Here is a 52,915-nt window from a genome sequence, read left to right as displayed (position 1 = left end):
CCCCCGCCGAGGGCGGCGGCCCCGCCCCCTCACCGCTGCCCGGCGGCACGCCCTGGGAGTGCGCGTTCATGAAGGCGCCGCTCGACTACGGCGAGCCCGACGGCGAGACGATCGAGCTCGCCCTGATCCGGGCCCGGGCCCGCGACCAGAACCGGCGGATCGGCTCCCTCGTCTACAACTTCGGCGGCCCCGGCGGTTCCGGTGTCACCGGGCTGCCCGCCTTCGCGGGCGACTACGAGAAGCTCCGCTCCCGCTACGACCTGGTCTCCTTCGACCCCCGCGGCGTGGGGCGCAGCGAGGGCGTCGAGTGCGCCACCGACAAGGAGCTGGACGCCTACTACGCGCTGGACTTCACGCCCGACGACCTCGCCGAGGAGCGGACCCTTTCCACGGCGCAGAAGAAGTACGCGGGCGGCTGCGAGAACGAGTCGGGCCCGATGCTCCCCCGTGTCGGCACCGAGAACGCCGCCCGCGACATGGATCTGATGCGCCAGGTCCTCGGCGACGACAAGCTCCACTACTTCGGCATCTCCTACGGCACCGAGCTCGGCGGCGTGTACGCCCACCTGTTCCCGCAGAACGTGGGCCGCGCCCTGTTCGACGCCGTCGTCGACCCCAACGCCGGCACCGAGGAGGGAGCGCTGGGCCAGGCGCGGGGATTCCAACTCGCGCTCGACAACTTCGCGAAGGACTGCGTGGCCCGCGGCGACGCCTGCTCGCTGCCGGGCTCGACGGTCGCGGAGATCGAGGGGTTCATCCTCGGCCTGCTCGCCGAGCTCGACAAGAAGCCGATCCCCGGCATCGGGGACCGCAAGCTGACCCAGACGCAGGCCACCAACGGCATCGCGCAGGCGCTGTACTCCAAGGAGTACTGGCAGTACCTGGAGCAGGGGCTTGACGCGGCCGACGGCGGCGACGGGGCGCTGCTGCTCGCCCTGTCCGACTCCATGAACGGCCGCGACCAGAACGGCAGTTACAGCAACATCCAGGCGGCGAACGCGGCCATCAACTGCGTGGACTTCAAGGAGCGCTTCACGCTGGGTCAGGCCAAGGAGCGGCTCCCGGAGTTCCGCGAGGCGTCCGCGGTGTTCGGCGACTACATGGGCTGGGCCCTGTCGAGCTGCTCGCAGTGGCCGGTGCCCGGCACCTGGGAGCACCCGGACGTCTCGGCGCCCGGCGCCGCCCCGATCCTGGTGGTCGGCACCACGGGCGACCCCGCGACCCCGTACGAGGGGACGAAGGCGATGGTGGAGGCGCTCGGCGAGGGCGTGGGCGTGGAGCTGACGTACGAGGGCGAGGGCCACGGCGCCTACAACGGCGGCAGCAAGTGTGTGCAGAACGCGGTCGACGCGTACTTCCTGGAGGGGAAGGTGCCGGCCTCCGGGACCCGGTGCAAGTGACGGGAGGGGCACACGAGCCCGCCGTGACCCACGAGGCGCCCCGAGGCGCCCCGAGGCGCCCCCTAGGATGACGGTCCGGTCCGGAACGCGGGGGGTCTCGTCACACATGTCGATACGGATACGGGCGGCGGCGTTCGCCGTCGCCGCACTGCTCGTCGCCGGCTGCTCCGCCGGCACGGACCCGGCCGGCCCGGCCCCCGCGACGCCGTCACGCGGCGACGCCAAGGCACCGGACGACTCCGGACTGCCGCAGGCCCTCGTCTCCCAGCGTCCGGACTGGAGGCGGTGCGAGGCGCCCCGGGGCGGCGAGAGCCCCGGCTCGGCATGGCGCTGCGCGAGTGTCCGGGTGCCCCTCGACTACGCCGAGCCCGACGGGGAGACGATCCCGGTCGCGCTGATCCGCAAGGAGGCCCTGGACAAGGGTGAGCGGATCGGGTCACTGCTCTTCGACTTCGGCGGGCCCGGCGCGTCCGGCGTCGACATCCTGCCCCGGGCGGCCGCGGAGTACGGCTCCCTCAACCGCCGCTACGACCTGGTCGGTTTCGACCCGCGCGGGGTGCAGCGCAGCGCCGGTGTCGTGTGCCGGGACGACGAGGAGCTGGCCGCCGCCGAGGCCCGGGTCGACCTGACGCCCGACACCCCGGCCGAGGAGGCCGCGTACCTGAAGGACGGCGCCGACTTCGGCGCGGGCTGCGCCCGCCGCTCCGGCAAGGTCATCCCGCACACCACGACCACGAACACCGCCCGCGACATGGACCTCGTGCGCCGGGTCCTCGGCGACGACAGGCTCCACTACTTCGGCATCTCCTACGGCACCGAACTGGGCGGCGTGTACGCCCACCTGTTCCCGAAGTCGGTCGGCCGCACGGTCCTCGACGCCGTCGTCGACCCGACCGCGGACTCCGTCGGGCACGCCCGCAACCAGACCATCGGCTTCCAGCGGGCCCTGGACAACTACCTGAAGAGCACCGGCGCCGACCCGAAGTCCGGCACCGACCGCATCGTGCGGCTGCTGGGCAGGCTGGACCGCGACCCGCTGCCGGTCGGAGAGCGGAAGCTGACCGAGGGCCTGGCGCTCACCGGCATCGCCGTGACCCTGTACGGGCAGGGCAACTGGCCCCTGCTCACCTCGGCGCTGCGCGAGGCGGAGAACGGCAACGGCGCGGAGCTGCTCGGCCTCGCCGACTCGTACAACGACCGTGACGCGACCGGGCACTACGGCACCCAGTCCCATTCCCAGCGGGCGATCTCCTGCGCCGACTCCTCGACGCGCCCCACGGCCGCTCAGGCGAAGGCCCTGGTGCCGGAGTTCCGTGCGCTGTCGCCCGTCTTCGGCGCCTTCCTGGCCTGGGACACGGCCGGCTGGTGCGCGGACTGGCCGGTGGCCGGCGAGTCCGCGACCCCCGGTGCGAGCGCGCCGGGCGCGGGCCCGATCCTGGTCGTCGGCACCACCGGCGACCCGGCGACGCCGTACGAGGGCGCCGAGCGGATGGCGAAGGCGCTGGGCCCGGGCGTCGGCGTCCTGGTCACCAACAAGGGCGAGGGCCACGGCGCGTACGGCGAGTCCGCCTGTGTGACGCAGACGGTCGACGCCTACCTGCTGGACGGCAAGGTCCCGGCCTACGGCACCACCTGCGGCTGAGGCCGCGCCGACGGCCGAGGGCCCGGACCTGTTCCCAGGTCCGGGCCCTCGCCGTTCGTGCGTGTGCCGCGGGCTTCCCGCGGGCCGGTCCTCGACGATCGCCCGTACGGGACCCAGGTCCTGTACGGGCGTACGGGACCTAGTAGATCGGCTTCTCGGGCTCGATCTGGTTGACCCAGCCGATCACGCCGCCGCCGACGTGCACCGCGTCCGCGAAGCCGGCGGACTTGAGCACGGCGAGCACTTCCGCACTGCGGACACCCGTCTTGCAGTGCAGGACGATCCGGCGGTCCTGCGGCAGGTCCTGGAGGGCGTTGCCCATCAGGAACTCGTTCTTGGGGATCAGCTTCGCGCCCGGGATCGAGACGATCTCGTACTCGTTCTGCTCGCGGACGTCGATGATCTCGATCTTCTCGTCCGTGTCGATCCACTCCTTGAGCTGCCGCGGAGTGATCGTGGAGCCGAGCGCCGCCTCCTGCGCCTCCTCCGACACGACGCCGCAGAAGGCCTCGTAGTCGATGAGTTCGGTGACGGTGGGGTTCTCGCCGCAGACCGCGCAGTCGGGGTCCTTGCGGACCTTGACCTGGCGGTACTGCATCTCCAGGGCGTCGTAGATCATCAGCCGGCCGACCAGCGGGTCGCCCACGCCGGCCAGGACCTTGATCGCCTCGGTGACCTGGATGGAGCCGATGGACGCGCAGAGCACACCCAGGACGCCGCCCTCGGCGCAGGAGGGGACCATGCCCGGCGGCGGGGGCTCCGGGTAGAGGCAGCGGTAGCAGGGGCCGTACTCGGACCAGAAGACGGACGCCTGACCGTCGAAGCGGTAGATCGAGCCCCAGACGTACGGCTTGTTCAGCAGCACGCAGGCGTCGTTGACGAGGTAGCGCGTGGCGAAGTTGTCCGTGCCGTCGACGATCAGGTCGTACTGGCTGAAGATCTCCATCACGTTCTCGGCCTCGAGCCGCTCTTCGTGGAGGATCACGTTCACGTACGGGTTGATGCCGAGGACCGAGTCCTTGGCGGACTCGGCCTTCGAGCGGCCGATGTCCGCCTGGCTGTGGATGATCTGGCGCTGCAGGTTCGACTCGTCGACCTCGTCGAACTCCACGATGCCGAGCGTGCCCACACCGGCCGCGGCCAGGTACATCAGGGCCGGCGAACCGAGACCGCCGGCGCCCACACAGAGCACCTTGGCGTTCTTCAGGCGCTTCTGTCCGTCCATCCCGACATCCGGGATGATCAGGTGGCGGGAGTACCTGCGGACCTCGTCTACGGTGAGCTCGGCAGCCGGCTCGACCAGGGGTGGCAGCGACACGGGGGCTCCGTTGGTCGGTATGTCAGTACGGTTGTTCTCCCCGTAACACTGCCACGCCCCTTCTCATTCCGAGACACCCGGTCCAATGCGCGAGACGATTTCGTCCCAGTAGCCGGGCAGTGTTTGGAATGGGTCGGTTTGTCCCGAGCGGTCACCGTGATCGGTGAAGAAGATCGTCCCCGCTCCCTGCCAGCGTGCGATCCGCATCGCCTCCTCCAGGTGGCTGCGCGGGACCCCGTGGACGAGGTGGACGAACTTCTCCGGCGGGTGGTCGGCGGTCCACTCCGCCACCTGCGACCAGCGGTAGTCCGTCCACGGTCCGGAGAAGGTGACCAGCTGGTCGGCGGCCTCGGCGTAGCCCGGGTACGGGTGGGTGCCGTGGCCGAGCACGAGGTGCGCCTCGCCGTCGAGGACCGCCTCCAGGGTGGCCGTGACGCGCCGCACCTCGGGCAGGTCGACCCGGTCCGTGGGACAGCGGTCGAGGTAGTAGCCGTCGACCTTGTACCAGTCCAGGAAGCGGTGGGCGTCCGAGACGATCTCACCGAAGTCCCGGGAGCCGTGGCGCAGGTCGAGGTGCCCGAGGACCCTGACCCCGGCGTTGCGCAGTCGGCCGGCGGCCTCCAGGCAGTGCGGGTCCGGCCGGTCGCCCGGCCCGTCGGCGACGTTGAGGACCGCCCAGTGCAGCGGGGTGCCGGGGCGGGTCAGCTCGGCCCACTCGACGGGGGCGAGCAGCGGGTGGGCGTAGCCGGGCACGCCGAACCCCATCTCCCGCACGGCCCCGCTGGTGCTCGTACTCGTGGTCAGATGCGACACGCCGCCTCCATCCAGATGTCGGCGAGGGACTCCTCGAGGTTGATCCGGGGCCGCCAGCCGAGCCGGTCGCGGGCGGTGCGGACGTCGGCCTGCTGCCAGCCGCCGCAGCCGTCGGGGTACGGGAAGGGGGCGGCGGCCAGTTGCTCGGCGATGGTCTCGGTGCGCGGGGCGCCGATGACCGGCCGCTGCGGCGGGCCGTCGAGCTCGTGCAGGGTCCCGGCGTATCCCGCGACCCGGGCGAGGACGGCGGCGGCGTCGCGGAGTTTGACCGCGCGTCCGGTGCCGATGTTGACGACGCCCTGGGCGGCGGAGAGCGAGGCGGCGTGGACGGCTCGGGCCACGTCGCGCACGTCGACGAAGTCCCGCTGGACACCGAGGCCGCCGAGCTTGAGCTCGCCGTCGCCGGCCTGGATGGCGCGGCGCATGGCCTCGGCGAGGCGGCCGAGCGGGGAGCCGGCGGGAGTGCCCGGGCCCACCGGCGAGAACACCCGGAGCACCACGGCGTCGAGGCCGGATCCGAGGACGAGTTCGGTCGCGGCGAGCTTGGACACGCCGTACGGTCCGCCGGGGCGGGGCACGGCGTCCTCGGCGGTGGAGGAGCCGGGCTGCGAGGGCCCGTACTCGGACGCGCAGCCGACCTGGACCAGGCGGGCGCCGCAGCCGCTGCGGCGCAGGGCCTCGCAGACGGTGGCGACGGCGACGGTGTTGTGCCGGGTCAGCTCGCGGGCGCCGCCGCGGGTGGCGCCCGCGCAGTTCACCACGACGCCCGGGTGGACGGCGTCCAGGAACCGGGTCAGCGCCCCGGGGCTGCCGCCCGCGAGGTCGAACCGTACGTCGGCGTCGTCACCCCGCCCGAGGGCGGTGAGGTGCACGGCCGGGTCGGCGAGCAGGCGGTCGGCGACGTAGCGCCCGATGAATCCGTTGGCTCCGAGCAGCAGCACCCTCATCGTGCGGCCCCTTCGTGCCGACCGGCCGGTGCGGTGGATGGGGAGGTCATGTCTCTTTCGTCTCCTTGGAATGGGTCCTGCGTGTGGGCACGCCCGAGGCGTCGGCTCCGCGGGTGTGCCGGGGGGTCAGGGGGTGTCGTGGGCCGGGACCCGCGCGTGGGCCGAGGCCCGGGAGAGCGCGGCGGTGGCATGGGCCAGCAGGCCGAGGGCGGCGGCGCCGCAGATGACGGCGGGTACGGCGCCGGGTCCCCAGGTGTCGACCAGGGCGCGGACCGGTTCCGCAAGGAGGTCGCAGCCGGGGAGCCGGGCGGCCAGGACGGTGGCGAGGGCGAGCGCCTGGGCCGCGCAGACGCCGGCGAGGGCGTCGGCGGCGGTCCGGGCGAAGCCGTGGGCGGCGAGGAGCCGGGCGACGAGCAGCAGGGCGCCGAGGGCGAGTGCGCCGGGGGCGAAGCCGGTCAGGGCGAGCAGGCCGGCGAGGACGGCGGTGTGCAGGGCGACGGTGGCGAGGAGCAGAGGGCGGGTGCCGGCGGCGAAGTCCTCCAGGCCGCGGCTGGCGGCGAGCCGCCGGCGGGCCCGGGTGGCGAAGAGGTGGGCGCACCAGGCGGCCGGGGCGACGGCGAGCGCGAGTCCGAGGACCGGACCGGGGGTGAGTGCCCAGCCGCCGTCCGGTCCGCCGGTGAGCAGTTCGCCGAGCAGGCCGTCCCCGCCGAGCGCGTACGCGAGGAGCCAGAGGGTCCAGACGCGGGCGGCGGGGACGCCGCGGCCGGCGGCGCGCAGCGGGCCTCGCCGGACGGCGAGGGCGAGCGCGACGGCCAGGCCGAGGGCCCCGGCCACGCCGACGGCGAGGCGCACGGGCCCTTCGGTGAGGGCGAGTCCGGTGCCGGCGAGGGCCGCGACGGCCCCGGGCGCCAGGGCGGCCGTCGCCCAGCCGGCCCACCCGCTGCCGGCGCCGTCCTCGGGGGCGGGACGCGCGGCTGCGCCGCTGCCGCGGGGCACGCGTGCGTACAGCTCCTCGGCGAGCGAGAAGACGTCCCGGTGGCGGAACCGGGCGGCGGTCCGGTCGGTGACCCCGTGGACCTCGAGCCCGGCCGCGATCTCCAGGGCGTCCACGGCGCGTTCGCACAGCTCCCGGTGACGGTGCATCAGTGCCTTGACCGGGTCGGCGGGGCCGCGGCGCACGGGCCGTGCGGGGGTGGCCCGCGGGGCGTCCTGGGTGGTGCCCGCCGGTTCGGGTTGCTCCGCGTCCGGCGCCTGCCCGGCCGTCAGGGCCTGGGCTGCCAGGAGGGCCTCGGAACGGGTGTTCCAGGGGCCGGGGCTCGTGGGGGCGGCGGAGCCGCGCATGGGGGTGCCTCCTTCAGGCATCGGGGTCTCCCGCCCGGCCGGCCGCGCTCACCGGCCGGCCCGCCAGGATTCCGGGGACGTGGGACTCGGCCGGGTGTCCGAAGGGGATGCCGTCGGCGGCGCTGCGGCGGACCGGGGAGCGGGAGAGGAGTTCCAGGTAGATGCCGCGAAATGCCGCGGTGTTCTGTTCGACCGTGAAGAGTTCGAGCGCGCGGGCACGGGCGGCGGCGCCGAGCCGGTAGCGGCGCTCCGGGTCGCGCAGCAGGGCCAGGCAGGAGTCGGCGAGCGCCCGCGGATTGCGCGGGGGGACGACGAGTCCGGTGCCGCCGATGACCTCGACCACGGCCCCGACGTCCGTCGAGACGGTCGCGCGGGCGCAGAACATCGCCTCGACCAGGCTGATCGGGAAGCCCTCGACGACGCTGGAGAGGACGACGACCGCACCGGCCGCGTAGGCGTCGGCCAGGGTGGGCGCCTCCGGCCCCCCGATCTCCTCGAAGGTGACCGGGTTCTCGCCGACGTCGTGCGCCCCGGCCGCCTCGTCGGGGAAGAGCTGGGCCGCGAGCGAGCGGCAGTGCGCGAGGTAGGTCTCGGCGCCCGGCTCGCGCACGGGGGCGGCGATGATCCGGAGCCGGACCTCGGGCTGGGCCTTGCGGACCTCGGCGAAGGCGTGGAGCAGTGCGATGAGGTCCTTGGCGGGCTCGACGCGGCCGACCCAGACGAGCGTGGCCGGGTCGCCGCTCTCCTCGTCCTCGCCGACCTCGGTGAAGCGCGCGGACTCCATGCCCGGGTAGACCGTGCGGATCCTGGCGCGGTCGGCCCCGCACCGCTCCTGCCAGCGGCGGGCGTGGGTGTTGCCGGGGGTGAGGAGCGCGGCCTGCCGGTAGACCTCGCCGGCCAGGCGGCCCTGGAAGGCGGCGAGCAGGGCGCGGACGGGGGCGGAGAGGGGCGCGTCGCCGGCCGAGAGGTAGTGGGCGCGCAGCTGGACGCCGTACTCCGTGACGAGGAGCGGGGTGCCGAAGAAGCGTTTGGCCAGCAGGCCGGGCAGGGCCGCGGATCCGCCGGAGGCGGCGTGGCAGAGGTCGGCGGCGCCGAGGGCGTCGTCGCCGTACCAGTCGAGCGAGAGGGGGCGCAGGGCCCGCTCCAGCTGGTCGACGAAGGCGAGGTAGTCGGGCACGGTCGCGGCGGACACGCCCCTGCGCACGCCGGGTGCGCGGCAGGCCGATTCGAGGGTGCGGACGGCGAGTTCGGAGCGGAGGGCGGCGTGCAGTCCGCCGCGCTCCCGGGCGAGCTCGGCCAGTCCGTACAGCCCTTCGGCGAAGTCCTCCGCCGCCTGCGTGAGCGCGTCGGGCAGGACCCCGCCGGGGGCCGCGAAGCCGGTCGCGTCCGGTCCGGAGGTGTCCGGCTCGGCGCAGATGCCGTGCGCGAGCGACCGGAAGTGACCGGCGAACCGGCGGCGGTCGCGCCGGCCGTGGGTGCGGCCGTCGTCCTCGGGCGCCCACAGCGGGGCGGTCCGGACACGGCGCACGTGCGGCGGCAGGTCGACGTGGCCGCCGGCCTCCTCGCGGGCGGTGCGGCTCAGGGCGTAGAGGTCGAACTCGTGCGGGGCGAGTCCGCGCACGAGCCGGTCGCACCAGAGTCTGGACTCACCCGTGGCGTACGGGTAGCCACCCTCCGTCAGCAGTCCGATCCGCATGAGCACACCCCCGATCTCCCTTGACGGCAGCCGTCGTTCGTCCGGCTATTCGCAGCGGGAAGAAACGTAAGCGGACATGCCGGTGGCGCGACGGACGGTTGTCCGTCGCGCCACCGGAAGGGGTGAATGCACGTAACTTTCCCAGCCCGATCGCGTTCCGTCGCGGTACGGGCCGATTCGTGCACGGAGAGTCAGGCTGCGGCCAGGTCCCGACCTCGCCCCCGGCACCCCGTCGCGGTCACGACGGGGTGGCAGGACGCGGGCCGGGTGGCGTGCGCCGACCTCAACTGCCGGGGTGGACCCAGGGGTTGGGGCGGCACTTGATGTCGTCGATGTCCAGCGACTTCGTCTGCTGCTGCATGACCGGGGCGAGCGCGCCCGGCGTCCGGCAGGTCACGTGGCTGTGCCCCAGCCGGTGTCCGACCTCGTGGTTGATGAGCATCTGGCGGTACGCGTGCATCGCCTTGTCGCCGAAGGTCTCCGAACCCTGCGCCCAGCGGAAGGCGTTGATCATCACCCGGGGCGTGGAGGCGGAGTCGCAGGACACGTTGTCGACCGTGGTGTCCAGACCGGACTTCGCGCACCAGACGCCGGTGGTCCCGGGACTGGCCAGGGTGATCACGAACTCGGGCTCCCCGCTGGAGATCCGCTCGAAGGTCATCTCCCCCTTGCCGGCCCAGCTCCGCCGGTCGTTGAGGGTCTTCTGCACGGCCTGCGCGAAGAGGGCGGTGTCGAGTCCGAGCCCCTTCTCCACGTCGACGCGGTAGCGGATCTTGCGCCCCTTGCCCGGCGCCTTGTCGAAGCCGGCCACGGCCTCGAACTCCCCCGAGCCCTTGAGCTTGGGGTCGATGGGGAACTGCCGGGTCATCAGCTGCTCGTAGGTGGGCGGCGCGGCCTGCACGGGAAGGGCGGGGGCCGTCCGCTCGTCGGAGCGCGAGGCGGAGCCGTCGTCCACGGTGCGGTCGGCGGGTTCCTCGGCCGCCTGGGCGACCGGGCCGCCGGTGTCCCGGTCGGCGACCTGGCCGGCCACGACGACGGCGAGGACGGTGGTGACGGCGGCCGCGGCGATCCCGGTGAAGGCGCGCCCCTTGCCCCCGGTCCTGGCGGGCGGCGTCGGCGTGTCGAGCTGCTCGGGCGCGTCCTCGGCCGGCGTGGCGAGCGGGTCGCCGGTGACGGTCTCGCGCCGGGGGCCGGGGATGAAGGCGGTCTGCGGCGCGGCCGTCCGGGGAGCGCCGGCCTGCCGGTCGCCGTAGCGTTCGGGCCGCTGCCGCGGCTCGAAGAAGTCGGGGTGGCCGCCCCGTACGGAGGAGTCGGCGGGTTCGGGGTGGACCGGGGTGCCGTGTGTCGGCGTGTCCCACACGGGCCGCCCGGACCCGCCCTGTCCGTACGGGCCCGGTGCCGCGGGGCCCGGCCCCGACACGGGCTGCCCGTACGCGGGCCGCCTGCCCTGTTCCCGCCCGGCCGGGGCCGGCCGGTACGGGTCCTGGCGGTAGGGCTCCTGCCGGCGGCCGGCGTCCGCCCGCCCCGCCCCGTTCCCGGGGACCTCGCGGTAGACACCGTCGCCGTACGAGCCCTCGCCGTAGGAGGTGTCGCCGTACGAGCCCTCGCCGTACGGACCCGTGCCGTACCCGTCCTGCCCGGACGTCCGCCTGCGGCGCCCCGTCCCCGTCCCGGGCCCCGCCGTCTCCCGCGGTCCCGCGCCGCCCGTCGGGGCGGGTGCGGGTGAGGGCCCCTTGCGGCTGTGTCGTCCCACGGCCCGGATCAGCTCCCGCAACTGTCGTCTGTATCGCGTTTGGTTTCCGCGGCCGGAGCCGCGTGTTCGGTGTCCTCGATCAGCTCCCGGACCGCCTGGGCGACCGTCTCCGGGTACTCCATCATGGCGACGTGCCCGGCGTCCGGAAGCGTCAGGAGCCGGGAGCCGCGGAACGCCGCCGCGGCCTTGCGCGCCATCCGGTAGGAGACGAGCTGGTCGCGGCCGCCGTAGACGAGGAGCGTCGGGGCGAGCACCCGCTCGGCCTGACGCCACAGTCCGTGCTGGCCGCCGAGCGTGTACGCGTCGACGATGCCGCGCGAGGAGCGGGCCATCGCGTCCCAGAAGTAGGGGAGCTCCAGGCGCCGCTCCATCTCCTCCACCGCGTGCAGCAGCCCCTCGTCGGTGACCCGGCCGGGGTCTCCGTAACAGAGGGAGAGGACGCCGCGGACGCGCTGCTCCGGCGTCCAGTCCCTGGTGAGGCGGGAGAAGAGCGGGGCCACGCCCGGCAGCGCGAGCAGCGCCGTCGGCCAGGCGGTGCGCTGGGCGCGCAGCTCGGGCAGCGCCGGGGAGACCAGCGTCAGCGTCCTCACCAGGTCGGGCCGGACGGCGGCGACCCGGGTGGAGACGGCGCCGCCGAGCGAGTTGCCGATCAGGTGGACCGGGCCGCGGCCGGCGGCGTCGAGCAGCCGGATGACGGCGCGGGCGTGTCCGGTGACCGAGTAGTTGCCGTCGTCCGGCGGCGGCGAGTCGCCGAAGCCGGGCAGATCGACGGCCTCGCCGTCGACGAGGTCCGAGAGCAGCGGCATCAGGGCCGACCAGTTCTGGGACGAACCGCCGAGCCCGTGGACGTAGAGCGCGGGCGCGAGGCCGGGCGTGTCGCCGGGCCTGGCGCGCACGGTGAGCGTGAGTCCGGGCAGTGCCACGGAGCGCAGCTCCTCGCCTTCGGCGACCCGCACGGCGCGGGCGTGCGACGTGGCGGGGGCTGCGGCGGTCCGGGTTTCCGGCAGCTCGGTCGAGGACATGGCCGCAATATTACGAGACGATCACGCGGCGGCGCGTGTGTGTGGCGTCACAGGCTCGGGTGCGCCGCGGAAGGTGTGCTTCTAGGCTCATAGGGAGGGCCATCGGAGAGGACCCGCATGCCGGAAGGAACCCGCATGACTGTCGATCCGACCGAGCCGGACACATTCACCGAGGAAGAGGACGTCGTGCTCGACCAGGAAACCCCGGAAGCCGACGCAGCCGAACAGCACACCGATCTCCAGCAGCGTGAGGACGAGGCGCGCACCCACGTCGAGCAGGACTCGGCCAATGAGGCGGACGCCTCGGAACAGGCCCGGGTGGTCAGCCTGGACGAAGACGACTACCGCTGATTTGTTCGGTTTAATCTTGAAGCGCCTATCGCCAGGCGCGTCCGGTCCGTGAAATTCTGCGTCCGCACCGCGCACAGCCGGGTTACCCAAAAGTACGATGGCGGCGCGGCGCCACAGCGCGCATGGATCGATTTTTGGGAGGCGGCGTGACAGCCATCGAGCAGACAGAGGCAGCACGCCCTCGGGGCACGCGCCTTCCGCGCCGAGCCCGACGGAACCAGCTGCTGGGCGCGGCCCAGGAGGTGTTCGTCGCGCAGGGGTACCACTCCGCCGCGATGGATGACATCGCGGAACGGGCCGGCGTCAGCAAGCCGGTGCTCTACCAGCACTTCCCCGGCAAGCTGGAGCTCTACCTGGCGCTGCTCGACCAGCACTGCGAGTCGCTGCTCCAGGCCGTGCGCACCGCGCTGGCCTCCACCTCGGACAACAAGCTCCGGGTCGCGGCGACGATGGACGCGTACTTCGCCTACGTCGAGGACGAGGGCGGTGCCTTCCGCCTCGTCTTCGAGTCCGACCTGACCAACGAGCCGGCCGTGCGCGAGCGGGTGGACCGCGTCAGCCTGCAGTGCGCCGAGGCCATCTCCGAGATCATCGCCGAGGACACCGACCTGTCCAAGGACGAGTCGATGCTGCTCGCCGTCGGCCTCGGCGGCGTCTCGCAGGTCGTGGCGCGCTACTGGCTCTCCAGCGGATCCTCGATCCCCCGCGACACGGCGGTGTCGCTGCTGACCTCGCTGGCCTGGCGCGGCATCGCGGGCTTCCCGCTGCACCCGACGGACGGGCAGCCGGTCACCGACGGCCACTGAGCCTGTTCGCTCCTGGCGTTCAGCGGCTGCACCGTACGTGTCGCCTCACCGGGCTAATGTGTGCAGCGTACGGCGCGGTGAACGCGCAACGCTGACCGTTCGGAGGGACATAGCCGTGGAGGTCAAGATCGGCGTGCAGCACGCACCCCGGGAGATCGTTCTGGAGAGCGGGCAGTCCGCCGAGGAGGTCGAGAGCGCCGTGGCCGACGCGCTGGCCGGCAAGGCGCAGCTGCTCAGCCTCACGGACGAGAAGGGCCGCAAGGTCCTGATCCCGGCCGAGAAGATCGCGTACGTCGAGCTCGGTGAGCCGGCCGTACGCCGGGTGGGCTTCGGCGCGCTCTGAGACATACGTCCTCGTGACGTGGAAAGGCCCGGCGGACCTGTTCCGCCGGGCCTTTCGCGTGCCGTGCGGCCTCGGGGCCGGTCCACGTGCGGGCGTACCAGGAGGGTTGCGTTCCGGGCGCCCCGGGTAGGACGGCCTCAGACCGATTTGCCCGCCCCGCACCGCACGCGAGGTGATTCGCCGTGTTCCTGGAAGCCCTCGGCTCCGCTCTGCTCGGACTCGCCCTGGCCTGGGCGGCCGTGCACCGGTTGCCCGAACGCCTCCCCGCGCGCGGGGCCGTCCTCGCCACGGGAGCGCTCGGGGCCGTCTTCGGCGCCCTGGTGACCCACGGAGCACTGGGCCCCGGTCACGCCCTGGCCACGCTGATCGGCGCCGCGGCCGTCGCCACGGTCCTGCTCTCGCTGCTGATCCGTCCGGCGTCGCGCCGGTTGCGCCGATCAGCGGCGGCGTGAGCAGCGCCGCCGCCGCCGTCCCCGCGAGAAGAACGCCGGGCCCCCACGGGACCCGGCGCACCAGGACGTGTTGCGAAAGCAGCGCCGTCCGCCCGGATCAGGCGGCCAGGCCCAGCGCGGCCATCCGCTTGGTGTGGGCCTCGGTGATCCGGGAGAACATCCGGCCGACCTCGGCCAGGTCGAAGCCGGCGGCCATGCCGTCGACCCCGCCGACCAGCATCGTCGAGAGCGCGTCCCGCTCGGCCACCACGCGCTGCGCCTGGGAGAGCGCCTCGCCCATCAGCCGGCGTGCCCACAGCGCGAGCCGGCCGCCGACGCGCGGATCGGCCTCGATCGCGGCGCGGACCTTCTCCACGGCGAAGTTGCCGTGCCCGGTGTCGTCGAGCACCGACAGGACGAGGCGACGGGTGTCGGTGTCCAGGCGGGCCGCGACCTCGCGGTAGAAGTCGCTGGCGATGGAGTCGCCGACGTACGCCTTGACCAGGCCCTCCAGCCAGTCCGACGGGGCCGTCAGGCGGTGGAAGTCGTCGAGCGCCTTGGCGAACGGCTCCATCGCGGCCGTCGGCTCGGCGTCCACCGCGGCGAGGCGGTCCCGCAGCTGCTCGAAGTGGTGGAACTCGGCGGAGGCCATCTTCGCCAGCTCCGCCTTGTCGCCGAGGCTCGGAGCGAGCTTGGCGTCCTCGGCGAGCCGCTCGAAGGCCGCCAGCTCGCCGTAGGCCAGCGCGCCGAGCAGATCGACGACCGCGGCGCGGTACTGCGGCACGGCGGATGCCGTGGCCCAGTCCTGGGCGGCGATCCCGGTGAGCTCTCCGGCGGCGTTCTCAGCGGCGTTCTCGGTGCCGTTCCCGGCGTCCGTGGCGTTGTCAGGCGTCTCCATGAAGCGCACAATAGCCCGCCCTCCGGTCGGCGTACGGCCCTGGTCAGTCACTGTGACGGCGCCCTCATCGCGATTTCTCCCAACACACATGCGCGATTCCGGGGTACAGTGGTAATGCGCCTGCTGAGTATGCGGACATGCTTTCGCACGTTCGGACGTACCCGGTGGGCCATCTCATGAATGAGGATGCCCGGTCGGTGGCCCGATCGGCTCCGACCTGACAGCCCTCCCCGCGCACCGCGGAAGGGTCCCTCAGCGGCACGACGCTCGAGCGACGGCAGTGGTCCCGCGCCACCCGGCTGTGATCGTCTCGATCCGGGATCTCCACGATCCGGGATCTCGATCCGGCCGGAAGTGATCCGGCACGGTACGACCCCCAGCGTTCGCCTCGCGCCGCGTCTCACAGAAGAGGCAGCACCCTGACTACGACTTTCCGAGAGCTCGGGATCCTTCCCGAGACGGCCGAGGCGCTCGAAGCCGTCGGCATCGTGTCCCCCTTCCCGATCCAGGAGATGACCCTTCCGGTCGCCCTCTCCGGCACCGACGTCATCGGCCAGGCCAAGACCGGCACCGGCAAGACCCTCGGTTTCGGCCTTCCCCTCCTGGAGCGCGTCACCGTCCCCGCGGACGTCGAGGCCGGCCGGGCCAAGCCCGAGCAGCTGACCGACGCCCCGCAGGCCCTGGTCGTCGTCCCCACGCGCGAGCTGTGCACCCAGGTCACCAACGACCTGCTGACCGCCGGCAAGGTCCGTAACGTCCGCGTGCTCGCCATCTACGGCGGCCGGGCCTACGAGCCCCAGGTCGAGGCGCTCAGGAAGGGCGTCGACGTCATCGTCGGCACCCCCGGCCGCCTGCTCGACCTGGCCGGCCAGCGCAAGCTGGACCTGTCCCACGTCAAGGCACTCGTCCTGGACGAGGCCGACGAGATGCTCGACCTGGGCTTCCTGCCTGACGTCGAGAAGATCATGAACATGCTTCCGGCGAAGCGTCAGACCATGCTGTTCTCGGCCACCATGCCGGGCGCGGTCATCGGTCTGGCCCGCCGCTACATGTCGCAGCCGACGCACATCCGCGCCACCTCGCCCGACGGCGAGGGCGTGACCGTCGCCAACATCAAGCAGCACGTCTTCCGCGCGCACTCGATGGACAAGCCGGAGATGGTCTCCCGCATCCTGCAGGCCAACGGCCGCGGGCTCGCGATGATCTTCTGCCGTACGAAGCGCACGGCGGCCGACATCGCCGAGCAGTTGCAGCGTCGCGGCTTCGCCTCCGGCGCGGTGCACGGCGACCTCGGCCAGGGCGCTCGCGAGCAGGCGCTGCGCGCCTTCCGCAACGGCAAGGTCGACGTTCTCGTCTGCACCGACGTCGCCGCCCGCGGCATCGACGTCGAGGGCGTCACGCACGTCATCAACTACCAGTCGCCCGAGGACGAGAAGACGTTCCTCCACCGCGTCGGCCGCACCGGCCGCGCGGGCAACAAGGGCACGGCCGTGACCCTGGTCGACTGGGACGACATCCCGCGCTGGCAGCTGATCAACAAGGCGCTCGGGCTGGACTTCCACGAGCCGGTCGAGACGTACTCCAGCTCCCCGCACCTGTACGAGGAGTTGGACATCCCGGCGGGCACCAAGGGTGTCCTGCCCCGCGCCGAGCGGACCCGCGCGGGTCTGGGCGCCGAGGAGCTCGAGGACCTGGGCGAGCCCGGCGGACGCCGCGGCAAGAAGGCCGCCGCGGCCCCGGCCGCCGAGGAGCACCCGGCCCGTACCCGCACGCCGCGCCAGCGGCGCCGTACCCGCGGCGGTTCCACGGTCGACGAGACCACGGCCGCGACCACGGCCGTCGAGGCGTCGGCTCCGGCCGCCGCCCCGGCCGCCCAGGAGCAGCCGTCGGAGACGCGCACCCCGCGCCGCCGTCGTCGCACCCGCTCCAGCGGCTCGGGCGCCGCGCCTGCCGCCGCCGCTCCGGCCGCGCAGGCTCCGGCCGCGCAGGCGGCTCCGGTCAGGCAGGCCGCCCCGGTGGCCAAGGCCGCTCCGGTCGCCGCCGCGGAGAAGGTCGAGGAGGCCCCGAAGGCTCCCCGCCGTCGCCGCGCCCGCATCATCCGGCCCGAGGCCGAGACCGTGACCTTCCAGACTCCGGAGAGCGCGGCCGCGGCCGCCGCGGCGGCCGCCGCCACCACCACGGTGGTCGAGGCCCCCGTGATCGTCGAGGAGGCGCCGAAGGTCCCGCGTCGCCGCACGGCCAGGAAGGCCGTCGTGGCCGAGGCCCCGGCCGTCGTCGAGGCACCGGTCGCCACGGAGACCGTCGAGGAGGCGCCGAAGGTCCCGCGTCGCCGCACGGCCAAGAAGGCCGTCGTGGCCGAGGCCCCGGCCGTCGTCGAGGCACCGGTCGCCACGGAGACCGTCGAGGAGGCCCCCAAGGCTCCCCGCCGCCGCACGGCCAAGAAGGCCGTCGCCGCCGAGGCCCCGGCCGCCGTCGAGGCACCGGTCGCCACGGAGACCGTCGAGGAGGCCCCCAAGGCTCCCCGCCGCCGGACGACGAAGAAGGCCGTCGCCGCCGCCGAGGCGCCCGACGCCTCGGAGCCGAAGACGACCACGCGTCGCCGTACGGTCAAGAAGGCCACCGCCCCGGTCGAGGCCGGCGCGTCGGCCGAGCCGGCCGAGGCCCCCAAGGCCCCGCGTCGCCGCACGACGAAGAAGGCGGCGGCCCAGCCGGAGAGCTGACACACCCCGCAGCAGCACCCGCGCGGCGGCCCACCCCCTCCCGGGGGTGGGCCGCCGCCGTGTCCGGGCACGGCCACTGCCTGCGGCTACGCTCCCCTTATGAGCAAGCCCCGGTCCCTGGAACTCCCGCCCCGCACCCGCGCCCGCCGGCTGCGGACGGCACGCGGTGACTTCGCCGTCCTGGACACGGCACCCCGGGGCGAGAGCCGGGGGACGGCGCTCCTGCTGCCCGGCTACACCGGCAGCAAGGAGGACTTCCTGGCCCTGCTCGGGCCGCTGAGCGACGCCGGATACCGCGCGGTGGCGGTCGACGGCCGCGGCCAGCACGAGAGCGCGGGGCCGCGGCACCGGGGCGCGTACACGCGGCGGGCGCTCGCGCTCGACGCCGTCGCGCAGGCGGCGGCGCTCGGGGACGGCCCGGTGCACCTGCTGGGGCACTCCTTCGGCGGGCTGGTGGCCCGCGCGGCCGCGTCGCTGGCGCCGAAGGCCTTCCGCTCGCTGACGCTGCTGTCCTCGGGGCCCGGCCGGGTCGCCCGGCCGCAGCGGGTCCGGGTGCGCGCGCTGCGGGCCGCGCTGGCGCTGCTGTCCAAGGAGCAGGTCTGGCGGACGACGCGCTGGCTGGACAGCCGTGGCGAACAGCCGGACGCGGGCGACCCGCCGGAGATCGTGTACTTCCTGCGCCGCCGGTGGATGCGCACCCGGATCGTCCAACTGGCTGCCACCGGACGGCTGTTGAACCGCGACCCGGACGGCACCCTCCAACTCGCCGGGCTCGGGATGCCGTTGCACATCGCCTACGGGGACGAGGAGACCGTCTGGCCGGTGGAGGAGCTGGCCGCAGCCGCGCACCGCACGGGGGCCCGCCACACGGTGGTGACGGGCGCGGGCCACTCTCCCAACGTCTCGCACCCCCAGGAGCTGGCGGACCGCCTGACGGCGTTCTGGGACCTCTGCTGAGGGCTCCCCGGGCGGGTCCCGGACCCCGGCCGGCCCCGGCGGAGGTCAGAACTGGGCGCGGAGGTGCTGCCAGAAGCCGTCCCGCAGCGCCCGGCGCAGCACCGCGTGGCCGCGCAGGGAGCGGCTCAGCAGCTTCTCCCCCTCGATGAGCAGGTCCTGGTCGACCGGGCCCGGCAGGTACGGGTGCCCTGGCAGCAGCTCGGCCAGCGCGTCCGGGCCGCGCTCGGCGAGCCAGGTGGCGGCGATCTGCGCGCCGACGAAGCGGACCTCGTCGCGCGACGGGGGCGGCTCGCCCTCGTTCTCGTAGGTCGTGACGGGGCGCCGGGTGACGTAGGGGCGCCAGAAGTCGAGGTCGAAGGTGCGCTGGCTGTCGACCTCCCAGAGCAGCGGCTCGGCCTGGTTGCGCCCTTCGGAGGCCTCGATGCCCCAGAGGTGGACGCGGGCGCCGTAGCCCTGGGCGGCCTCGACGGCCGAGACGAGGTCCTCGTCGCCGCCGACGAGGGCCGCGTCGCTGATGGCGCGGTGCCGGGCGAGGGACTCCAGGTCGGAGCGGATGAGGGAGTCGACGCCCTTCTGCTGGTTGTTGGCGTTCAGGTTGCCGAGGCGCACCTTGACGTCGGGCAGTTCGGCGATCGACTGCTGCTCGGGGGTGTGGATGCGCCGCCGGGCGCCGTCGTACCAGTAGACGCGCAGCAGGCGGCTGTCCGCGAAGATCGTGCGGGCCTTGTCGATGAAGGCCTCGATGAGCCCCTCGGCGTCGAGGTCGAAGGAGCGCCGGTCCTCGGTACCCGCCACCAGCAACCCGGCCGCAGCATAGACGTAACCTGCGTCGACGAAGATGGCGTGGGTCGAAGGGGTCTTGGCCACCTCGGCCAGCATCCGCTGGAGGAGCTCATTGGTGCGCTCCAGGCGGGCACCGAGCTCGCCCACGGGGTCGCCGGGCGGTGTCTGAGGGTTCTCTGCGTCGTTCATACGGGCCTCATTGTCCGCCGCTGCCGAGCCTCCCGACAACGCCCCCTACCTGCGAGTAGTTAGGCATCCAAAAAATTTCCTTAGCGTAGGGAATGTTTGCAGGGTGCATCCCGTTGGACCCATGTGTAACCCAGTTCTCCATCAGGAGGATCAACTCAGACGAAGGGAGAAGCCTGTGCGCTTCGAAATCCTGCGACTCGACGACATCGACGGCACGCCCGTCGACCGGACCGTCGTGGACGCCGCCTCCGTCAACCGGATCGTGCAGCAGGCCGCTTCGATCGGTCAGCGCATCTGGATCCGCCCGGCCGACACCGCGGCCTCGTAACGCCGCAGGGCCTGAGGGCACTCACTCACGCACCGCGCCCCCGCACGGACTCCGTCGCAACGGAATCCGTACGGGGGCGCAGTGGTGTCCGGGGGCGGGCTCAGCTGCCCTGGATCACCTGGGTGACGCCGTTGATGATCTGCTGCACGGCGATGGCCGACAGCATCATGCCGGCGAGCCGGGTCACCAGCACGACACCGCCGTCCTTGATGACCCGGATGATCACCAGCGAGTAGCGCATGGTCAGCCAGAGCACGACGTGCATGGCGGCGATCGCGGTCCAGACGGAGATCTGCGCGCCGACGCCGTCGGCGTGCTGCACCGCGAGGATCACCGACACGATGGCGCCCGGCCCGGCGAGCAGCGGCATGCCGAGGGGGACCAGCGCGACGTTGACGTCCTTGGTCTGCTTGGGCTCGTCGGTCTTGCCGGTGAGCAGGTCGAGCGCGATGAGCAGGAGCAGCAGTCCGCCCGCGATCATCAGCGCGGGCACGGAGACGTGCAGGTAGTCGAGGATCTGCTGCCCGAGGATGCCGAAGACGGTGATGACACCGAAGGCCACGGCGACCGCCTGCCAGGCCATGCGGCGCTGCACCTTGGCGGGCCGGCCGGAGGTGAGGGCGAGGAAGATCGGGGTGATCCCGGGGGGATCCATGATCACAAAAAGGGTCAGAAAGAGCGAGCCGAAGACGGCGACGTCGAACACGGTGAGCCTTGCGAGTCGGGATGTACGAGGGGTGTGGGACTGGGGAGTCGCACGGGGCGGCACGATGCGGGCGCGGCACGATGCGGCGCGGCGCGTGCGTGACCACGCGGGCAGGCATCCGCGACGAGAACGCCGCGGAGAGACCGACGGCGACCCACCCGTGGAGGGGTGTTCCGTCGGTGTGACCGCCCTCAGCGAGGACTGGGGGGCCTGTCGATCAGTCCGGCACGATCGGCAGGGCGGCCCCTGGGGTCAGGCGCGTCCCCCGGCGCCGGGAACCGGGAAGGCTCCGGCCGCGCGGCGGGTGATCTCGCCGTAGATCTCGGGGTCGGTGGTGTACTCGCCGAGCCGGCAGGTCTTGCGGCTGCCGTGGTAGTCGCTGGAGCCGGTGCCGAGCAGCCCGAGCTCGCGGGACAGGCCGCGCAGTCGGGCGCGGGTGGGCTCGTCGTGGTCCATGTGGTCGATCTCGATGCCGTCGAGGCCGGCCGCGGCGAGCCGGGCGATGGCGGCCTCGGGCACGACCTCGCCGCGCTTGACGGCGAGCGGGTGCGCGAAGACGGTGACGCCGCCGGCCGCCTTGACGAGCCGGATCGCGTCGAACGGGTCGAGTTCGTGCTTCTCCACGTACGCCCGGCCGCCGTCGGCGAGCCACTGCTGCGTGAAGGCGCCGGAGACGTCGGGGACGACGCCCAGCTCGACGAGGGCCTCGGCGATGTGCGGGCGGCCCACCGAGCCGTCGCCGGCGATGCGGGCGACCTGCTCCCAGGTCACCGGCACGCCCAGCTCCTGGAGCTTGCCGACCATCGCCTGCGCGCGCGGCACCCGGTCGTCCCGGACCAGTTCGCGCTCGGCGGCGAGTTCGGGCTCCTCGGGGTCGAAGAGGTACGCGAGCATGTGCAGTCCGATGCCGTCGATCCGGCAGGACAGCTCGGCCCCGGTGACGAGCGTGAGCCCTTCGGGCAGCGCGGCGATCGCCTCGGCGTAGCCGCGGGTGGTGTCGTGGTCGGTGAGGGCGACGACGTCGAGCCCGGCGGCGGCCGCGTTGCGGACCAGCTCGGCGGGGGTGTCCGTACCGTCCGACGCCGTGGAGTGGGTGTGCAGATCGATGCGCACGACGCGGTACTCCAGGGGGCTCGGAACGGACAAAGGGGCCGCTCCAGCATAACGGGCGTATCGAACACCCGGTCCCGTTCCGCGGACACCGGTACGGATCACCCGGCGCCGACCGGGCGGGCACCCGGTCCCCGGCCGTCCGGGCCGGGTCCGCGGAGGCGGCCGGACGCGCCGGTCACGCCTTCGGGTGGGGCGCCGGGCCCGCGCGGGGTTGCCCGAAAGTCGCTCGTCAGCCGAGCAGACGGGGCGTCAGCGCCCCGCAGGGCAGCAGCTCGACCTCCGCGCCCGCGTCGCGCAGGTCGGTCAGCACCAGCTCGTCGTACATCAGCAGGCCCGACTGCTCCGGCCAGACGATGGCCCACAGCCAGAGGCCGCGCGCCTCGCCCGCGAAGACGGCGCGGTCGTGCGGGGTTCCGGCGACGTGCCAGAGCGGGGTGGGGCGGCCCGCGGCGAGCACCTTGGTCTGGGGCGGCTTGTCGATGGAGATGCCCGCTCCGGGGTCGGGGCCGTCGATCCCCGCGTAACGCGCCCCGAGGCCGACGCCGAGCTCCTCGGCGATCAGCAGCAGCTCGCCGATGCCCCCGAGCGGGCCCGGCCCCGAGCAGGCGACGGCGGTCGCGCGTCCACCGCTGCGGTCGTCACCGGCATAGGCGACCCCGGTGAAGAGCCAGCCGACGGGCAGGGGCCACGGCATCCACACCGGCACCTGGGCCCGGTGCACGACGACACCGAGGGATTCGACGCTGGGCGGGATCACGGGTTGCAAAGGGTGCACCGAGCCGTGCACGTCGCACTGCCAGGAATCGGCAAACAGTCCGGGCGCCCTGACCCGGCCACCGCACTTCGGGCAACTGGGTTCGCCCCTCATAAGGCCCAACGGTCCTACCCCGTCGCGCTCGCGTCAAGGACGATCACCCGTCCGGCCGGGACGGTTCACCCCCCACGGTAGATGTATCTTGCATTTATTAGATCGTCTAACTTATTCTGTGTACTGCACAACCATCCGTCGGACGCCGCGGCGGGCACGCCGCCGGCGCGGGCACCAGGGAGAGGGACTTCCGTGGAAAGAGACGACCCCTTCGACGAGGCCGACGAGGCCGACGAGGCCGACGAGGCGGCCGAGGCCGCCGAGGCCGCGACCCGCCCCGGCGCCGGCCTGCTGCGTCAGCCCCCGGCGGTGTGGGCCACCGCCGGGGCCTCCGTCGTCGCCTTCATGGGCATCGGCCTGGTCGACCCGATCCTGCCGTCGATCGCCCAGGGCCTGCGCGCCACGCCCAGCCAGGTCTCGCTGCTCTTCACCTCGTACTTCCTGATCACGGCCGTCGCGATGCTCGTCACCGGCTTCGTCTCCAGCCGCATCGGCGGGCGCCGGACCCTGCTCGCCGGCCTCGCCCTCGTCGTGGTCTTCGCCGGGCTCGCCGGCACCTCCGACTCCGTCGCGCAGCTGGTCGGCTTCCGCGCCGGCTGGGGACTGGGCAACGCGCTCTTCGTCTCGACCTCGCTCGCCGTGATCGTCGGCGCCGCGGCCGGCGGCAGCGCGGCGGCGATCCTGCTGTACGAGTCGGCGCTCGGGCTCGGCATGGCGTGCGGGCCGCTGCTCGGCGCCGTCCTCGGCGACGCGAGCTGGCGCTACCCGTTCTTCGGGACGGCCGTGCTGATGGCGATCGGCTTCCTGTGCATCGCGGTCTTCCTGAAGGAGCAGCCCAGGCCCGCCCGCAGGACGTCGCTGCTCGATCCGATCAAGGCGCTCGGGCACCCCGGGCTCGCCTCCGCCGCGGCCGCCGCGTTCTTCTACAACTACGCGTTCTTCACCGTGCTCGCGTTCACGCCGTTCGTCCTGGACATGAGCCCCTACCGGTCCGGCGCGGTCTTCTTCGCCTGGGGCGTGCTGCTCGCGGTCTTCTCGGTCCTGGTCGCCCCGCGTCTGCAGCGGCGCCTCGGCTCGGTGAACGTGCTCGGCGGCTCCCTGGTGCTGCTCGCGGCGGACGTCGTCGTCCTCGGCTACGGGAACCACACCACGGCGATCGTCTGCACGGTGCTGTCGGGCGCGTTCATCGGCGTCAACAACACCGTCTTCACCGAACTGGCGCTCGGCGTCTCCGACGCGCCGCGCCCGGTGGCGAGCGCGGGCTACAACTTCGTCCGCTGGTTCGCCGCGGCGGCCGCCCCGTACTTCGCGCCGAAGATCGAGGAGTGGAGCGACCTCCACATGCCGTTCGTGGTCGCCGGCGTCGCGGCCGTCCTCGGCGCGGCCGTCGTCCGGACCCGCCGCGCCTCCCTCACCCGCGGGGCGGCGGAGGCGGCACCCCGTCACGCCGCGGAGGACGGCGTGGGGGTCTTCGCGGGCTGAGGCCGCGTCATGGCCGGTTTGCCGTGGCGGGCACGGGCAAAACGGAGCCCATGAGAGGCATCGACTCCGTCATAAGAACCATCGCGCACGTCCTCGCGGGCATCCTGGTCGTCTGGATCGTCATGGACCTGCTCGACGCCAACCGGGCGAACACCCTCGTCGACTGGTTCCACACCGCCGCCGACTGGCTCGCCGGCTGGTCGATCGGGCTCTTCGAGGTCTCCCAGCACAGCCTTCAGGTGCTGCTCGACTACGGCATCCCCGCGGTCGTCTACGTGGTGATCGCCGACCTCGTGGCCCGCAGGGCCGTCGCGCGCTGACCCGGACCGGGGACCGTCCCGCCGACGGTCGTCCGGTCCCGGCCCGTACGCTCCCTCAGTCCAGCGGCACGGACCCGCGCAGCGGATCGCGCAGGTCCGTGCCGCGGGCCAGCCAGCGCTCCTCCAGGGCCTTCGCGCCGTGCACCCGCTTCCAGGCCGCCTCGTTCGGCGTCATCGGCAGCAGCGGCAGGAACTGGACCGGGTCCATCGGGTCGTCCAGTTCCAGGTCCTCCACCAGACCGCCCGGCTCCGCCACGAGCACGGAGGTGAACGAGGCCCCCGGCCACAGGGGTTCACCCACGTAGAGCGAGGCGCCGGCGGCCACCACGACCCCCTCCACCTGCGGCGCCGAGGCGAGGACCGCGAGCGGGCGCAGCACCTTGTCGGTGTCCGCGAGCCCGCCGCGCACCGACAGCACCAGCTCCGCGCGCGGGCCCTTCACCGGGTCCGCGAGCGCGGCCGTCGGGTCGGCCATCGGTTGGGCGGACATCCCGAGCGTCGCGTAGCGCACCACGTCGCCGTCGACGAAGCGCAGCACCTCGATCCGATCGGTGCCGAGGAACGTCACCGCCGCCCGCGCGTCCGGTTCGCCGAGCGCCGTGCGCAGCCTGGCCTCGACCAGAGCAAGAACTTCTCCCATGCAGTGAGCATAAAGCGCGTATGGAACGGGCAAAGGAAGGGATTGACCCTCAGTCGGCTGATAGTCTTGGCCGCTGGTCGGGACTCCCGACTACTCGTCATCCCCCACGGGGGACCGGCTGGAGGAGGTGGGGCTGCGTGGATCGAAGTCGATCGGGCAGTACCAACCGCTCTTCCGCCCCGCACCCCGGCCCGGTGCATCTTTTCCGGTGACCTGAGGACCTTCCCCGTCCCCGTCACCCGGCAGCTCGCACGACGGAAGAGCATTTCGCCTTTGCCTGTCTGTAGCGAACGCCGTCACCGCGATCCCGCGGTGCCGCCCGCTTTGCGGACGTAGGACATCAGGTCCACGCCCCCATTCCGGGCTGTGCCACGCCTCGCCGACGGCTTCTCCGTGAAGGAGCATGCCGAATGTCGATGATCCGTGACCTGCGCGCCGCGGTCCGTCCCACCCTGCGGCCCAGCCTGCGCAAGACCCCCACCGTCTACACCGCCTACGACCCCACGCGTGACCCGTCCGCGTCCAGCGCGGTCGTCGACTGCGCCGTCTACCGCGACGGCCGCCGCGTGGACGACCACGACTGCCTGACGCCGCGCGGCGCGATGCGCCAGGTACGCGAGAGCGGCGGCTTCGCGTGGATCGGCCTGCACGAGCCGACCGAGGCCGAATTCGCCGGTATCGCGGCCGAGTTCGGGCTGCACCCGCTGGCCGTCGAGGACGCCGTGCACGCCCACCAGCGGCCCAAGCTGGAGCGGTACGACGACACCCTCTTCACCGTCTTCAAGACGATCCACTACGTCGAGCACGCCGAACTCACCGCCACCAGCGAGGTCGTGGAGACCGGCGAGGTGATGTGCTTCACCGGCCCGGACTTCGTCATCACCGTCCGGCACGGCGGTCAGGGCTCCCTGCGCAACCTCCGCCACCGCCTCCAGGGCGAGCCGGAACTGCTGGGCAAGGGCCCCTCGGCCGTGCTGCACGCCATCGCCGACCACGTCGTCGACGGCTACATCGCGGTCGCCGACGCCGTCGAGCTGGACATCGACCAGATCGAGATCGACGTCTTCTCACCGCCGGCCAAGGGGTCGACGCGCGGCACGGACACCGGCCGGATCTACCAGCTCAAGCGCGAGGTGCTGGAGTTCAAGCGGGCCGTCACGCCGCTGCTGCGCCCGATGCAGCTGCTGAGCGAGCGGCCCATGCGGCTGGTCGACCCCGACATCCAGAAGTACTTCCGCGACGTCGCCGACCACCTGGCGCGCGTGCAGGAGCAGGTCGTCGGCTTCGACGAACTGCTCAACTCCATCCTCCAGGCCAACCTGGCGCAGGCGACGGTCGCGCAGAACGAGGACATGCGCAAGATCACCTCCTGGGCGGCGATCGTGGCCGTCCCGACGGCGGTCTGCGGCGTGTACGGCATGAACTTCGACCACATGCCGGAGCTCCACTGGAGGTACGGCTACCCGATGGTGCTGCTGGGCATCACGGCGATCTGCTTCACCATCCACCGCACGCTGAAGCGCAACGGCTGGCTGTAGGCGGCGCCGGTCCGGTCCGGTCCGGTCCGGCATCGTCCGCGGGGCGCCCGCTGGATAGGCTGCGGGCATGACGGAAACGCTGCCCGGCCCCGCGCTCGTCGAGGAGGCCACCAAGAAGTCCGGCCTCATCTGGGTCCGCGGCGAGGCCCCGGCCGCCCGGGCCCTGTGGCACGTCTGGTTCGACGGCGCCGCCCACGTCGTGGGCGACGGGCCCGGCGAGCAGCCGCTGCCCGGACTCCCGGCCGGCGCCACCGCCGAGGTGACCGTCCGCAGCAAGGACAAGGGCGGCCGGCTCGTCGCCTGGACCGCCGAGGTGCGGGAGCTGGCCGCCGGCTCGCCCGAGTGGGACGCCGCGGTGGCCGAGCTGAAGGGCAAGCGCCTGAACGCGCCGGACGGCGAGGCCATGCCGGAACGCTGGGCGCGCGAGTGCCGGGTGCTGCGGCTGGAGCCGGTCGACTCGACGACGGACCTGCCCGACGGGTCCCTGGCCGCCGTGCCGCAGCCCTCGGGCGCGATCACGAGGCGGCCCGTGCCGGCCGCGCTGCCCCGGCTGCTCCTGCGGCGCCGCAAGCGCTGACAGCCCCGCCCGCGCGGTCCCTGGCCCGGCCGGGAGGCCCCCGCACGGTTCAGGTGCGGGGCAGCTGCTTGCCGTAGTCCAGCGTCTGCTCCCTGGCGGGAGCCGCCAGCGGGAAGTCCTTGTCCCACTCCGAGAGCACCACCACGCCCGCGCCGCCGCCGCGCGCGAAGCGGAGCGGGAACGGTGTGCCGTCCAGCGAGACGTCCAGCGTGCCGCCCTCGCCGTCCTCACCGCCCTTGACCTTCACGGTGCGCAGGCCGCCGATCTTGTCCCGGTCGCCCTTGACGACGTCCCCGTGCAGGCCGATCAGCCCGTCGAGGAGCACGTCCATCTCGGTGAAGCCGCGCAGCTGCTTGTACGAGGGGTCGTCCTGCGGGATCTTCACGTACTTGTCGTCGAGCGTGTCGGCGGCCTCGGTGTCGGCGTCGCCCGGCGTCTCGGCCGCCTTGTCGTCGTGCGCCCAGAAGCCGGCGTCGGCCTTGAGGTAGAGCGCCTCGTCGATCCGCAGCAGCTCGAAGGTGCCGTTCTTCGTGGTGACCGAGCCGCTCGCGCCGTTCTGCTTGAGCCGCATGTTCAGCTTGTACGTGCCGCCCTTGCTGACCAGCGTCCCGGCCAGGCGCACCGCCTTCGCCGCGTCCGCCGCGGACTGCGCCTTCTCCTCGATGGCGGTCGCGGTCAGCTTCCCGACCCCGTTGGTGCCCTCGTCCGGGTCGGAGGCGCAGGCCGTGAGACCGGCCGCCAGCCCGGCGCAGAGCGCCACGGGCAGGACGACCCTGCGGATACGCGATGCCGGAGTACGAACGGTCACCTGCGCTGCCTCTCGTGTTCTTCGGGCCGGTGGGGCGGCCGCGTCGGTGGGGGGACGGCAGCTCGCAGCGTACCCGGGGCGGTCACCGCCCCCGACAGGCAGCCGTACGGGCGCTCTGCCGAAGCGGCACGGAGGGTCACGGGCTAGCCTGAACCCGGCATCCCCCGGCAATCAGACCGATCCGGCGGCAGTAGAGGAGGCGCATGGCATGGCGGCAGGCGCCCCACGGATCTTCGTCTCGCATCTCGCCGGAGTCCCCGTCTTCGACCCCAACGGTGACCAGGTGGGCCGGGTCAGCGATCTCGTCGCCATGCTCCGGGTGGGCCGCAGGCCGCCCCGGCTGCTCGGCATGGTCGTCGAGATCCACCTCAGCCGCCGCCGGATCTTCCTGCCGATGACCCGGGTCACCGGCGTCGAGTCCGGCCAGGTCATCACCACGGGCGTGGTCAACATGCGCCGCTTCGAGCAGCGGCCCACGGAGCGACTGGTCCTCGGCGAACTCCTGGACCGCCGGGTGAAGCTGGTGGGGCACGACGGACAGGCCGAGGAGGTCACCGTCCTCGACGTCGCGATCCAGCAGCTGCCGGCCCGCCGCGACTGGGAGATCGACAAGGTCTTCGTCCGGCGGGGCAAGGCCGGGGCGCTGCGCCGCAAGGGCGAGACGCTGACGGTGGAGTGGTCCGCGGTGACCGGCTTCTCCCTGGAGGAGCACGGGCAGGGCGCCGAGAGCCTGCTCGCCACCTTCGAGCGGCTGCGCCCCGCGGACCTGGCGAACGTGCTGCACCACCTCTCCCCCAAGCGGCGGGCCGAGGTGGCCGCCGCCCTCGACGACGACCGGCTCGCCGACGTCCTGGAGGAGCTGCCGGAGGACGACCAGATCGAGATCCTCGGCAAGCTGAAGGAGGAGCGGGCCGCGGACGTCCTGGAGGCGATGGATCCCGACGACGCGGCCGACCTGCTCTCGGAGCTGCCGGAGGAGGACAAGGAGCGCCTCCTGACCCTGATGCAGCCGGACGACGCCGCCGACGTGCGGCGGCTGATGGCGTACGAGGAGCGGACCGCGGGCGGCCTGATGACCACCGAGCCGATCGTGCTGCGGGCCGACGCCACGGTCGCGGACGCACTGGCCCGGGTACGGCAGCAGGACCTCTCCCCCGCGCTCGCGGCGCAGGTGTACGTGTGCCGGCCGCCGGACGAGACGCCGACGGGCAAGTACCTGGGCACGGTGCACTTCCAGCGGCTGCTGCGGGACCCGCCGTTCACCCTGGTCGGGTCGCTGGTGGACAGCGACCTGCCGCCGCTCGCCCCGGACACGCCGCTGCCGGCCGTCACCAGCTATCTCGCCGCGTACAACATGGTCGCGGCGCCCGTCGTGGACGAGAGCGGTTCGTTGCTGGGCGCGGTCACCGTCGACGACGTCCTGGACCACCTGCTGCCGGAGGACTGGCGCGAGACGCGCCGGGCGAGGCTGCTGCCGGAGTACGACCCGGAGGCCTTCGGACGGCTCTCGGAGCGGATCGCCCGCTTCCTGGGGACCGGGCGTTTCCTCGTCTGGATGACCCTGACGATCATCGTCTGGGTGCTCTGGAACATCTTCGCGCCGACGTCGCTGCGGTTCGACGAGTACCCCTTCATCTTCCTGACGCTCGCGCTGTCGCTCCAGGCGTCGTACGCGGCGCCGCTCATCCTGCTCGCCCAGAACCGGCAGGACGACCGGGACCGGGTCAACCTCGAACAGGACCGCAAGCAGAACGAGCGGTCGATCGCGGACACCGAGTACCTGACCCGGGAGGTCGCGGCCCTGCGGATGGGGCTCGGCGAGGTGGCCACCCGGGACTGGATCCGCTCCGAGCTGCAGGACCTGCTGAAGGAGATGGAGGAGCGCCGCGACGGGCACCGGGATCTATTCCCCCAGGGCGCCGACCACAGAAGTGACGTACCCGACCGCTGACGGGTCTTTCCGGGGTCGGTGGTCGGCGCCGTACCATCGTCGGTATGGCTACGGAAGACGCGGTGCGCGAAGCACTGGCGACGGTGAACGACCCCGAGATCAACAAACCGATCACCGAACTCGGCATGGTGAAGTCGGTGGAGATCGGATCCGACGGCAGGGTCGCCGTCACGGTCTATCTCACCGTCTCCGGCTGCCCGATGCGCGACACGATCACCCAGCGCGTCACCGACGCCGTCTCCCGGGTCGAAGGTGTCACCGGTGTCGACGTCTCGCTCGACGTGATGAGCGACGAGCAGCGCAAGGAGCTGGCCACCGCCCTGCGCGGCACCACCGCCGAGCGCGAGGTGCCGTTCGCGAAGCCCGGCTCGCTGACCCGGGTGTACGCGGTCGCCTCCGGCAAGGGCGGCGTCGGCAAGTCCTCCGTGACGGTCAACCTCGCGGCCGCGATGGCCGCCGACGGGCTGAAGGTCGGCGTGGTCGACGCCGACATCTACGGCCACAGCGTGCCGCGCATGCTGGGCGCGGACGGCCGTCCGACGCAGGTCGAGAACATGATCATGCCGCCGTCCGCGCACGGCGTGAAGGTCATCTCCATCGGCATGTTCACCCCGGGCAACGCGCCGGTCGTCTGGCGCGGCCCGATGCTCCACCGCGCGCTGCAGCAGTTCCTCGCCGACGTGTACTGGGGCGACCTCGACGTGCTGCTCCTCGACCTGCCCCCGGGCACCGGCGACATCGCGATCTCGGTGGCCCAGCTGGTGCCGAACGCGGAGATCCTCGTCGTGACGACCCCGCAGCAGGCGGCGGCCGAGGTGGCCGAGCGGGCCGGATCCATCGCGGTCCAGACCCACCAGAAGATCGTCGGCGTGGTCGAGAACATGTCCGGGCTGCCGTGCCCGCACTGCGACGAGATGGTCGACGTGTTCGGCACGGGCGGTGGCCAGAAGGTCGCCGACGGCCTGACGAAGACCACGGGCGCCACGGTCCCGGTCCTCGGCTCGATCCCGATCGACGTCCGCCTGCGCGAAGGCGGCGACGAGGGCAAGCCGGTCGTGCTGACCGACCCCGACTCCCCGGCGGGCTCCGCCCTCCGTGCCATCGCCGGCAAGCTCGGCGGCCGGGCGAGGGGCCTGTCGGGCATGAGCCTGGGCATCACCCCGCGCAACAAGTTCTGATCCGTCACACGGCGAAGGGCGCCCCCGAGGGGGCGCCCTTCGCCGTGTCGCGTGGCCGTCAGGCGTACGCGTCGAGGTCCTTGACCGCGGAGAACCCGAGGCCGTAGGCGCTCATCCCGCGGCCGTACGCGCCGAGATGGACCCCGGCCCGCGTGGCGCCCGCGAGGACCCAGCCGAACTCCGACTCCCGGTAGTGGAAGGGCATCGGCACGCCGTCGACCGGCAGCGACAGGGTCGACCACTCCGGCCCGTCGAGGTCGTCCGCCAGCTCGAACGCGGTCTCCGTCTGCTGGTCCAGCCAGTCGTTGCGCAGGGCGTGGTCGAGCTGCGCCGGCCACGTGTACGTGAGCAGGCCCGAGCCGGCCAGCCAGGCAGCGGAGGAGACCGTGGTGGCGTCCAGCACCCCGGTGCCGTCGCCGGTGCGCCGTACCGGGCTCGCGGCGACCGTCACGACGACCGCGAAGCGCTCCTTCTCGGCGCCGCTCGCGTCGGACTTTATCGACGGCTCGTCGCCGTGCCCCATCGATCCGTGCTGGACGGTACCGTCCGCCGCCGTGCCCACCTGCATCAGCCAGCGGGCTCCGGCGAACGCGTCGTCAAGGCCGTACCAGGCGAAGGACGCCGCCAGATAGCCCTCGGCCGTGCGCCGGGACGCGGGACCCCCGTCCACCCGACTCGTCGTCTCCATCTCGGCCGCCTCCTCGATCCGTCATGCCCGCGTCGGCGGACAACAGATGGAGGATAGCCACCGGGTCGCACCCGGCGGTGTCAGGTCGCGTCGGAGTCGTACGGCGGGCGGTCGTCGCGGGCCGGCTTGTCCTGCTTCTTCAGCAGGTCGGGCGCGGCCGATCCGTTGACCGCCGCGGGGACGGAGGACGTCGCGGGGGAGGCCGACTCGCGGCCGTGCACCGCGTCGGCGACGTCGTTCATCTCCTTCTTGAGGTCGAAGCTGCTGCGCAGGTCCTTGAGTTCCTTGAGGTCCTCGTTGCCCTCCAGCTGCTTGCGCAGGAAGGTCTTCGGATTGAGGTCCTCGAACTCGAAGTCCTTGAACTCCGGACCGAGCTCGGTGCGGATGTCCTGCTTCGCGCTCTCGGAGAACTCCCGGATCTTGCGGATGAAGCCCGAGACGTCCTGGATGACCTTGGGCAGCTTCTCCGGGCCGAAGATGAGCACGGCGAGGACCACGAGCGTCACGAGCTCGAGTATGCCTAGGTCGTTGAACACCTTGCTGCTCCTCACGCGGGGTCCGGGGCCCGCTCCACGGTACCCGCCGAAACTGCCGGGCGGGTACCTCGTGGTGTCGGCGGAATGGCGCTCAGGTGCCCTGGGAGGAACCGAGCGTCAACGTCTTGGTCTGCTCTTTACCGGCGCGGACCACGGTCAGTTCCAGCTTGTCGCCCGGACGGTGGGCGCGGATCTTCACGATCAGCTCCTCGCCGTTGTGGACCCGCTGGCCGTCGACCTTGGTGATGACGTCCCCGGGGCGGATGCCGGCCTTGGCGGCGGGGCCGCCGGGGGTGATCGAGGCGGAGCCGTCCTTGCCCTTGTCGCCGACCCGGGCGCCGTCGCCGCTGAACTGCATGTCGAGGCTCACACCGATGACGGGGTGGGTCGCCTTGCCGGTGTTGATGAGCTCCTCGGCGACGCGCTTGCCCTGGTTGATCGGGATGGCGAAGCCGAGGCCGATCGAGCCGGCCTGGCCGCCCTCGCCGCCCGTGCCGTTGTCGGCGGCCCGGATGGCGCTGTTGATGCCGATGACCCGGGCCTTGGAGTCGACCAGCGGGCCGCCCGAGTTGCCCGGGTTTATCGGGGCGTCGGTCTGGAGGGCGTCGACATAGCTGACGTCGCTGCCGTCGCCCTTCTCGCCGCCGGCGGTGATCGGGCGCTCCTTGGCGCTGATGATGCCCGAGGTGACGGTGTTCTGGAGGTCGAAGGGCGCGCCGATGGCGACCACCGGATCGCCGACCCGGACGTCGTCGGAGTTCCCGAGCGGCAGCGGCTTGAGGTTCGAGACGCCGGTGACCTGGACGACGGCCAGGTCGTAGCCGGTGTCCTTGCCGATGAGCTTCGCGCTCGCGGTCTCGCCGCTGCTGAAGGTGACCGAGATGTCGCCGGCGGAGGAGGCCGCGTCGACGACGTGGTTGTTGGTCAGGATGTGGCCCCGGGTGTCGAGGACGAATCCGGTGCCGGTGCCGGAGGAGCCGCCGCCGCTGACGTGGATGGTGACGACGCTGGGCAGGGCGCTGGCGGCGATCCCGGCGACGCTCTCGGGAGCCCGGGCTGTGTCCCCGGACCCGGCCTGCGGCAGCTCGATGGTGGTGAGGCCGCCGTTGCGCTCGACGTAGGAGCCGATCACGCCGCCGAGGACGCCGGTGACGAGGGCGAAGGCCAGGACGCCGGCGAGCGCCAGGCCGCGGCGCCGGCGGGGCTTGGCGGGCGGTTCGACGACGGCGCTGAGCGGGGCGCCGTGCGAGGTCCAGGGGTCGTACTGCACCCACGGCGCGGGCGTCTGCTGCGGCGCCGGCAGGGGCGCGTGCGGAGCGGGGCCGTGCGGCAACGGCTGCGGCTGCTGCCGCGGCGCCGCCTGGGGGGCGGGCGCGTGCGGCTGGTGCGGCGCGGCGGGCGCCCACGGCCCGGGACCGCCGTACGGCGGGGTCCGGTACTCGTCCGGCTCGTGCAGCGGCCGCGCCTGCTGCGGTACGGACGGGGTGACGGGCAGCTCCGCCGTCTCCGCGGCGTCGGCAACGCCCGTGACACCGATGTCGGTGGTACCGGCGGCCTGCGGGGGATCCGCCGGCGCCGAGGGGTCCTGCGCCGGCGCGGGAGCGGCCGCCGCGGCCGTTCCCGCGGCCTGCGGGGCCGCGGGCGCGGCGAGGGTGAAGTCACCCTCGCCCGCGGCCGGGTCCGCTGCCTCGTAGGCGACCGGCTGCGGCGCCGGCAGCGGCGTACTCGCCGGCCGGCTCCACCACTTCGGCTTCCGGTCGGTGGGCTTCCCGTCGTTCATGCTCTCCCCGCCACAGCTGACCTGTCCGCGCCCCTGTGTCGGGCGCCCCTGCGGGGGATTCAACCAGGTCCGCGGTCAGCGGTGGGCGGTGAGCGTGTTCGGCGAGGGGCTGGGAGTGCCGAGCGAGGCCGGGACGGGGGCGGACGGCGAGCCGCTCGGCGCCCCGAGTCCGGGCCCGAACGTCAGATGCAGGGCCGTGCCCGAGGGCCGTATGAACGGCGAGACCTCCGTCAGCGACCGGGTGGCCGGGACCTGGCGCTGGAGGGAGACCACGGGCAGCGCGGACGTGGGCGTCGGGGTGCCCGGGACCAGCGGACCCGTGACGACCGTGCCGGGCGTCGACGTGACACCGCCCGCCGTGGCCAGGGTCGCGGGGCCGGACCGCTCCCCCGCGCGTTCGCCCCACCGCGCGCCGCGCCCGGTGGGCGTGCCCGCGTTCGTCGCCGTGCCGGTGCCCGCGGGGGTGCCGGTGCCGGTGGCCGCGGAGCGCAGCGGGGTCACGTTGTTGCCCGTGCCGTCGCCGCGGGCGCCCGCGTTCACGGAAGCTTCCAGCGGAAGGGCGCCGCCGAGCGCGATGGCGGCGAAGGAGACCGCGCTGGCCGCCACGAAGGCGAAGCGCCGTCCGCGACCGGCGGAGCGGTCGTGCTCGGGCCGGCCGCCCACCGCGTGGATGCGGAAGCCGGAGTGCGGGGAGACGGGTGAGGCCGTGGCGAAGCCGTCGGACTTCACCGCGCCGACGCCGCCGCTCATCTCGAAGAGGCCGTCGAAAGGTCCCCCCCGGCGGTGGTCACCCCCCGGATCGCCCGGTCCCCCGGGCAGCCCCTGGAGGCGGGCCAGCAGCCCTTCGGAGGGCGGAGGAGGCGCGGTGGAGGCGAAGACGCTCTTCAGCCTGCGCTGGGCGTCGGCCTCCGCCTTGCATTTGGCGCAGGTCGCGAGGTGGGCGAGGACCCGATCGCGGGCGTCGTGGCCCAGCTCGCCGTCCACGAGGGCGGCAAGCCGGTCCCCGAGGTGGTGCTCCGCGGGGGTCGGGCCGACAGGACTGGTTCCGGTCACGCCGTTCCGCCCTCCCAGCCGACGGCCGCGAGCGCACGCTCCGCCCGGGCCTCGGGAGACCGGTGCTTCAGCGCCTTGCGCAGGTGCGAGCGGCCGCGGTGGATACGGCTGCGGACCGTGCCGAGCTTCACGCCGAGCGTCGCGGCGATCTCCTCGTACGAGAGTCCTTCGATGTCGCAGAGCACGACCGCGGCCCGGAACTCGGGCGCGAGGGTGTCGAGGGCCTGCTGGACGTCGGCGTCGAAGTGGGTGTCGTTGAACACCTGCTGGGGCGAGGGCTCGCGGCTGGGCAGCCGCTCGGCCGCGTCGTCGCCGAGCGCGTCGAAGCGGATCCGCTGCTTGCGGCGGACCATGTCCAGGAAGAGGTTGGTGGTGATGCGGTGCAGCCAGCCCTCGAAGGTGCCCGGCGTGTACGTCGACAGCGAGCGGAAGACACGGACGAAGACCTCCTGGGTGAGGTCCTCGGCGTCGTGCTGGTTGCCGGTCAGCCGGTAGGCGAGGCGATAGACCCGGCCGCTGTGCGTGCTGACGATCTCCTCCCAGGTGGGCGGAGTCCACGCCTGCGATTCCGCGTCCGATGCGAAGGTCGCGGTGGTGGGTGCGGCGTCGGTGGTGTGGATTCGGTCAGCGGTGTCGGTCACGGATTTCGGCTCACCCGCCGACCTGAGAAGACGCCGAAGCACTCCTCCCCGATCCCCAGGCGCAGCCGCACCTCCCCTGTCGGCTCTGGTGGTGTCCAGTGGAGCCCCTACCATAGCCACCTCGCCCGTTAGCTCCGGATAAGAATCTTTACGCGAATTTGGGGCCGGCCTCGGCCACCGCCGCGTGTCGTCCCACACCCTCTCTGAACGCCCGGTCCCATCTGCGGGTTCCCGTGCGCAGCGGATACAGTCACCGTTGCGCCAACTAAGGGGACAGGAGAGGGCCATTACCGCCAACCGGCAGACGAGCTGGGCGTTCGCCGACGCCTTTGTCGCCGAGGACGAAGCGCTGCGCTGGGCCCGTGACCGGGCCCGGGAGGCAGCGCTGCCCTCGGTGTCACCGGGCACCGGCGCCGCTCTGCGCCTGCTGGCCGCCACGGCCGACGCGAAAGCCGTGGCGGAGATCGGTACCGGCACGGGCGTGTCCGGCATCTATCTGCTGTACGGGATGCGGCCGGACGGCGTCCTGACGACCGTGGACCTGGAGCCGGAGCGCCAGCAGTTCGCGAAGACGGCCTTCCGCGCCGCGGGTTTCGCCGGGAACCGGGCCCGGTTCATCCCCGGGCGCGCCCTGGACGTGCTGCCGCGGCTCGCGGACGGCGGCTACGACCTCGTGTTCTGCGACGGGGACCCGCTGGAGTCCCTGGACTATCTCGCTGAATCGTTGCGCCTGCTCCGACCTGGGGGTCTGGTCTGCTTCGAGGGCGTCTTCGCGGACGGCCGCACGGTCGACTCCGCGGCGCAGCCCGCGGAGGTCCTGAAGATCCGGGAGCTGCTCCGCGCGGTGCGCGAGAGCCAGGAGCTGCTGCCGTCGCTGCTGCCCGTGGGCGACGGCCTGCTGTGCGCGGTACGCCGCGGCTGAAGGCCCCTCGCCCGGCCCCGCGGGCCCGCCGTATGCCGCGCCGGGCCCCGGGAACACCTCTGCCCCGGCACGGTGCKCACCGTGCCGGGGCAGATGCGGAAAACCGGGTTTGTCGCGTCAGCCGACTACCTGCTTCAGGGCGTCGCCGAGGGCTTCGGCCTCGTCCGGCGTCAGCTCGACGACAAGCCGACCGCCGCCTTCGAGCGGAACGCGCATGACGATGCCCCGCCCCTCCTTGGTCACCTCGAGCGGGCCGTCGCCCGTCCGCGGCTTCATGGCCGCCATGCTCGTTCCCCTTCCTGAAACCAGCTCATCGTCAGCCGACGGCCCCTGAAGAGGGACACACGTCACCGGCATCGAACACATTGCTTCCAGGTCATTATCCCGCATCACAGGACCCGATGACCAACATCGGACTGCATCGCTTCCGCAACGCGCTTTCGCAAAACCGTCCATTTCGGCGATCCGCCTGCGATACTTCGCCGCCGCTCTTTGATGCAGGTCACATGTGCGCGAGGGGTGATGTCCGCCATGCTGAGCGGGTCAACGACGCAAAGACGCGAAGGGAAGCCGTGATGGCCGACACCGTGCTGTACGAAGTGAGCGACGGACTCGCCACGATCACGCTCAACCGGCCCGGGGCCATGAACGCGATGAACGTCGAGGCGAAGGTCGCGCTGCGGGACGCGGTGGAGGCTGCGGCGGCGGACCCGGCCGTACGGGCGGTGCTGCTGACGGCGGCGGGCGACCGGGCCTTCTGCGTGGGCCAGGACCTCAAGGAGCACGTGGGGCTCCTGATCTCGGACAAGGAGTCCGGGACGCAGCACACCATGAACACCGTCCGGGACCACTACAACCCCATCGTCCGGGCGCTGACGGGCATGGCGAAGCCGGTCGTGGCGGGCGTCAACGGCGTGGCGGCGGGTGCGGGCTTCGGCTTCGCCCTGGCGGCGGACTACCGGGTGGTGGCCGACACGGCCTCCTTCAACACCTCGTTCGCGGGGGTCGCCCTGACCGCCGACTCGGGCATGTCCTGGACGCTGCCGCGCCTCATCGGCGCGAGCCGGGCCTCGGACCTGCTGCTCTTCCCCCGTTCGATCACCGCGCAGGAGGCGTACGAGCTGGGCATCGTGAACCGGCTCGTGCCGGCCGCCGACCTGGCCCAGGAGGCCGCGAAGGTGGCACGCGCCCTGGCGGAGGGCCCCACGGTGGCGTACGCGGCGCTGAAGGAGTCCCTGGCCTACGGGGCGGACCACTCGCTGGCCGAGGCGCTGGAGAAGGAGGACGAGGCCCAGACCCGGGCCGGGGCCTCGGAGGACCACACGATCGCGGTCCAGGCCTTCCTCTCGAAGGAGAAGCCGAAGTACGTGGGGCGCTGACCCCCTGCGGAACCACGACGAAGCCCCGTCCCGGAGATCCGGGACGGGGCTTCCCCGTGCGTCGGGTGCGGTCAGGCGCCGCGGGACACGCAGTCCCGGAGGTGGTCGTCGACCAGCCCGCACGCCTGCATCAGCGCATAGGCCGTCGTCGGGCCGATGAAGCGCAGCCCCCGCTTCTTCAGGGCCTTGGAGAGCGCCGTGGACTCGTCGGTGACCGCCGGCACGTCCGCCGTGGTCACCGGCGCCGGACGCGTCGCCGCGTCGGGGGCGAAGGACCAGATCAGCGTGTCCAGTTCACCCGGCTCCCACTCCGCGAGCACCTTGGCGTTGGCCATCGTGGCGTCGACCTTGGCGCGGTTGCGGATGATCCCCTCGTCCGCGAGCAACCGCTCGCGGTCGGCCTCGGTGAACCGGGCCACCCGGGCGATCTCGAAGTCCGCGAACGCCTTCCGGAAGCCCTCGCGGCGGCGCAGGATCGTGATCCAGGACAGCCCCGACTGGAACGCCTCCAGGCACAACCGCTCGAACAGGGCGTCGTCCCCGTGGACCGGGCGCCCCCACTCCTCGTCGTGGTAGGCGACGTAGTCCTCGGTCGACAGGCCCCACGGGCAGCGCAGCCCGCCGTCGGGTCCCGGCACGGCCGCGCCCGTCATCGGCCCTCGTCCTTGCGCAGCGAGGGTCCGCTCCCGGTGGGTCCGGTGTCCCCGGCCCGCCGGCCCGCCGCGCCGGCGAGCTCCGCCCGGAGCTCCGCGATCTGCTCGTCGCGCTCGGCGAGTTCGGCACCCAGCCGGCCGAGGACGTCGTCCACGTCGGCCATCCGGTAGCCCCGGACCGCGACGGGCAGCCGGAGCGCCTCGACGTCCGCCTGCTCGACCCGGCGCGTCGCCGGCAGGGGGTCGATCAGCTGCTCGGGCGCCGCCTCGGGCAGCACCTCGCCGTCACCACCGCCGACCACCGCCAGCGTGACCGCGGCCACGACCACCACCATCGCGATCAGCAAGAACCAGAACACCAGCGCGCCTCTTCCAGGAGTGGAAAACGTCCCGTGCCGATCGTGCCACGTGCCACCGACGGCTAGGGTCGCAGGCGAACGGACGCGAGGGAGGACAAAAGGGATGCTGCGCTTGGGACGGCGTGAATTCGGGCCGCACGAGCCGGTGATCATGGCGATCGTGAACCGGACCCCGGACTCCTTCTACGACCAGGGCGCCACCTTCCGCGACGAGCCCGCGCTCGCCCGCGTCGAGCAGGCGGTCGCCGAGGGCGCCGCGATCGTGGACATCGGCGGGGTCAAGGCCGGCCCCGGCGAGGAGGTGACCGCCGAGGAGGAGGCGCGCCGCACGGTCGGATTCGTCGCGGAGGTACGGCGCCGGCATCCGGACGTCGTCATCAGCGTGGACACCTGGCGCGCCGACGTCGGAGAGGCGGTCTGCGAGGCCGGCGCGGACGTCCTGAACGACGCGTGGGGCGGCGTGGACCCCGGCCTCGCGGAGGTCGCCGCCCGCTACGGCGCCGGGCTCGTGTGCACCCACGCGGGCGGCGCGGAGCCCCGGACCCGGCCGCACCGGGTCGTGTACGAGGACGTGATGGCCGACATCCTGGAGGTGACGGTGGGGCTGGCCGAGCGGGCGGTCTCGCTGGGCGTACGCCGGGACGGGATCATGATCGACCCCGGTCACGACTTCGGGAAGAACACCCGGCACAGCCTGGAGGCGACCCGACGGCTCGGCGAGATGACCGACACGGGGTGGCCGGTGCTGGTGTCCCTGTCCAACAAGGACTTCGTCGGGGAGACCCTCGACCGGCCGGTGAAGGAGCGGGTGCTGGGCACGCTCGCGACGACCGCGGTCTCGGCCTGGCTCGGGGCGCAGGTGTACCGCGTCCACGAGGTGGCGGAGACCCGGCAGGTCCTCGACATGGTGGCCTCCATCGCCGGCCACCGGCCGCCCGCGGTGGCGCGCCGCGGCCTGGCATAGCGGGCGTCCTGCCGGGAACGCCGCGGGGCGCCGGACGGAAGCCGTCCGACGCCCCGCGCAAGCCGGGGGCGGGTGGCGAAGGCGGCGCCGTCCGCCCGGGCAGGACGCCCGCTAGGTCCTGTCCGCCCGGGCAGGACCTAGCGATTGACCTCCTTGGTCACCAGCGCCACGGCCTCGTCCACGTCGTCCGTCACGTGGAACAGCAGCAGGTCCCGCTCCGAGGCCTTGCCGCCCGCGACCACCGAGTCGCGGAGCCAGTCGACCAGGCCCCGCCAGTACTCCGTGCCGAAGAGCACGATCGGGAAGCGGGTCACCTTGCGCGTCTGGACGAGGGTCAGTGCCTCGAACAGCTCGTCCAGGGTGCCGAGGCCCCCCGGCAGGACGACGAAGCCCTGCGCGTACTTCACGAACATCGTCTTGCGGACGAAGAAGTAGCGGAAGTTCACGCCGATGTCGACGTGCGGGTTGAGCCCCTGCTCGAAGGGGAGCTCGATCCCGAGGCCCACCGAGATGCCCTTCGCCTCCCGGGCACCCTTGTTGGCCGCCTCCATCGCGCCCGGGCCGCCGCCCGTGATGACCGCGAAGCCCGCCTCGACCAGGGCGCGGCCGAGCCGCACGCCGGCCTCGTACTCGGGCGAGTCGGGCTTGGTGCGGGCCGAGCCGAAGACGCTGATCGCGCTCGGCAGTTCGGCGAGGGCGCCGAAGCCCTCGACGAACTCGGACTGGATGCGCATGACCCGCCAGGGGTCGGTGTGCACCCACTCCGAGTCGCCCTCGGTGTCCAGCAGACGCTGATCCGTGGTGCCCGCCTGAACCTGGTCCCGCCGCCTGAGCACCGGCCCCAGCCGCTGCTCCTCCGGCTTGGCCGCTCCCTCGGGGATACCCATGGCCTGCTCCCTCCACCGACGATCCATCGATCCGACGATCGATCTTCCAGTCCGGTCAGGGTAGGTCCAGAGACGTGACAAAAAGCGAAATTACGCCTGTCCGTCGGTGAGCCAGTCGCGGAGACGTGCCTCGCACTGGTGGATCCGGTCCACCACGACGTGCTCGTCGCGCTTGTGCGCGTACAGCGGGTCACCGGGGCCGTAGTTCACGGCGGGCACGCCCAGGGCGCTGAAGCGGGCCACGTCGGTCCAGCCGAACTTGGGCAGCGCGCTGCCGCCGACGGCCTTCATGAAGGCCGCTGCGGCCGGGTGGGAGAGGCCGGGCAGGGCGCCGGCGGAGTGGTCGTCGACCACGAACTCGGTGACCCCGCAGTCGGCGAACACCTCGCGGACGTGGGCCTCCGCGTCCTCCATGCTGCGGTCGGGGGCGTAGCGGAAGTTCACGACGACGGTGCAGGCGTCGGGGATGACGTTGTTGGCGACGCCGCCCTCGATCCGCACCGCGTTGAGGCCCTCGTGGTACTCCAGGCCGTCGATGACCGGCTTGCGCGGCTCGTAGGAGGCGAGCCGGGCGAGGATCGGTGCGGCGCCGTGGATGGCGTTGGAGCCCATCCAGGAGCGCGCGGAGTGGGCCCGCTCGCCCTCCGTGTGCAGCAGGACCCGCAGGGTGCCCTGGCAGCCGCCCTCGACMTCGGCGTTGGACCCTTCCAGCAGGATGGCGAAGTCGCCCTCCAGCCAGTCGGGGTGGGCCTCCGCGATCTTGCCGAGGCCGTTGAGGTGCGCCGCGACCTCCTCGTTGTCGTAGAAGACGAAGGTGAGGTCGCGGTTGGGCTCGGGGACGGTGGCGGCGATGCGCAGCTGGACCGCGACGCCGGACTTCATGTCGGAGGTGCCGCAGCCCCACAGCACGCCGTTCCCGTCGAGCCGCGAGGGCACGTTGTCGGCGATCGGCACGGTGTCGATGTGGCCGGCCAGGACGACCCGCTCGGCGTGGCCGAGGTGGGTGCGGGCGACGACGTTGTTCCCGTGGCGCTCGACCGTGAGGTGCGGCAGGGCACGCAGTGCCTGCTCGATCGCGTCGGCGAGGGGCTCCTCGCTCCCGCTGACGGAGGGGAAGTCGACGAGCGCGGCGGTGAGCGCGGGCCCGTCCATCGTGAGGTCCAGGGGAGCGTGGTCAGCCATGTGCCGACCCTAACCCGGCCTCCAGTACGGTGGGCCCCGTGTCCGAGTCCGCCTCCCTCCCCGGTCGAGACCGCAGCCGAAGCCGGCGCGGTCGCCCCGCCCGCTTCGCCGCGGCCTTCGCCGCGCTGCTCGGGCTGGCCGCGTACGTCGCCGTCCACCAGGTCACGGGCAGCATGGGCACGCCCCAGTGCACCGTGGGCAGCGGCGGCACCGTCTACGAGTTCACGCCGGAGCAGGCGTCGAACGCCGCCACCATCTCCGCCGTCGGCACCACCCGCGGCATGCCGGAGCGCGCGGTCACCATCGCGCTCGCGACGGCGCTCCAGGAGTCGGCGCTGCGCAACATCCGGCACGGCGACCGCGATTCGCTGGGACTGTTCCAGCAGCGTCCCTCGCAGGGCTGGGGCACGGCCGAGCAGATCCTGGACCCGGTCTACTCCTCGGGGAAGTTCTACGACGGGCTGGCCAAGGTCCCGGGCTACTCACGGCTGCCGCTGACCGTGGCGGCGCAGAAGGTGCAGCGCAGCGGGTTCCCGCAGGCGTACGCCAAGCACGAGCCGGACGCGGCGCTGCTGGCGGCCGCGCTGACCGGCCGTTCGCCCGCCACCCTGTCCTGCAGGACGGGCACGCCCGCCGGGACGCAGCAGGCGCGGGCGGGCGATCCGGCGAAGCTGCGGGCCGAGCTGCTGCGCGACTTCGGTCCCGGGATCGCCCCGAAGGCGGTCACGGGCGGCGCCGGCAGCGCCGGCGCGCACGCGGGCGGCGGCGACGCCGTGATCTCGGTGCCGGTCCGGGCGACCACCGGCACGGAGGCGCAGCGGGGCTGGGAGGTCGCGCACTGGGCGGTGGCGCGGGCCGACGCGCTGCGCATCGAGGAGGTCGCGTTCGCGGACCGGGTCTGGCGCGCGGGTGACGCGGCGGGCGCGTGGGCGAAGGCGCGGACCACGGCCGCCGGGGACGCCGGCACCGTCCGCATCCGGCTCGCCCGGTAGACCCGCCCCGCACGGTCTACCGGGCGAGCCGGATGCGGACGGTGCCGGCGTCCCCGGCGGCCGTGGTCCGCGCCTTCGCCCACGCGCCCGCCGCGTCACCCGCGCGCCGGACCCGCCGACCGCACGACCCGATCCCGCCCCCGGCACGCCGCCGAGGGGCGTGCGTCGTGGACCCGGTGTGCGCCGCCGCGGAACCCGTCCGCCATGGATCCGTCGCGTGCGACGGCCTGATCCACGGCGGTCCGCGCTTTCCGGCGGCCCTCGCGATACGCCACACGATGCGCACACCGACCGCGCATGCGTACGGGAATTCACTCGGCCGAGGCACCCGCCGGTATTCCGCGCGGGGAATTCGACGACGGTTCGCACGCCCCGCCGACGGTCCTGTCATGTCACGTCAATTCCGTTGCCCCGCAAGGGAAGTGACGGTTCGCCAGGTGACACCGCAATGGCTCGTTCGCCCGAATTCCTCCCCACCCGACAATACGACGCATGACCAACTCTTTACCTTCGGTCGCCGCAACCTCTCCCTCCCCCCGGCCGGTTGTCACTGCGTCCGAACGCCGGACACGCAAATGTCCTCTCGTCGAAGGAGCACCATGTCCCTCCCCCTGACCCGTCGGATCGCCCGCGCCGCTCTGCTCATCGCGGCCGGAGCAGCCCCCGTGGTCGGTGCGGCCGGCTCCGCGAGCGCCATGGACCACAACCTCGCGCCGACCGGCGCCCTGCCCATCTCCACCCTCGACGGCGCCGGCCTCGGCGGCACCGTCGACAGCGCCTCGCAGACCGCGACCGGCGTCGCCGGCAGCACCGGCAGCAAGGCCGTCGGCAAGGCGGTCCCGGCCGCGGGCAAGACCGTCGACACCGCCGGCAACGCGAGCGAGGTGCTCGGCAAGACCGCGGGCGCCGCCACCGAGAGCGCCGAGGGCCCGGCCGCGGGCGCGCTCGGCGGGCTGCCCACCCAGGGCCTGCCGCTGGGCGGCGGGCTGCCGATCGGCGGCTGACCGGACCAGGAACGCGGGAGGGCCCGGGAGCATCCGCTCCCGGGCCCTCCCGCGTGTCGGCCGGCCGTCAGCCGAGGCGCTTGACCGCCGCCTCGACCCGCTCGTCGGTGGCGGTGAAGGCCACGCGCACGAAGCGCTCCCCCGCCGTCCCGTAGAACTCGCCGGGCGCGACCAGGATGCCCAGCTGCGCCAGATACGCCACCGTGTCCCAGCACGGCTCGTCCCGGGTCGCCCACAGGTAGAGGCTGGCCTCGCTGTGCTCGATCCGGAAGCCGTGCGCCTCCAGGGCCGTCCGCAGGGCCGCCCGCCGCGCCGCGTAGCGCTCGCGCTGCTCGGTCACGTGCGCGTCGTCGCCGAGCGCGGCGACCGTCGCGGCCTGCACCGGGGACGACGTCATCATGCCGCCGTGCTTGCGGATGAGCAGCAGCTCCGCGAGGACCGCCTCGTCGCCCGCGACGAAGGCGGCGCGGTAGCCGGCCAGGTTGGAGCGCTTGGAGAGCGAGTGGACGGCGACGATGCCCTCGTACGAGCCGCCGCAGACGTCCGGGTGGAGCACGGAGACCGGCTCGGCCTCCCAGCCCAGTTCCAGGTAGCACTCGTCGGAGAAGAGCAGCACGCCGTGCTCGCGCGCCCAGGCCACGATCCGGGTCAGCTCGTCCTTGCCCAGGACCCGGCCCGTGGGGTTGGACGGGGAGTTGAGCCACAGCAGCTTGAGACCGGCCGGGTCGAGTTCGGTCGGGTCGTCGTACACGACCGGCTCGGCCCCGCAGAGCCGTGCGCCGACCTCGTACGTCGGGTAGGCCAGCCGCGGGTAGGCCACACGGTCCCCGGCGCCGAGGCCGAGCTGGGTCGGCAGCCAGGCCACGAGCTCCTTGGAGCCGACGACCGGCAGGACGTTGCGGTGGGTGAAGCCGACCGCGCCCAGGCGCCGCTCGCACCAGCCCGTGAGCGCGTCGCGCAGCTCGGTGGTGCCCCACACCGTGGGATAGCCCGGCGAGTCGGCCGCCGCGACCAGCGCCTGCCGGATCAGCTCCGGGACCGGGTCGACCGGGGTGCCGACGGACAGGTCCACGATGCCGTCCGGGTGGGCGGCCGCCGTCTTCTTGTACGGCTCCAGCCGGTCCCAGGGGAAGACGGGCAGGCGCGAAGAGACTGCGCTCACGGGTTGGCTCACTTCCTCGTGCGTACGGGGTGACGCGTGGGGCGGGCGTGTCGCGGAGACCCGCCGGGCAAACGCGTCGGTCCCGTACAGCGGGCGAGGCCGTACGGGACCGAGGGCGGTTCGATCAGCCGTTCTGGGGCGGCAGAGCGGCGATGAAGGGGTGGTCACGCTCGATCAGGCCGAGCTTGGAGGCACCACCGGGCGAACCGAGCTCGTCGAAGAACTCGACGTTCGCCTTGTAGTAGTCCTTCCACTCCTCCGGGGTGTCGTCCTCGTAGAAGATGGCCTCGACCGGGCAGACCGGCTCACAAGCACCACAGTCGACGCATTCGTCCGGGTGGATGTACAAGGACCGGGAGCCCTCGTAGATGCAGTCGACGGGGCACTCCTCGATGCATGCCTTGTCCTTGACGTCGACACAAGGCTGCGCGATGACGTAGGTCACGCTGTCGTTCCTCCTCGATAGGGCTGGTCTGCGCGGGAGCGCGGCGTCGTCGATGCCCGCCCCTAGTATCTCCGTTCTTGGGGACGATCCGAACAGGAGGGGCGGAGAAGCTGTGGAATTCACCGCGGGAGGGCGCCTTGAGGTGCGCATCACCCACGCTGACGTGGGAAAACGTGTCTCAGTTCGGTACGTGACGGACTCGGGCGCACCCGGCGCGAAGTTCACCGACGCGGTCGGCGTTCTCACATCGTGGGACAGCGGTGTGCTGCTGATCACACGCCGGACCGGTGAGGGCGTCCGGATCGCGGAATCCGCCCTGGTCGCGGGCAAGGTCGTCCCCGCCGCCCCGGCCCGSCGGCGCGGCCCCGCCGCCTCCTTCGAGGAGCTGGCCCGGGTGACCGCGCGCGCCTGGGAGCCGGTGGAGAGCGAACCGCTCGGCGCGTGGACGCTGCGGGCGTCGGCCGGCTTCACCCGGCGTGCCAACTCGGTCCTGCCGCTCGGCGATCCCGGCCTCCCGCTCGACGAGGCCCTCACCCGGGTGCGGTCCTGGTACGCGGCCCGCGACCTGCCGGCCTACGTGCAGACGGCGACCGGCGCCGAGGGCACGCAGGAGCTGCTCTGCGCGGAGCTGGAGCGGCGCGGCTGGCGCCGGGAGGTCTCGGCGGAGGTGCGGACCGGGGGTCTCGCGGCGGTCGGCGACCTGGACGCGGACGTCTCCGGGGTCCGCCTGTCCGGCTCGGTGGACGAGCGGTGGCTCCGGCGCTACCAGCGCTCGGCCGAGCCCGGCCCGCACGTGCTGAAGGTGCTGGGGAGCGGCCCTCGGGTGTGGTTCGCCTCGATAGCGGGCACGGGAGACATACCGGCGGCGATCGGGCGCTGTGTGGTCGACGGCCGCTGGGCCGGCTTCATGGCGGTGGAGGTCGACCCCGCTCACCGGCGCCGGGGCCTGGCGAAGGCGGTCATGACGGCACTCGCGCGACGGGCGCTCGACGAGGGCGCGTCGGCGGCCTGGCTCCAGGTGGAGACGGACAACGACGGCGCCAGGGCGCTGTACGAGGCGATGGGCTTCGCGGTCCACCACCACTACCACCACTACCGGCACGGATCGGCGGAGGCGTGACCGACTGGCGGCAGGAGTTCGCGGAGGAGGCCCGGGCACGGCGTCCGGACCTCGCCCGGCTCTGCCTGCTCGTCGGCGCGGTCGCGGACCCGGCGGTGACGCGGCACGACCTGGACGCGGCGGAGATCGAACTGGACCGGCTGGCCGGACTCCTGCCGTACGGCGTCCGGGGCGCCGACGCCTGGCGTACGGCACTCGGTGAGCTGCTCGGCCGCCGGGAGGGCTTCCAGGGCGTCCCGGCGGACTACCAGCGGCTGGAGTCCTCGCTGCTGCACGAGGTCCTGCGGCGGCGCCGGGGCCTGCCGATCCTGCTGTCGGTGGTCTGGCTGGAGGTCGCCCGCCGGGCCGGGGCGCCGGTCTACGGCCTCGGTCTGCCCGGTCACTTCGTGATCGGCTTCGGCGACCCCGCGGAGCAGGTCTTCGCCGACCCGTTCGCCGGCGGCCGGGCGATGACGAGCGCGGACGCCGAGCTGGTGGTGGCGGGTGCGACGGGCGAACACCTCGACCCCACGATGTTGCGGCCCACGAACCCGCTGGAGATCGTCCTGCGCGTCCTGAACAACATCCGGGCGTGGGCGGCACCCCGGCCGGAGCGCTCGGCGACGGCGCTGTGGGCGGTGGAACTGTCCCTGCTCCTTCCCTCCCACCCGGCCCGCCTGCGCTACGAGCGCGCCGAGCTGCTGGTGCAGCGCGGCGAGTTCCTGACGGGCGCGGCGGAGATGGAGGCGTACGCCTCGGTGGTGGCCGCGGTGGAGCCGAGCGCGGCGGCCACGATCCGCCACCGCGCGGCAGCGGCGCGGGCACTCCTGAACTGACCCGGGCGCACCCGGACCGCCCGGGCGCTCCGGCCCGACGGCCTCCGCGCCCCGAACTCACGGCGGCCCGGGCGCGCTCAGCCCTCGCCGGCGGCCCCGCCGTCCTCGGCCTCGTCCTCGTCGGGCCGCCAGGGCGGGATCGTCCAGCGCAGGACCGTGCCGCCGGCACCGGGTTCGAGCGTCGCCGGGTACACCTGCCCGTACGCCCGTTCTCCCCGGTGCCGCATGGAGTGGTCGCCCGGGTCCCAGCCGATGCCCAGCACGGCGAGGCCGTCCAGTTCGATGAGCCCCTGCAGGAGGGGGTGCGGCCAGGCGGCGCGCTGGAGCAGATGGAAGTGGTTGTGCGGTTCGACCGACCACACGAGGCCCCGGCCGGGCCCGTCCGCCAGCCAGGTCGCGAGGCGGGCCTCGCGCTCCCGCGCCTCGGCCAGGGGCAGGTCGAGCCAGCCGCGCGGGCCGTGGCCCCAGGCGGTCTGCGGGATCCGCTCACCGCCCAGTACGGCATGCGCCTCGTCCTCGTACCGGCCCCAGTAGGTGAGGTCGGCCAGCCCGTCGACGGACTCGCCGCCGAGGCCGACGAACGAGTCCAGGACCACGGCGTCCGCGACGACCATGCCGCACCGGTCGACGGGGAGGTCTCCGAGAGCCACCGGCGCGGGGGCGCGCTCCCCGGGCCAGGGCAGGCCCAGCTCCACCTCGAGGACGGAGATCGTGGGCTCGCCGTCGAAGGGCGACGGGGAGGTCAGGGCCCGGACGGGCAGCGGCCGGTCGGACGCCGCGGGCACGACGATCGCCTCGCCCTGCTCCGGGCCGGTTCCATCCTCGTACGGACCCGTGAGATGACCGCCGGTCGGGGCCAGTTCACCGGCGCGCTCGGCGAGGKGMCGGCCCACCCGGGACCACCCGTCGATCCAGCCGGCCATGCCCAGCACCAGCAGGCCCGAGGGGGCCGTCACCTCGCCGAGCGTGGTGAAGCTCCCGGCGGCCACGGTGTCTTCGCTCATGTGCCGCATTGAACCCCACGCCTCCGACAGTCCTCGCGGGAGCCTGGTCGAGCACGCGCTCAGAGAACCCCGAGGTCCCGTTCCACCGAGGCGACGAAGCCGACCATCTCCCGGTGATGACCGGCGAGGGCCGGGTCCGGACGGTGCACGGTGTAGCGGCGGTAGCGGTGGAAAGCGATGATCAGCGCCGCGTGGACGATCTCCAGCGGCAGCCGGGCGAGATCCTCCGCCGAGAGCGCCGCCGTCTCCTGGTAGCCGTCGAGCAGGGCACGCAGTCGCTCCGGGTCCAGGACGCCGTCCACCCGGGCCAGCCCGACGGCCGCCATCCCGAGGTCGAGCAGCGGATCGTCGAGGGACACGGTCTCCCAGTCCAGGAAGGCGAGCCGGTCGCCCTGGACGAGGACGTTGTCGTCGAAGAGATCGCCGTGCACGATCGCGGGCGTCCTCTCCCGGCCCGGCCCGCCCGCCCGCACCCGCGCCAGCAGGCCGGCCGTCCACGCGGCGAACTCCCGGTCCGCGAAGCCGGGGATCAGCGCCTCGTCCTCCGGCGTGAGCCGCCGCGTGCCCACCGGCAGGTCATCCAGCCCCGGCACCCCGGCCGGCAGGGTGTGCAGCCGCGCGAGGACGCGGCCGGCCTCGGGCAGCAGCGCGAGCGGCAGCGGACGGTGGACCTCGCCCTCGATCCACTCCTTGAGGAGCACGGGCCGCTCTCCGGGGAAGGCGACGAGGGATCCGTCGGCGGTCGGCACGACCGCGCACGTGGGCACGCCGAGCCGCCTCAGCGCCCGGGTACGGGCGGCGAGTCGGCCCGCGCTGACGGCGTCGTGGTCGTCCAGGACGGTGAGGACGTACTCGTCCGAGGCGGTGGAGAGCCGGAAGCTGGAGTTGGCCGCGCCACCGGCGAGCGGCACGAGCCGCAGCGGCTCGATGCCGTACGCACGGGCCACCGCGGGCACGTCGATCTGGTCCACTGCGGTGTACGTCGCCACGCTGCTCGTTCTCCTCGTATCCCGGCCGCCTCCAGGGCGCCGCTCGTGCCGGCGCCTGTGCGGCGCGCGGCGCCTCAGTGTGCGGGCCGGCGGCCGCGCCCGTCCAGGCGATTGCGGGCGGCCGGGAACCCTCCTGAACAGGAACGCTGTCTATACGATGCCGTACGGACAGCGGGCCGGCACCCGGCCCCGCGACGACCGCGGGGATGCCGGCGGAGCCGAGGGGAGACACGGATCATGGGCGCGACCCGCACGCCGCGCGGCAGGTGGATCGAGGAGGGGCTGCGGGCCCTCGCCGCGGGCGGTCCCGAAGCCGTCCGGATCGAACCGCTGGCGCAGTCCCTCGGGGTCACCAAGGGCGGCTTCTACGGCTACTTCGCGAACCGGGACGCCCTGCTCGGCGAGATGCTCGACACCTGGGAACGCGCCGTCACCGAGGCGGTGATCGAGCAGGTCGAGAGCGGCGGGGGCGACGGCCGGGCCAAGCTGGAGCGGCTGTTCACGATCGTCGCCACGTCCGTCGACGAGCCGATGCGCGGCACCACGATCGACCTCGCGATCCGCGACTGGGCCCGGCGCGACGAGGCGGTCGCGGAGCGGCTGCGGCGCGCCGACAACCGGCGCATGGAGTACCTGCGGACCCAGTTCCGCACGTTCTGCCCGGACGAGGCCGACGTCGAGGTGCGCTGCATGCTCACGTTCTCGGTACGCCTCGGCAGCCGCCTCATCGCCGCCGAGCACGGCGACCTCAGCCGCGCGGACGTGATGGCGCTGACCCGCGAGTGGCTGCTGCGCTGACGCCGGCACAGGCCACGGGGGGCGTGCGCCCACCGGGAGGGCGGGACAGGCCTTCAGCGGAGCGCGCCGGCCCTGACCGCGTCGACGAAGGGCGCCCAGGCGGCGGCGGCGAAGACGACGGCGGGACCGGTCGGCTCCTTGGAGTCGCGGACCGGGACGCCGACGCGGTGACCGTCGGCGACCTCCAGGCAGTCGCCGCTCTCGCCGCCGCTGTGGGAGGACTTCCGCCAGCCCGGCAGGACCGAGGCGTCAGGGATGCTGTGCGTGGCGTGCTGCATGCGCGTGTTCCTCCGCGACGGACCTGATCAGAGCCAGCGACTCGCGATGGGAGAGCGCGTCGCCCAGAGCATGATCGTAGGCCACCTGGCATTCCCCGACCACGGACGGATCCTCCCAGACACGGCCGGACTTGAGGCCCTCCACGTAGGCGATCGGCGGCTGGTCCGCGAACCACATCAGCGACACCACCCCCTCCATCAGGGCGTGGTACCCGACCGCGAACGGCAGGACGTGGACACGGATCCGGCGCCGCTCCCCCAGACCCACGATGTGACAGAGCTGCTCGCACATCACCGCCGGGCCGCCGACGTGCTGCCTCAGCACCGCCTCGTCCAGCAGGATCCACACCACCGGCGAGTGGAAGTCCTCCAGGATCCGGGCCCGCTCCAGCCGTGTGACAAGGAGCCTGTCACGTTCCTCGTCGCTCTTCGGCGAAGAGCCCGAGCTGAGCACTTCCTGCGCGTACGCCCTCGTCTGGAGGATGCCGGGCACGAGCTTCGGACCGTAGACCCGGATCACCGTCGCCTGACCCTCGAACTCCAGCGCCTCCGCGAAGTGCTCCGCCACCGCCTTCCCGTCCAGCGCCGGCAGGAACCGCTCGAAGAAGCCCCCGGTGGCCAGCGTCTGGTCCAGCCTGCGCGCGTCCGTGACGTCCGGGCGCCGCCTGCCCGCCTCCATGTGCGCCAGGTGAGTGCGCGAGATGATCGTCCGCTCGCTGAGCTGCTCCTGCGTCAGGCCGGCCGCCTCACGGCGGCGTTTCAGCTCCTCGCCGTACTTCCGCCGGGATTCGGGATTGTCCTCGATCGCCAGGACGGCCAACTCCCCCCATGTGCCGGTCGCGTTGTCACATTCGAGCCCCTACCGAGCGTAACGTGACCCACGCCACTGTGTGACCGGTTCCCCACACAGAGCGAAAGGCGCGCAATGGACACACCTCACGGCCCGGGCAGCTTCGTCGCCCACACCGGCACCGACGTCTACGGCCCCGGCAAGGTCATCGGTTCCGACGGCATCCACCGGCGGGTGCGCTTCGTGCACTTCGTCGCGACCATCCACGTCGGCGACCTGCGAGCCGCCTCACCTGGGGAGACCCGGGAGATCCAGGAGTGGCTGCGGGCGAAGAAGGAGCGGTACGGGGGCGACTGGTGACGGCGCCGCCGACCGGCTCGGGGGATCCGCGGACACGGACCGCGCCACGAGGTCCGCGCCGGGCCGCACGCCCCCCGCGTGCACCCTTCCCGCGCTCTCCGTGACAGGCGTCCGTCACATGAAGTGACCGTCCGGATACCGGAGTTGCTGTACGGTGAGCGCAAAGCGGCCCTCGAGCCGGTTGCCGCCGGCGCCGAGGGCCTTCACTTCGAGTGCTCTAGGAGGCACCCGGAATGCTTCGCCATGCTATCCCTCCGGCGGCGCGCTTCAGCCGGATCCCGAACGAGATCCTGCGCCATCCGCACCTCAACGGGGACGCCGTCCGCCTCCTGGCCTGGCAGCTCTCCCTGCCCGACGGCGTCGACGAGCCGCTCTCGCGGACGGCCGGACGGGCGGGCCTCGGAAAGCTCGCCTTCCTGCGCGCCAAGGGCCAGTTGAAGACCGCGGGATACCTCCACGAGTGGCGCGAGCAGGTCGAGCGGGGGCGCTGGTGCACCCGGCAGCTCGTCTCGAACGTGCCCCTCAGCCCGGCCGAGGCGGCGCTCGTCCGCTCCCCGGGAGGCGGGACGGTCCGACCGGGCGGAGCGACACCGACGGACCCCACGGCCGACACAACTCCGACGGACTCCGCGCCCGGCCGCCTGCTCCCCGCCGATCCACCCCCGACGAACACCACGCCCGCGCCTGCGGGGGCCGTTCCTCCGGGCGCCGTCCCTCCGACGGCCGGTTTCCCGGCCGCCGGTGGGCCGACGGGCCGGTCCGCCGGCCGTCATCCCGGAAAGACCTCCGAAGGAAACACCTCCCACCCTCCCGCGCCTCCCGAGGCGCGACGGGCCGTCGAGGACCTGACCTCCCTGGACCCCCGGCTGCGGACGGCGCCCCGCGCCATGCTCCCCGAACTGGCCGGGCTGGCCGCCCGCTGGCTGGAGGCGGGTCACTCGGCCGAGTCGCTGCGCGACGCCGTCGCCCGCTCGCTGCCCGCACGGGGCGAACCGGTGCACCGCCCCGGGGGCCTGCTGCGGTACATCCTCCGCGAGGTGCCACCACCATCCGCCCCGCCCACGCCTCAGCCGCCCAGCGTCGCGACCATGCGGGAGTGCACGGGGGCTCGGCACGTCCAGCCGATGCTGTTCCGCCCAGTGGCCGACGAGGAGCTGTGCGGCCCGTGCCGCACCGAACACCCCACAGCAGCACC

Annotated in this window: 55 protein-coding genes and 1 pseudogene; 26 read left to right on the top strand and 30 right to left on the bottom strand. The window is 73.1% G+C overall.

Translation table 11 applies throughout. The features are described from left to right. Nucleotides 1–1,400 (top strand): alpha/beta hydrolase (locus tag EAO71_RS31045; RefSeq protein ID WP_147981353.1); only part of this gene is annotated, 1,400 nt, incomplete at its 5' end. Nucleotides 1,401–1,506: 106 nt separating this feature from the next. Next, entirely contained in the window at nt 1,507–3,042 is a 1,536-nt protein-coding gene (locus EAO71_RS31040; protein WP_147981108.1) for an alpha/beta hydrolase, read from the top strand. A 139-nt stretch (nt 3,043–3,181) separates the two neighbouring features. Here the strand turns inward: EAO71_RS31040 and moeZ are convergent, their stop codons facing one another. The 7 genes from moeZ to EAO71_RS31005 all read right to left on the bottom strand — a co-directional run bounded on the left by moeZ (nt 3,182) and on the right by EAO71_RS31005 (nt 11,932). Next, nucleotides 3,182–4,360: an adenylyltransferase/sulfurtransferase MoeZ gene (gene moeZ / locus EAO71_RS31035; RefSeq protein WP_147981107.1), complete on the bottom strand. Its 1,179-nt coding sequence runs from the start codon at nt 4,358–4,360 to the stop codon at nt 3,182–3,184. 63 nt (nt 4,361–4,423) lie between these two features. Beyond that, entirely contained in the window at nt 4,424–5,173 is a 750-nt protein-coding gene (locus tag EAO71_RS31030; protein ID WP_261992427.1) for a spherulation-specific family 4 protein, read from the bottom strand. Then, the gene (locus EAO71_RS31025; RefSeq protein ID WP_147981106.1) at nt 5,161–6,120 is read right to left on the bottom strand and encodes an NAD-dependent epimerase/dehydratase family protein; all 960 of its coding nucleotides are present in this window, start codon (nt 6,118–6,120) and stop codon (nt 5,161–5,163) included. Before EAO71_RS31025 ends, EAO71_RS31030 begins: the two co-directional genes overlap by 13 nt. Before the next feature lie 126 nt (nt 6,121–6,246). After that, nucleotides 6,247–7,461 carry a hypothetical protein gene (locus EAO71_RS31020; RefSeq protein WP_261992426.1) on the bottom strand — a complete coding sequence of 405 codons (1,215 nt, stop codon included), beginning with the start codon at nt 7,459–7,461 and terminating at the stop codon, nt 6,247–6,249. Nucleotides 7,462–7,474: 13 nt separating this feature from the next. Then, nucleotides 7,475–9,157 (bottom strand): DUF3492 domain-containing protein, encoded by a 1,683-nt coding sequence (locus EAO71_RS31015; RefSeq protein ID WP_147981350.1) that lies wholly within the window; start codon nt 9,155–9,157, stop codon nt 7,475–7,477. A gap of 283 nt (nt 9,158–9,440) precedes the next feature. Beyond that, a complete protein-coding gene (locus EAO71_RS31010; protein ID WP_147981105.1) occupies nt 9,441–10,910 on the bottom strand; it encodes a DUF3152 domain-containing protein in 1,470 nt (489 codons plus the stop codon). 8 nt (nt 10,911–10,918) lie between these two features. After that, complete coding sequence (locus tag EAO71_RS31005; protein WP_147981104.1) at nt 10,919–11,932, bottom strand: alpha/beta fold hydrolase; 1,014 nt, start codon at nt 11,930–11,932, stop codon at nt 10,919–10,921. A 135-nt stretch (nt 11,933–12,067) separates the two neighbouring features. Between EAO71_RS31005 and EAO71_RS31000 the strand changes: the two genes are divergently transcribed. From EAO71_RS31000 to EAO71_RS30985, 4 genes are all read left to right on the top strand, one after another. After that, nucleotides 12,068–12,283 (top strand): hypothetical protein, encoded by a 216-nt coding sequence (locus EAO71_RS31000; RefSeq protein ID WP_147981103.1) that lies wholly within the window; start codon nt 12,068–12,070, stop codon nt 12,281–12,283. A 146-nt stretch (nt 12,284–12,429) separates the two neighbouring features. Then, on the top strand, nt 12,430–13,089 hold the full coding sequence (locus EAO71_RS30995; RefSeq protein ID WP_147981102.1) for a TetR/AcrR family transcriptional regulator: 660 nt from the start codon (nt 12,430–12,432) through the stop codon (nt 13,087–13,089). 115 nt (nt 13,090–13,204) lie between these two features. Beyond that, nucleotides 13,205–13,432 (top strand): DUF3107 domain-containing protein, encoded by a 228-nt coding sequence (locus EAO71_RS30990; protein WP_147981101.1) that lies wholly within the window; start codon nt 13,205–13,207, stop codon nt 13,430–13,432. 182 nt (nt 13,433–13,614) lie between these two features. After that, on the top strand, nt 13,615–13,884 hold the full coding sequence (locus EAO71_RS30985) for a hypothetical protein (RefSeq protein WP_147981100.1): 270 nt from the start codon (nt 13,615–13,617) through the stop codon (nt 13,882–13,884). A gap of 97 nt (nt 13,885–13,981) precedes the next feature. Here EAO71_RS30985 and EAO71_RS30980 read toward each other — a convergent pair whose 3' ends face one another. Continuing rightward, nucleotides 13,982–14,761, bottom strand: a complete 780-nt coding sequence (locus tag EAO71_RS30980; protein ID WP_410094144.1) for a ferritin-like fold-containing protein — start codon at nt 14,759–14,761, stop codon at nt 13,982–13,984. 512 nt (nt 14,762–15,273) lie between these two features. Here EAO71_RS30980 and EAO71_RS30975 point away from each other — a divergent pair. Both EAO71_RS30975 and EAO71_RS30970 read left to right on the top strand, forming a co-directional pair. After that, complete coding sequence (locus EAO71_RS30975) at nt 15,274–17,481, top strand: DEAD/DEAH box helicase (protein ID WP_261992425.1); 2,208 nt, start codon at nt 15,274–15,276, stop codon at nt 17,479–17,481. Between the two features lie 99 nt (nt 17,482–17,580). After that, on the top strand, nt 17,581–18,438 hold the full coding sequence (locus EAO71_RS30970; RefSeq protein ID WP_147981097.1) for an alpha/beta fold hydrolase: 858 nt from the start codon (nt 17,581–17,583) through the stop codon (nt 18,436–18,438). 45 nt (nt 18,439–18,483) lie between these two features. On the opposite strand, the gene EAO71_RS30965 is transcribed toward EAO71_RS30970, so the two are convergent. Continuing rightward, nucleotides 18,484–19,410: an NYN domain-containing protein gene (locus EAO71_RS30965; protein WP_147981096.1), complete on the bottom strand. Its 927-nt coding sequence runs from the start codon at nt 19,408–19,410 to the stop codon at nt 18,484–18,486. A 175-nt stretch (nt 19,411–19,585) separates the two neighbouring features. On the opposite strand from EAO71_RS30965, the gene EAO71_RS30960 reads away from it, so the two are divergent. After that, complete coding sequence (locus EAO71_RS30960) at nt 19,586–19,738, top strand: hypothetical protein (RefSeq protein ID WP_147981095.1); 153 nt, start codon at nt 19,586–19,588, stop codon at nt 19,736–19,738. 100 nt (nt 19,739–19,838) lie between these two features. On the opposite strand, the gene EAO71_RS30955 is transcribed toward EAO71_RS30960, so the two are convergent. The 3 genes from EAO71_RS30955 to EAO71_RS30945 all read right to left on the bottom strand — a co-directional run bounded on the left by EAO71_RS30955 (nt 19,839) and on the right by EAO71_RS30945 (nt 22,425). Beyond that, nucleotides 19,839–20,444 carry a MarC family protein gene (locus EAO71_RS30955; protein WP_147981094.1) on the bottom strand — a complete coding sequence of 202 codons (606 nt, stop codon included), beginning with the start codon at nt 20,442–20,444 and terminating at the stop codon, nt 19,839–19,841. A gap of 252 nt (nt 20,445–20,696) precedes the next feature. Continuing rightward, nucleotides 20,697–21,557 carry a PHP domain-containing protein gene (locus EAO71_RS30950; protein WP_147981349.1) on the bottom strand — a complete coding sequence of 287 codons (861 nt, stop codon included), beginning with the start codon at nt 21,555–21,557 and terminating at the stop codon, nt 20,697–20,699. Nucleotides 21,558–21,786: 229 nt separating this feature from the next. Beyond that, nucleotides 21,787–22,425, bottom strand: a complete 639-nt coding sequence (locus EAO71_RS30945) for a DUF6758 family protein (RefSeq protein ID WP_147981093.1) — start codon at nt 22,423–22,425, stop codon at nt 21,787–21,789. Between the two features lie 192 nt (nt 22,426–22,617). Here EAO71_RS30945 and EAO71_RS30940 point away from each other — a divergent pair, with 192 nt between their 5' ends. Further along, nucleotides 22,618–23,907, top strand: a complete 1,290-nt coding sequence (locus tag EAO71_RS30940; protein WP_147981092.1) for an MFS transporter — start codon at nt 22,618–22,620, stop codon at nt 23,905–23,907. 50 nt (nt 23,908–23,957) lie between these two features. After that, a complete protein-coding gene (locus EAO71_RS30935; protein ID WP_147981091.1) occupies nt 23,958–24,227 on the top strand; it encodes a hypothetical protein in 270 nt (89 codons plus the stop codon). Nucleotides 24,228–24,282: 55 nt separating this feature from the next. On the opposite strand, the gene EAO71_RS30930 is transcribed toward EAO71_RS30935, so the two are convergent. After that, nucleotides 24,283–24,867, bottom strand: coding sequence for a suppressor of fused domain protein (locus tag EAO71_RS30930; protein WP_147981090.1), 585 nt, complete (start codon nt 24,865–24,867; stop codon nt 24,283–24,285). Between the two features lie 410 nt (nt 24,868–25,277). Between EAO71_RS30930 and EAO71_RS30920 the strand changes: the two genes are divergently transcribed. Further along, a complete protein-coding gene (locus EAO71_RS30920) occupies nt 25,278–26,405 on the top strand; it encodes a magnesium and cobalt transport protein CorA (RefSeq protein WP_147981089.1) in 1,128 nt (375 codons plus the stop codon). A 67-nt stretch (nt 26,406–26,472) separates the two neighbouring features. Next, nucleotides 26,473–26,982: a hypothetical protein gene (locus EAO71_RS30915; RefSeq protein WP_147981088.1), complete on the top strand. Its 510-nt coding sequence runs from the start codon at nt 26,473–26,475 to the stop codon at nt 26,980–26,982. Between the two features lie 49 nt (nt 26,983–27,031). On the opposite strand, the gene EAO71_RS30910 is transcribed toward EAO71_RS30915, so the two are convergent. Next, nucleotides 27,032–27,790 carry a hypothetical protein gene (locus EAO71_RS30910; protein ID WP_147981087.1) on the bottom strand — a complete coding sequence of 253 codons (759 nt, stop codon included), beginning with the start codon at nt 27,788–27,790 and terminating at the stop codon, nt 27,032–27,034. A 208-nt stretch (nt 27,791–27,998) separates the two neighbouring features. Between EAO71_RS30910 and EAO71_RS30905 the strand changes: the two are divergent. The 3 genes and pseudogenes from EAO71_RS30905 to EAO71_RS30900 form a co-directional block, all read left to right on the top strand. Further along, nucleotides 27,999–29,246: pseudogene (locus EAO71_RS30905) on the top strand (magnesium transporter MgtE N-terminal domain-containing protein); the annotation flags it as partial. Continuing rightward, nucleotides 29,220–29,741 (top strand): DUF1003 domain-containing protein, encoded by a 522-nt coding sequence (locus EAO71_RS39330; RefSeq protein ID WP_261992448.1) that lies wholly within the window; start codon nt 29,220–29,222, stop codon nt 29,739–29,741. The pseudogene EAO71_RS30905 and the gene EAO71_RS39330, both read left to right, overlap by 27 nt. A gap of 44 nt (nt 29,742–29,785) precedes the next feature. Continuing rightward, nucleotides 29,786–30,919 (top strand): Mrp/NBP35 family ATP-binding protein, encoded by a 1,134-nt coding sequence (locus EAO71_RS30900; protein ID WP_147981085.1) that lies wholly within the window; start codon nt 29,786–29,788, stop codon nt 30,917–30,919. A 58-nt stretch (nt 30,920–30,977) separates the two neighbouring features. Here the strand turns inward: EAO71_RS30900 and EAO71_RS30895 are convergent, their stop codons facing one another. The 5 genes from EAO71_RS30895 to sigE form a co-directional block, all read right to left on the bottom strand. After that, the gene (locus EAO71_RS30895; RefSeq protein WP_147981084.1) at nt 30,978–31,607 is read right to left on the bottom strand and encodes a hypothetical protein; all 630 of its coding nucleotides are present in this window, start codon (nt 31,605–31,607) and stop codon (nt 30,978–30,980) included. A gap of 80 nt (nt 31,608–31,687) precedes the next feature. After that, the gene (locus EAO71_RS30890; protein ID WP_147981083.1) at nt 31,688–32,143 is read right to left on the bottom strand and encodes a sec-independent translocase; all 456 of its coding nucleotides are present in this window, start codon (nt 32,141–32,143) and stop codon (nt 31,688–31,690) included. Nucleotides 32,144–32,234: 91 nt separating this feature from the next. Next, nucleotides 32,235–33,923, bottom strand: coding sequence for a S1C family serine protease (locus tag EAO71_RS30885; RefSeq protein WP_147981082.1), 1,689 nt, complete (start codon nt 33,921–33,923; stop codon nt 32,235–32,237). A gap of 75 nt (nt 33,924–33,998) precedes the next feature. Next, nucleotides 33,999–34,976 (bottom strand): anti-sigma factor family protein, encoded by a 978-nt coding sequence (locus tag EAO71_RS30880; protein ID WP_147981081.1) that lies wholly within the window; start codon nt 34,974–34,976, stop codon nt 33,999–34,001. Next, nucleotides 34,973–35,731 carry an RNA polymerase sigma factor SigE gene (gene sigE / locus EAO71_RS30875; protein ID WP_147981080.1) on the bottom strand — a complete coding sequence of 253 codons (759 nt, stop codon included), beginning with the start codon at nt 35,729–35,731 and terminating at the stop codon, nt 34,973–34,975. The genes EAO71_RS30880 and sigE overlap by 4 nt, the downstream gene beginning before the upstream one ends. Nucleotides 35,732–35,873: 142 nt before the next feature. Between sigE and EAO71_RS30870 the strand changes: the two genes are divergently transcribed. Beyond that, nucleotides 35,874–36,539, top strand: coding sequence for an O-methyltransferase (locus EAO71_RS30870; RefSeq protein ID WP_147981079.1), 666 nt, complete (start codon nt 35,874–35,876; stop codon nt 36,537–36,539). A 117-nt stretch (nt 36,540–36,656) separates the two neighbouring features. Here EAO71_RS30870 and EAO71_RS30865 read toward each other — a convergent pair whose 3' ends face one another. After that, a complete protein-coding gene (locus EAO71_RS30865) occupies nt 36,657–36,824 on the bottom strand; it encodes a DUF3117 domain-containing protein (protein ID WP_006346801.1) in 168 nt (55 codons plus the stop codon). Between the two features lie 290 nt (nt 36,825–37,114). Here EAO71_RS30865 and chcB point away from each other — a divergent pair, with 290 nt between their 5' ends. Then, nucleotides 37,115–37,918 (top strand): 2-cyclohexenylcarbonyl CoA isomerase, encoded by an 804-nt coding sequence (chcB, locus tag EAO71_RS30860; RefSeq protein WP_147981078.1) that lies wholly within the window; start codon nt 37,115–37,117, stop codon nt 37,916–37,918. Between the two features lie 71 nt (nt 37,919–37,989). Here chcB and EAO71_RS30855 read toward each other — a convergent pair whose 3' ends face one another. Both EAO71_RS30855 and EAO71_RS30850 read right to left on the bottom strand, forming a co-directional pair. After that, complete coding sequence (locus EAO71_RS30855; protein WP_147981077.1) at nt 37,990–38,571, bottom strand: DNA-3-methyladenine glycosylase I; 582 nt, start codon at nt 38,569–38,571, stop codon at nt 37,990–37,992. Further along, nucleotides 38,568–38,930 carry a DivIVA domain-containing protein gene (locus EAO71_RS30850; RefSeq protein WP_147981076.1) on the bottom strand — a complete coding sequence of 121 codons (363 nt, stop codon included), beginning with the start codon at nt 38,928–38,930 and terminating at the stop codon, nt 38,568–38,570. Before EAO71_RS30850 ends, EAO71_RS30855 begins: the two co-directional genes overlap by 4 nt. A 103-nt stretch (nt 38,931–39,033) precedes the next feature. On the opposite strand from EAO71_RS30850, the gene folP reads away from it, so the two are divergent. Continuing rightward, nucleotides 39,034–39,894 carry a dihydropteroate synthase gene (gene folP / locus EAO71_RS30845; RefSeq protein WP_147981075.1) on the top strand — a complete coding sequence of 287 codons (861 nt, stop codon included), beginning with the start codon at nt 39,034–39,036 and terminating at the stop codon, nt 39,892–39,894. Nucleotides 39,895–40,031: 137 nt separating this feature from the next. On the opposite strand, the gene EAO71_RS30840 is transcribed toward folP, so the two are convergent. Next, entirely contained in the window at nt 40,032–40,781 is a 750-nt protein-coding gene (locus EAO71_RS30840; RefSeq protein ID WP_147981074.1) for an LOG family protein, read from the bottom strand. 90 nt (nt 40,782–40,871) lie between these two features. Then, nucleotides 40,872–41,963 (bottom strand): succinyl-diaminopimelate desuccinylase, encoded by a 1,092-nt coding sequence (dapE, locus tag EAO71_RS30835; protein WP_147981073.1) that lies wholly within the window; start codon nt 41,961–41,963, stop codon nt 40,872–40,874. Nucleotides 41,964–41,992: 29 nt separating this feature from the next. On the opposite strand from dapE, the gene EAO71_RS30830 reads away from it, so the two are divergent. Both EAO71_RS30830 and EAO71_RS30825 read left to right on the top strand, forming a co-directional pair. Continuing rightward, nucleotides 41,993–42,955 (top strand): hypothetical protein, encoded by a 963-nt coding sequence (locus EAO71_RS30830; protein ID WP_147981072.1) that lies wholly within the window; start codon nt 41,993–41,995, stop codon nt 42,953–42,955. A gap of 599 nt (nt 42,956–43,554) precedes the next feature. Beyond that, the gene (locus EAO71_RS30825; protein WP_147981071.1) at nt 43,555–43,959 is read left to right on the top strand and encodes an ATP-binding protein; all 405 of its coding nucleotides are present in this window, start codon (nt 43,555–43,557) and stop codon (nt 43,957–43,959) included. A gap of 67 nt (nt 43,960–44,026) precedes the next feature. On the opposite strand, the gene EAO71_RS30820 is transcribed toward EAO71_RS30825, so the two are convergent. Both EAO71_RS30820 and fdxA read right to left on the bottom strand, forming a co-directional pair. Further along, entirely contained in the window at nt 44,027–45,121 is a 1,095-nt protein-coding gene (locus EAO71_RS30820) for a bifunctional succinyldiaminopimelate transaminase/glutamate-prephenate aminotransferase (RefSeq protein ID WP_147981070.1), read from the bottom strand. Nucleotides 45,122–45,245: 124 nt separating this feature from the next. After that, entirely contained in the window at nt 45,246–45,566 is a 321-nt protein-coding gene (fdxA, locus tag EAO71_RS30815; protein ID WP_003985062.1) for a ferredoxin, read from the bottom strand. Between the two features lie 112 nt (nt 45,567–45,678). Here fdxA and EAO71_RS30810 point away from each other — a divergent pair, with 112 nt between their 5' ends. After that, nucleotides 45,679–46,686: a GNAT family N-acetyltransferase gene (locus EAO71_RS30810; protein WP_147981069.1), complete on the top strand. Its 1,008-nt coding sequence runs from the start codon at nt 45,679–45,681 to the stop codon at nt 46,684–46,686. Continuing rightward, entirely contained in the window at nt 46,683–47,501 is an 819-nt protein-coding gene (locus EAO71_RS30805; protein WP_261992424.1) for a transglutaminase-like domain-containing protein, read from the top strand. Before EAO71_RS30810 ends, EAO71_RS30805 begins: the two co-directional genes overlap by 4 nt. A 77-nt stretch (nt 47,502–47,578) precedes the next feature. On the opposite strand, the gene EAO71_RS39325 is transcribed toward EAO71_RS30805, so the two are convergent. Beyond that, entirely contained in the window at nt 47,579–48,505 is a 927-nt protein-coding gene (locus EAO71_RS39325) for a hypothetical protein (RefSeq protein ID WP_261992423.1), read from the bottom strand. Nucleotides 48,506–48,564: 59 nt separating this feature from the next. Beyond that, nucleotides 48,565–49,494, bottom strand: coding sequence for a phosphotransferase (locus tag EAO71_RS30790; protein WP_187282888.1), 930 nt, complete (start codon nt 49,492–49,494; stop codon nt 48,565–48,567). Nucleotides 49,495–49,731: 237 nt separating this feature from the next. Between EAO71_RS30790 and EAO71_RS30785 the strand changes: the two genes are divergently transcribed. Further along, nucleotides 49,732–50,292: a TetR/AcrR family transcriptional regulator gene (locus EAO71_RS30785; RefSeq protein WP_147981067.1), complete on the top strand. Its 561-nt coding sequence runs from the start codon at nt 49,732–49,734 to the stop codon at nt 50,290–50,292. 53 nt (nt 50,293–50,345) lie between these two features. Here EAO71_RS30785 and EAO71_RS30780 read toward each other — a convergent pair whose 3' ends face one another. Together EAO71_RS30780 and EAO71_RS30775 are read right to left on the bottom strand one after the other, a co-directional pair. Beyond that, nucleotides 50,346–50,570, bottom strand: a complete 225-nt coding sequence (locus EAO71_RS30780; protein WP_147981066.1) for a DUF397 domain-containing protein — start codon at nt 50,568–50,570, stop codon at nt 50,346–50,348. Further along, nucleotides 50,542–51,381, bottom strand: a complete 840-nt coding sequence (locus EAO71_RS30775) for a helix-turn-helix domain-containing protein (protein WP_147981345.1) — start codon at nt 51,379–51,381, stop codon at nt 50,542–50,544. The genes EAO71_RS30780 and EAO71_RS30775 overlap by 29 nt, the downstream gene beginning before the upstream one ends. Nucleotides 51,382–51,495: 114 nt before the next feature. On the opposite strand from EAO71_RS30775, the gene EAO71_RS30770 reads away from it, so the two are divergent. Together EAO71_RS30770 and EAO71_RS30765 are read left to right on the top strand one after the other, a co-directional pair. After that, nucleotides 51,496–51,720, top strand: a complete 225-nt coding sequence (locus EAO71_RS30770) for a hypothetical protein (RefSeq protein WP_147981065.1) — start codon at nt 51,496–51,498, stop codon at nt 51,718–51,720. A gap of 233 nt (nt 51,721–51,953) precedes the next feature. Then, the coding region (locus EAO71_RS30765; RefSeq protein WP_147981344.1) for a hypothetical protein at nt 51,954–52,915 on the top strand (962 nt) is incomplete at its 3' end.

It is taken from the genome of Streptomyces sp. MS191 (assembly GCF_008042125.1).
Classification (GTDB): domain Bacteria; phylum Actinomycetota; class Actinomycetes; order Streptomycetales; family Streptomycetaceae; genus Streptomyces.
The sequence above is the reverse complement of the archived record's forward strand: the minus strand, read 5'-3'. Positions and strand labels throughout refer to the sequence as shown.

Coding starts and splice junctions, on each gene's coding strand:
- EAO71_RS31040 (WP_147981108.1), top strand. CDS start 1,507: ATGTCGATACGGATACGGGCGGCGGCGTTCGCCGTCGCCGCACTGCTC.
- EAO71_RS31025 (WP_147981106.1), bottom strand. CDS start 6,120: ATGAGGGTGCTGCTGCTCGGAGCCAACGGATTCATCGGGCGCTACGTC.
- EAO71_RS31020 (WP_261992426.1), bottom strand. CDS start 7,461: ATGCGCGGCTCCGCCGCCCCCACGAGCCCCGGCCCCTGGAACACCCGT.
- EAO71_RS31015 (WP_147981350.1), bottom strand. CDS start 9,157: ATGCGGATCGGACTGCTGACGGAGGGTGGCTACCCGTACGCCACGGGT.
- EAO71_RS31005 (WP_147981104.1), bottom strand. CDS start 11,932: ATGTCCTCGACCGAGCTGCCGGAAACCCGGACCGCCGCAGCCCCCGCC.
- EAO71_RS31000 (WP_147981103.1), top strand. CDS start 12,068: ATGACTGTCGATCCGACCGAGCCGGACACATTCACCGAGGAAGAGGAC.
- EAO71_RS30980 (WP_410094144.1), bottom strand. CDS start 14,761: ATGGAGACGCCTGACAACGCCACGGACGCCGGGAACGGCACCGAGAAC.
- EAO71_RS30975 (WP_261992425.1), top strand. CDS start 15,274: ATGACCCTTCCGGTCGCCCTCTCCGGCACCGACGTCATCGGCCAGGCC.
- EAO71_RS30970 (WP_147981097.1), top strand. CDS start 17,581: ATGAGCAAGCCCCGGTCCCTGGAACTCCCGCCCCGCACCCGCGCCCGC.
- EAO71_RS30965 (WP_147981096.1), bottom strand. CDS start 19,410: ATGAACGACGCAGAGAACCCTCAGACACCGCCCGGCGACCCCGTGGGC.
- EAO71_RS30945 (WP_147981093.1), bottom strand. CDS start 22,425: ATGAGGGGCGAACCCAGTTGCCCGAAGTGCGGTGGCCGGGTCAGGGCG.
- EAO71_RS30935 (WP_147981091.1), top strand. CDS start 23,958: ATGAGAGGCATCGACTCCGTCATAAGAACCATCGCGCACGTCCTCGCG.
- EAO71_RS30930 (WP_147981090.1), bottom strand. CDS start 24,867: ATGGGAGAAGTTCTTGCTCTGGTCGAGGCCAGGCTGCGCACGGCGCTC.
- EAO71_RS30920 (WP_147981089.1), top strand. CDS start 25,278: ATGTCGATGATCCGTGACCTGCGCGCCGCGGTCCGTCCCACCCTGCGG.
- EAO71_RS30915 (WP_147981088.1), top strand. CDS start 26,473: ATGACGGAAACGCTGCCCGGCCCCGCGCTCGTCGAGGAGGCCACCAAG.
- EAO71_RS30900 (WP_147981085.1), top strand. CDS start 29,786: ATGGCTACGGAAGACGCGGTGCGCGAAGCACTGGCGACGGTGAACGAC.
- EAO71_RS30895 (WP_147981084.1), bottom strand. CDS start 31,607: ATGGAGACGACGAGTCGGGTGGACGGGGGTCCCGCGTCCCGGCGCACG.
- EAO71_RS30885 (WP_147981082.1), bottom strand. CDS start 33,923: ATGAACGACGGGAAGCCCACCGACCGGAAGCCGAAGTGGTGGAGCCGG.
- sigE (WP_147981080.1), bottom strand. CDS start 35,731: ATGGTAGGGGCTCCACTGGACACCACCAGAGCCGACAGGGGAGGTGCG.
- EAO71_RS30865 (WP_006346801.1), bottom strand. CDS start 36,824: ATGGCGGCCATGAAGCCGCGGACGGGCGACGGCCCGCTCGAGGTGACC.
- chcB (WP_147981078.1), top strand. CDS start 37,115: ATGGCCGACACCGTGCTGTACGAAGTGAGCGACGGACTCGCCACGATC.
- EAO71_RS30855 (WP_147981077.1), bottom strand. CDS start 38,571: ATGACGGGCGCGGCCGTGCCGGGACCCGACGGCGGGCTGCGCTGCCCG.
- folP (WP_147981075.1), top strand. CDS start 39,034: ATGCTGCGCTTGGGACGGCGTGAATTCGGGCCGCACGAGCCGGTGATC.
- EAO71_RS30840 (WP_147981074.1), bottom strand. CDS start 40,781: ATGGGTATCCCCGAGGGAGCGGCCAAGCCGGAGGAGCAGCGGCTGGGG.
- EAO71_RS30825 (WP_147981071.1), top strand. CDS start 43,555: ATGTCCCTCCCCCTGACCCGTCGGATCGCCCGCGCCGCTCTGCTCATC.
- EAO71_RS30785 (WP_147981067.1), top strand. CDS start 49,732: ATGGGCGCGACCCGCACGCCGCGCGGCAGGTGGATCGAGGAGGGGCTG.
- EAO71_RS30780 (WP_147981066.1), bottom strand. CDS start 50,570: ATGCAGCACGCCACGCACAGCATCCCTGACGCCTCGGTCCTGCCGGGC.
- EAO71_RS30770 (WP_147981065.1), top strand. CDS start 51,496: ATGGACACACCTCACGGCCCGGGCAGCTTCGTCGCCCACACCGGCACC.